This window comes from Arthrobacter sp. Leaf69 (assembly GCF_001422645.1).
Classification (GTDB): Bacteria; Actinomycetota; Actinomycetes; order Actinomycetales; family Micrococcaceae; genus Arthrobacter.
The window spans coordinates 1-57671 of sequence record NZ_LMLR01000017.1; the positions used below are offsets into that span (position 1 = coordinate 1).

The 57671-nt window shown below is 67.3% G+C and carries 46 protein-coding genes; 33 read left to right on the forward strand and 13 right to left on the reverse strand.

What is annotated here, in order from left to right; all coding sequences use genetic code 11:
• Positions 1-207 precede the first annotated feature (207 nt).
• Complete coding sequence (locus tag ASE96_RS18340; protein WP_056433890.1) at positions 208-1590, forward strand: MBL fold metallo-hydrolase RNA specificity domain-containing protein; 1383 nt, start codon at positions 208-210, stop codon at positions 1588-1590.
• Positions 1587-2900 carry an erythromycin esterase family protein gene (locus tag ASE96_RS18345; RefSeq protein WP_056433893.1) on the forward strand — a complete coding sequence of 438 codons (1314 nt, stop codon included), beginning with the start codon at positions 1587-1589 and terminating at the stop codon, positions 2898-2900. The genes ASE96_RS18340 and ASE96_RS18345 overlap by 4 nt, the downstream gene beginning before the upstream one ends.
• Here the strand turns inward: ASE96_RS18345 and ASE96_RS18350 are convergent.
• Positions 2897-3628, reverse strand: coding sequence for a hypothetical protein (locus tag ASE96_RS18350; RefSeq protein WP_056433896.1), 732 nt, complete (start codon positions 3626-3628; stop codon positions 2897-2899). The two genes, ASE96_RS18345 and ASE96_RS18350, sit on opposite strands and share 4 nt — an antisense overlap.
• 160 nt (positions 3629-3788) lie before the next feature.
• On the opposite strand from ASE96_RS18350, the gene ASE96_RS18355 reads away from it, so the two are divergent.
• From ASE96_RS18355 to ASE96_RS18375, 5 genes are all read left to right on the forward strand, one after another.
• Entirely contained in the window at positions 3789-4658 is an 870-nt protein-coding gene (locus tag ASE96_RS18355; protein ID WP_056433898.1) for a universal stress protein, read from the forward strand.
• A 103-nt stretch (positions 4659-4761) separates the two neighbouring features.
• Complete coding sequence (locus ASE96_RS18360; protein ID WP_056433900.1) at positions 4762-5445, forward strand: hypothetical protein; 684 nt, start codon at positions 4762-4764, stop codon at positions 5443-5445.
• A gap of 211 nt (positions 5446-5656) precedes the next feature.
• Entirely contained in the window at positions 5657-6871 is a 1215-nt protein-coding gene (locus ASE96_RS18365) for an inorganic phosphate transporter (RefSeq protein WP_056433902.1), read from the forward strand.
• Positions 6871-7092 (forward strand): hypothetical protein, encoded by a 222-nt coding sequence (locus ASE96_RS18370; RefSeq protein ID WP_056433905.1) that lies wholly within the window; start codon positions 6871-6873, stop codon positions 7090-7092. Before ASE96_RS18365 ends, ASE96_RS18370 begins: the two co-directional genes overlap by 1 nt.
• 71 nt (positions 7093-7163) lie before the next feature.
• Positions 7164-7715 (forward strand): dihydrofolate reductase family protein, encoded by a 552-nt coding sequence (locus ASE96_RS18375; RefSeq protein WP_056433908.1) that lies wholly within the window; start codon positions 7164-7166, stop codon positions 7713-7715.
• Positions 7716-7734: 19 nt separating this feature from the next.
• Here ASE96_RS18375 and ASE96_RS18380 read toward each other — a convergent pair whose 3' ends face one another.
• Positions 7735-8199 (reverse strand): hotdog fold thioesterase, encoded by a 465-nt coding sequence (locus ASE96_RS18380; RefSeq protein ID WP_156367669.1) that lies wholly within the window; start codon positions 8197-8199, stop codon positions 7735-7737.
• Here ASE96_RS18380 and polA point away from each other — a divergent pair.
• The 4 genes from polA (at position 8198) to ASE96_RS19340 (ending at position 15332) form a co-directional block, all read left to right on the forward strand.
• Entirely contained in the window at positions 8198-11095 is a 2898-nt protein-coding gene (polA, locus tag ASE96_RS18385) for a DNA polymerase I (protein ID WP_082492849.1), read from the forward strand. The genes ASE96_RS18380 and polA overlap by 2 nt on opposite strands.
• A 65-nt stretch (positions 11096-11160) precedes the next feature.
• A complete protein-coding gene (locus tag ASE96_RS18390) occupies positions 11161-12450 on the forward strand; it encodes a GNAT family N-acetyltransferase (RefSeq protein WP_056433911.1) in 1290 nt (429 codons plus the stop codon).
• A 199-nt stretch (positions 12451-12649) separates the two neighbouring features.
• Positions 12650-14131, forward strand: coding sequence for a 30S ribosomal protein S1 (gene rpsA / locus ASE96_RS18395; RefSeq protein WP_056433914.1), 1482 nt, complete (start codon positions 12650-12652; stop codon positions 14129-14131).
• 481 nt (positions 14132-14612) lie between these two features.
• Complete coding sequence (locus tag ASE96_RS19340) at positions 14613-15332, forward strand: nucleotidyltransferase domain-containing protein (RefSeq protein ID WP_056433917.1); 720 nt, start codon at positions 14613-14615, stop codon at positions 15330-15332.
• A gap of 373 nt (positions 15333-15705) precedes the next feature.
• Here ASE96_RS19340 and ASE96_RS18405 read toward each other — a convergent pair whose 3' ends face one another.
• Positions 15706-16230 (reverse strand): GNAT family N-acetyltransferase, encoded by a 525-nt coding sequence (locus ASE96_RS18405; RefSeq protein ID WP_056433920.1) that lies wholly within the window; start codon positions 16228-16230, stop codon positions 15706-15708.
• Positions 16214-16915 carry an IMPACT family protein gene (locus tag ASE96_RS18410; protein ID WP_235500344.1) on the reverse strand — a complete coding sequence of 234 codons (702 nt, stop codon included), beginning with the start codon at positions 16913-16915 and terminating at the stop codon, positions 16214-16216. The genes ASE96_RS18405 and ASE96_RS18410 overlap by 17 nt, the downstream gene beginning before the upstream one ends.
• Positions 16916-16937: 22 nt before the next feature.
• Here ASE96_RS18410 and coaE point away from each other — a divergent pair, with 22 nt between their 5' ends.
• The 4 genes from coaE to ASE96_RS18430 all read left to right on the forward strand — a co-directional run bounded on the left by coaE (position 16938) and on the right by ASE96_RS18430 (position 22983).
• Entirely contained in the window at positions 16938-18152 is a 1215-nt protein-coding gene (gene coaE, locus ASE96_RS18415) for a dephospho-CoA kinase (RefSeq protein ID WP_056433923.1), read from the forward strand.
• Positions 18153-18284: 132 nt separating this feature from the next.
• Positions 18285-20366 carry an excinuclease ABC subunit UvrB gene (uvrB, locus tag ASE96_RS18420; protein ID WP_056433925.1) on the forward strand — a complete coding sequence of 694 codons (2082 nt, stop codon included), beginning with the start codon at positions 18285-18287 and terminating at the stop codon, positions 20364-20366.
• Between the two features lie 175 nt (positions 20367-20541).
• Positions 20542-21570, forward strand: coding sequence for a TerC family protein (locus ASE96_RS18425; RefSeq protein ID WP_056433928.1), 1029 nt, complete (start codon positions 20542-20544; stop codon positions 21568-21570).
• Positions 21571-21597: 27 nt separating this feature from the next.
• Complete coding sequence (locus tag ASE96_RS18430) at positions 21598-22983, forward strand: MFS transporter (RefSeq protein ID WP_235500345.1); 1386 nt, start codon at positions 21598-21600, stop codon at positions 22981-22983.
• A 76-nt stretch (positions 22984-23059) separates the two neighbouring features.
• Here ASE96_RS18430 and ASE96_RS18435 read toward each other — a convergent pair whose 3' ends face one another.
• The 3 genes from ASE96_RS18435 to ASE96_RS18445 form a co-directional block, all read right to left on the reverse strand.
• Entirely contained in the window at positions 23060-24334 is a 1275-nt protein-coding gene (locus tag ASE96_RS18435) for an alpha/beta fold hydrolase (RefSeq protein ID WP_082492855.1), read from the reverse strand.
• A gap of 166 nt (positions 24335-24500) precedes the next feature.
• On the reverse strand, positions 24501-24998 hold the full coding sequence (locus ASE96_RS18440) for a GNAT family N-acetyltransferase (protein WP_056433935.1): 498 nt from the start codon (positions 24996-24998) through the stop codon (positions 24501-24503).
• 97 nt (positions 24999-25095) lie between these two features.
• The gene (locus tag ASE96_RS18445; RefSeq protein ID WP_056433938.1) at positions 25096-27642 is read right to left on the reverse strand and encodes a DEAD/DEAH box helicase; all 2547 of its coding nucleotides are present in this window, start codon (positions 27640-27642) and stop codon (positions 25096-25098) included.
• A gap of 168 nt (positions 27643-27810) precedes the next feature.
• Between ASE96_RS18445 and ASE96_RS18450 the strand changes: the two genes are divergently transcribed.
• The 17 genes from ASE96_RS18450 to ASE96_RS18530 all read left to right on the forward strand — a co-directional run bounded on the left by ASE96_RS18450 (position 27811) and on the right by ASE96_RS18530 (position 47737).
• A complete protein-coding gene (locus ASE96_RS18450; RefSeq protein WP_056433941.1) occupies positions 27811-28590 on the forward strand; it encodes a trans-aconitate 2-methyltransferase in 780 nt (259 codons plus the stop codon).
• Positions 28591-28732: 142 nt separating this feature from the next.
• A complete protein-coding gene (locus tag ASE96_RS18455; protein WP_056433944.1) occupies positions 28733-30460 on the forward strand; it encodes an ABC transporter ATP-binding protein in 1728 nt (575 codons plus the stop codon).
• 197 nt (positions 30461-30657) lie between these two features.
• Positions 30658-32421, forward strand: coding sequence for an ABC transporter ATP-binding protein (locus tag ASE96_RS18460; RefSeq protein ID WP_082492856.1), 1764 nt, complete (start codon positions 30658-30660; stop codon positions 32419-32421).
• Positions 32418-32819 (forward strand): GntR family transcriptional regulator, encoded by a 402-nt coding sequence (locus ASE96_RS18465; RefSeq protein WP_056433947.1) that lies wholly within the window; start codon positions 32418-32420, stop codon positions 32817-32819. Before ASE96_RS18460 ends, ASE96_RS18465 begins: the two co-directional genes overlap by 4 nt.
• 229 nt (positions 32820-33048) lie before the next feature.
• On the forward strand, positions 33049-35889 hold the full coding sequence (gene uvrA / locus ASE96_RS18470; protein ID WP_442853916.1) for an excinuclease ABC subunit UvrA: 2841 nt from the start codon (positions 33049-33051) through the stop codon (positions 35887-35889).
• A gap of 121 nt (positions 35890-36010) precedes the next feature.
• Positions 36011-36817, forward strand: a complete 807-nt coding sequence (locus ASE96_RS18475) for an HAD hydrolase-like protein (RefSeq protein WP_082492851.1) — start codon at positions 36011-36013, stop codon at positions 36815-36817.
• A complete protein-coding gene (locus ASE96_RS18480) occupies positions 36804-37472 on the forward strand; it encodes a lysophospholipid acyltransferase family protein (protein WP_056433952.1) in 669 nt (222 codons plus the stop codon). Before ASE96_RS18475 ends, ASE96_RS18480 begins: the two co-directional genes overlap by 14 nt.
• Before the next feature lie 134 nt (positions 37473-37606).
• A complete protein-coding gene (uvrC, locus tag ASE96_RS18485; protein ID WP_056433955.1) occupies positions 37607-39640 on the forward strand; it encodes an excinuclease ABC subunit UvrC in 2034 nt (677 codons plus the stop codon).
• Between the two features lie 124 nt (positions 39641-39764).
• Positions 39765-40688, forward strand: coding sequence for an RNase adapter RapZ (gene rapZ, locus ASE96_RS18490; protein ID WP_056433957.1), 924 nt, complete (start codon positions 39765-39767; stop codon positions 40686-40688).
• Positions 40688-41707: a gluconeogenesis factor YvcK family protein gene (locus tag ASE96_RS18495; RefSeq protein ID WP_056433961.1), complete on the forward strand. Its 1020-nt coding sequence runs from the start codon at positions 40688-40690 to the stop codon at positions 41705-41707. The genes rapZ and ASE96_RS18495 overlap by 1 nt, the downstream gene beginning before the upstream one ends.
• 10 nt (positions 41708-41717) lie before the next feature.
• Positions 41718-42698 carry a DNA-binding protein WhiA gene (gene whiA / locus ASE96_RS18500; protein WP_056433964.1) on the forward strand — a complete coding sequence of 327 codons (981 nt, stop codon included), beginning with the start codon at positions 41718-41720 and terminating at the stop codon, positions 42696-42698.
• 173 nt (positions 42699-42871) lie between these two features.
• Positions 42872-43495, forward strand: coding sequence for a superoxide dismutase (locus ASE96_RS18505; protein ID WP_056433967.1), 624 nt, complete (start codon positions 42872-42874; stop codon positions 43493-43495).
• Positions 43496-43782: 287 nt separating this feature from the next.
• Positions 43783-44793: a type I glyceraldehyde-3-phosphate dehydrogenase gene (gene gap, locus ASE96_RS18510; protein WP_056433969.1), complete on the forward strand. Its 1011-nt coding sequence runs from the start codon at positions 43783-43785 to the stop codon at positions 44791-44793.
• A 10-nt stretch (positions 44794-44803) separates the two neighbouring features.
• Positions 44804-46030: a phosphoglycerate kinase gene (locus ASE96_RS18515; RefSeq protein WP_056433971.1), complete on the forward strand. Its 1227-nt coding sequence runs from the start codon at positions 44804-44806 to the stop codon at positions 46028-46030.
• Between the two features lie 82 nt (positions 46031-46112).
• Positions 46113-46928 carry a triose-phosphate isomerase gene (tpiA, locus tag ASE96_RS18520; protein WP_056433973.1) on the forward strand — a complete coding sequence of 272 codons (816 nt, stop codon included), beginning with the start codon at positions 46113-46115 and terminating at the stop codon, positions 46926-46928.
• A 49-nt stretch (positions 46929-46977) separates the two neighbouring features.
• The gene (secG, locus tag ASE96_RS18525; protein ID WP_056433976.1) at positions 46978-47235 is read left to right on the forward strand and encodes a preprotein translocase subunit SecG; all 258 of its coding nucleotides are present in this window, start codon (positions 46978-46980) and stop codon (positions 47233-47235) included.
• A gap of 121 nt (positions 47236-47356) precedes the next feature.
• Positions 47357-47737, forward strand: coding sequence for an RNA polymerase-binding protein RbpA (locus tag ASE96_RS18530; protein WP_056433979.1), 381 nt, complete (start codon positions 47357-47359; stop codon positions 47735-47737).
• A 110-nt stretch (positions 47738-47847) separates the two neighbouring features.
• On the opposite strand, the gene pgl is transcribed toward ASE96_RS18530, so the two are convergent.
• The 6 genes from pgl to tkt all read right to left on the reverse strand — a co-directional run bounded on the left by pgl (position 47848) and on the right by tkt (position 56114).
• The gene (gene pgl / locus ASE96_RS18535) at positions 47848-48654 is read right to left on the reverse strand and encodes a 6-phosphogluconolactonase (RefSeq protein WP_056433982.1); all 807 of its coding nucleotides are present in this window, start codon (positions 48652-48654) and stop codon (positions 47848-47850) included.
• Positions 48644-49585 carry a glucose-6-phosphate dehydrogenase assembly protein OpcA gene (locus tag ASE96_RS18540; RefSeq protein ID WP_056433984.1) on the reverse strand — a complete coding sequence of 314 codons (942 nt, stop codon included), beginning with the start codon at positions 49583-49585 and terminating at the stop codon, positions 48644-48646. The genes pgl and ASE96_RS18540 overlap by 11 nt, the downstream gene beginning before the upstream one ends.
• Complete coding sequence (gene zwf / locus ASE96_RS18545) at positions 49582-51144, reverse strand: glucose-6-phosphate dehydrogenase (RefSeq protein ID WP_056433987.1); 1563 nt, start codon at positions 51142-51144, stop codon at positions 49582-49584. The genes ASE96_RS18540 and zwf overlap by 4 nt, the downstream gene beginning before the upstream one ends.
• Positions 51145-51159: 15 nt before the next feature.
• On the reverse strand, positions 51160-52794 hold the full coding sequence (locus ASE96_RS18550; RefSeq protein WP_056433991.1) for a glucose-6-phosphate isomerase: 1635 nt from the start codon (positions 52792-52794) through the stop codon (positions 51160-51162).
• A 5-nt stretch (positions 52795-52799) separates the two neighbouring features.
• Entirely contained in the window at positions 52800-53930 is a 1131-nt protein-coding gene (tal, locus tag ASE96_RS18555) for a transaldolase (RefSeq protein ID WP_056433994.1), read from the reverse strand.
• 66 nt (positions 53931-53996) lie between these two features.
• Positions 53997-56114 carry a transketolase gene (gene tkt, locus ASE96_RS18560; protein WP_056434055.1) on the reverse strand — a complete coding sequence of 706 codons (2118 nt, stop codon included), beginning with the start codon at positions 56112-56114 and terminating at the stop codon, positions 53997-53999.
• 505 nt (positions 56115-56619) lie between these two features.
• Here tkt and ASE96_RS18565 point away from each other — a divergent pair.
• Positions 56620-57582 carry a heme o synthase gene (locus tag ASE96_RS18565; protein ID WP_056433998.1) on the forward strand — a complete coding sequence of 321 codons (963 nt, stop codon included), beginning with the start codon at positions 56620-56622 and terminating at the stop codon, positions 57580-57582.
• The last annotated feature ends 89 nt before the right edge of the window (positions 57583-57671 follow it).

Genomic DNA, 57671 nt, shown 5'->3' on the forward strand with positions numbered 1-57671 from the left:
CCTCCGAGCGCAAAGTGTGTGAACTAGACAGCTCCACTTAGCCCGGAGGTCCTCCTCGTTTTCAAGCCTTACATGTCAACAACGTCCCGGCTCAGTACACCTAGGTGCGGGTGCGGCGTGGGCGGAAGCTGGGGGTACATCACCTCCGCGTGTCAGCTGTGCTCCTGCGTCCCGGGGCAGGTCATTCCATGCGGGAACGGGAGCGTCATGAAGCATCAGGAGCCCACCCTGCGTTTCCTCGGAGCCACGGACACCGTCACCGGCTCCAGGTACCTGCTGGAGGCAGGCGGGAAACGGGTGCTGGTCGACTGCGGGCTTTTCCAGGGCTACAAGCGCAGCCGTGAACGCAACCGGGCGCCCTTCCCCGTCCCGCCGCACTCGATCGACGCCGTTGTCCTGACGCACGCGCACCTGGACCACACCGGCTACGTTCCCGCGCTGGTGCGGGACGGGTTCACCGGGCCGGTCATCGCCACCGACGGGACCACGGACCTGTGCAAGCTGCTCCTGCCCGACAGCGGCTACCTGCAGGAGGAGGAGGCCAGGTACGCGACGCACCGGGGATCGTCCAGGCACAGTCCGGCGCTGCCGCTGTACACCGCCGCCGACGCCGTCAAGTCCCTCAACAGCTTCAAGATTCACGATTTCGACGATCCGCTGGACCTCGGCGGCGGGATGGACATGACGTTCCTGCCGGCCGGGCATATCCTCGGCGCCGCCCAGGTCCGCGTGCGGATCGGATCCCACGCCGTGCACTTCACCGGGGACCTGGGCCGGACGGACGACCCGCTGATGAACCCGCCCCGGCCCCTGGGGGAGGCCGATGTCCTGGTCACGGAGTCCACTTACGGGAACCGGAAACACGACACCACCGATCCCGAACACCAGCTGGGGGACATCATCAACCGGGTCGCGAAGCGCGGCGGCGTGGTCCTGTTCGCCGCGTTCGCCGTCGGCCGGGCCGAAACACTGATGCTGCACCTGTCCCGCCTCCGCGGCAAACACCTGATCCCGGACATCCCGGTGTACCTCAACAGTCCCATGGCCATTGACGCCTCCGGCATGTACCAGCGGCATCCGGAAGAACACCGGCTCAAAGAACAGGAGTACCTGAACATGTACAAGGTGGCCCAGCTCACCCGCTCGGTGGATGAGTCCAAGCTGCTGAACCTGCGGGGCGGCCCGATGATCATCATCTCCGCCAGCGGAATGCTCACCGGCGGAAGGATCCTGCACCACCTGGCCGCCTACGGGCCGGACCCGAAGAACGCCGTCATCCTCAGCGGCTACCAGGCCGGCGGCACGCGCGGCGCCGCCCTCGCGGCCGGCGGGCGCGAGCTGCGCATCTACGGTGAGGACATCACGATCCGGGCCGAGGTCATCCAGATGGAAAGCCTGTCGGCGCATGCTGACGCGGACGGCATCATCGCATGGATGAAGACGGCCGCCAGGGAACCCCGGATGACGTACATCACCCACGGCGAACCGGACGCATCGGATGCCCTGCGCCTGCGGATCAAACGCGAACTGGGATGGCGCGCCAGGGTCCCGGAGCACCTTGAAAAGATCTCACTCGAGGACCCCCGGTGACGTCCGGCGTCAGGAAGTCCGCCGTCCTCGCCGAGATCCATTCGCTGGCGCGGCCGCTGACGTCCGACCGGGACCTGGACGGGCTGGTCCGGCGCGCGGCGGACTGCCGTTTCGTCGCGATCGGCGAAGCCTCCCACGGCACGCACGAGTTCTATACGTGGCGTGACACCCTCAGCCGGCGCCTGATCGAGGAGGAAGGCTACAACTGGATCGGGGTGGAGGGGGACTGGCCCGACTGCTGGCGCATCAACGGCTGGGTGCGCGGCGAGACCGGGCGGGACCAGGGCGTCCATGCCCTGCTCTCCGGATTTGAACGCTGGCCCACGTGGATGTGGGCAAATGAGGAAGTCGCCGCATTCCTGGACTGGCTCCGTACGTGGAATCTCAGCCGGCCGCCGGGCCGCCGGGTCGGCTTCTACGGACTCGATGTGTACTCCCTGTGGGATTCGCTTCGCGAAATCATCGGCTGGCTGGAGGAGAACGACCCCGACGCCGTCCCGGCAGCCAAGCGCGCCTGGCAGTGCTTCCTGCCCCATCACGAGGATCCGCATCAGTACGCCTGGAGCACCCGGCTGGTGCCACAGTCCTGTGAAGCTGAAGTGATCGCCCTCCTCACCGAAGTCCGGAACAGGGTGTCCGGTCCGGGGGACCACGACGAGGCCGCCTTCGATGCAGTGCAGAACGCCGAGGTGGCGGCGAACGCGGAGCACTACTACCGGATCATGGTCCGCGGTGACCGCCAGTCCTGGAACATCCGTGACCATCACATGGCAGACACCATCGACCGGCTCAGCCGGCATCTCGGTCCGCAGTCCAAGGGGCTCATCTGGGAGCACAACACGCACGTGGGGGACGCCCGGGCCACGGACATGGCCCAGGATGGGCTGGTTAACGTGGGGCAGTTGCTGCGTGAACGGCACGCCGCGGACGGTGTGATGCTGGTGGGCCTCGCCTCGCACCGTGGTGAAGTGCTCGCCGCGGAAGCGTGGGGCCGCCCGGAAAGGATCCTTCCGGTGCCGCCGGCGCGCCCGGGCAGCCACGAGGACTTCCTGCATGAGGCCCTGGGCGTGGCGTCGGTGCTGGAGTTTGGTGAGGACAGGTCCGGGCCGTGGCTTTCCACCTGGCTCGGCCACCGGGCGATCGGCGTGGTCTACCATCCCGGGCGTGAGCTGGGGAACTACGTTCCGACCCGGATCGGCGAGCGCTACGACGCGCTGATCTGGTTCGAGCACACCGCCGCGTTGCGGCCCGTGCACCATGAAGGGCCGCCGCGGGAACCGGAATTCGAGACCCAGCCCACCGGCTTCTAATCCGCCGTCGTCGACCGGACGCCGCGCCGGCGCAGCATCACGACGGCGGCCGGCACGGACCAGAGCAGCGGCACCAGCCGCAGCGCCGTGGTCAGGGCGCCTGTCGGGGACAGCGGGCCTTCCGCGGGAATCAGTGAGAACGTGGAAACGAACGCCGCCGTGGCCGCCGCCGCGGCAATCCAGCCCAGCCACCGGGGATAGGCACCCAACCGCAAGGACAGCAGTGCGATGGCCAGGAACATCACTCCTGCCGGCAGGTTGGCCAGGTTCAGGGTGACGAGGCACAGATCCGCCACGGCGGCAGCGACGTCCGGGGGAATCCGGGCCTGTGAGGGGAGCGTCAGAGTGATCTGGGCTGCCTGGCCCAGGATATTCAGGCCCACGGCCAGCGCGCCGGCGCCGAAGGCGATGCCGGATACGGCGCCCGGCGCCGGTTCCGCCCGCAGCAGCCGGGCCCGGACGAAGCCGAGGAACCAGAGCAGAGCAGCTGAGCTGAAGACGAACAACATACTCTGGGCAAGGACCGGGGCCCGGTTCGCCGCCAGATACCCTGCGTAGCCAGGGTCTGCGGCGTCAGGCCATGGGCCCGTCAGCGCCATTTCCAGCATCCCGCCGGCCACTCCCAGGGCGGCGGAGAGCAGGCCGCTGAGGGCTCCCGTCACGAGGAACAGTCCTGCGGGCGGAGCGGCCTGCTGCGGCAGGCGTTCCGGCAGCGGGGCCTGCTTCATGGCTCGACGCTATGCGGGCGGGCAAGGGGGAGTGAGGGGCTTAAGGCCCTAACCGGCGGTGACCCCCCGGCGCACACTGAAGTGGCGGACGACTACGGACGCGCCGCCCCGATCATGCGATGCAGAATTGACCGCGCCATGGAAAAGAGCAGGATTCAGAATGAGCAAACCAATCGTCGTTGGTATCAACGGATCAGCCGGAAGTGAGGCCGCGCTGACGTGGGCCCTGCAGCGGGCCACCCGGGACAAGGTTCCTGTCACCATCATTCATGCGGTGGATGACCGATGGATTTCGCCGGACTTCCAGTACCACGAGGTCATCAGGCAAGCAGGCATGGAGCTTCTCCAGAAAGCGCAGGCCGACGCGAACGAGCAGGCTCCCGACGTGAAGGTTGACATCCAGCTTCGCCATGGCAGCGGCGGATCCGTGCTGCGGGAGGTGTCCACCGAGGCCTCCATGGTGGTAGTGGGCGAACATGACAAGCACTGGATGGACGGCGGTCCGCTGACGGACCGGGCCCTGCAGATCGTCTCTGCCTCGGAAATCCCCACGGCCGTGATCCCGCTGAAGGGCAAAGCAGGGGCCGCCGGCGTTGTGGTCGGCGTGGACGGCTCCGAAGAGTCCCTGCAGGCGGTCGACGTCGCCGCCGCGGATGCGGACAAGGGCGGCGACGAGTTGACCGTGGTCCTCGCCTTCCGCCGGCCGGCGCGCTGGGTCGAAAACCAGCTGCCGAAGAGCGGCCTCGCCGAAACGATCCTCGAGGAGGACCGGATCGTCCTGGCAGAATCCGTGGCCGGGCTCGGCGACAAGTATCCGGACCTCGTCGTCCACCAGCGGCTGGAGACTGATACCGAACCCGCCAAAGCACTGGTCGACGCCGCCAAAGATGCCCGCCTCCTTGTGATCGGCAGCCGCGGCCGCGGCGGCTTCTCCCGGATGATGCTCGGCTCCACGGCCCACGCCGTTCTCCTTAACGTGCCGTGCCCGACCCTCGTCACCCGGGTGCACAAGGTGAAGCACGAGGCCTGACCGCCGGGGCAGGCAGCTGTCCCTCGGAGAGCCTCCTCAGCCGAGGGGGCTCTCCCCGTGACGGACCCTTGAGCCTGCACGGGCCGGATGGGAGGATGATGCAGTGGAGCCCTTCTTCGATTTCGTGGGCCACTTCTGGTGGCTTGTCTTCCCACTGAGCGGTCTGTTCGGCGGCTGGGCGCGGTCATGGTCCAAGGCCAGCGAACGCCGGCACCGGCGCCGGGTGGAGCTCTACAAACTCCGCAACAATGCCGTGGAGGCGGAACGGGCCAGCCGGTCCCAGGTCTTGCAGCTCATGGACAGCCACGACACTGTCAATCGCCGGTGGCTCGACTACGAGCTTGATGTAGGCAAACTCATCGAGTTTCCGGTCATGACCGATGTACGCGAACCCCTGACCGTCGCATTCCTCCGGGCGAAGCGGCTGGCCGACGGACTGCGTCCCGGAACGCCGGAAGACATCACGACGCCGGCGCGGCTGGCGGAGTACCGTGAGGCCGTCACCAGCTACGAGCTGGCGTTCGACGTCGCCGAGCGGGAGGCGCGGCGGATCAAGGACAGCAACTTCACCGGACCGGAACGGGAACGCCTCGCAACGGCCCGGAAGCTGCTGCGGATCGCGTCGGATGCCGCCGCGACACCGGCGGAGCGGCAGACGGCCTACAAGCGGGCGCGGCGCGAACTGGACGGACTGATCGTGCTCCCCGACGCCACCCTCGCCGCACTGGAGGAAAAGATCGCCGGGATGATCGACGCCGGACGCACGCCCGACCTCCACCAGGGCTGACGGAATCGCCGGGCAGTTGAAGTGCCGGGCAGTTGAAGTGCGCCGGCGCCGTCGGCTGGCCTTGTTTTGCCCTGATGACAATGCCCCGTACGCTTTAACGCGTCAGGCAACTTTGCTGAACGCCACACATCCTCCCGGAATATCCCGGGTGAACGATGCCGGCAGCGGGGAATGAAACCTCTGACCGTCGACTCTGCAGATTGGGCAACAGGTGGAAATCACCATCATGGTGGCGCTGGTTATAGCGCTGGCGCTTTTTTTTGACTTCACCAACGGATTCCATGACACCGCCAACGCGATGGCTACACCCATCGCAACCGGTGCCATCAAACCCAAAACGGCTGTCGCCCTCGCGGCGGTGCTGAACCTGGTGGGGGCATTCCTCTCCACGGAAGTGGCCAAGACCGTGTCCGGCGGCATCATCAAGGAAGGGTCCGACGGGATCCAGATCACCCCGGAGATCATCTTCGCCGGGCTGATGGGCGCCATCCTCTGGAACATGATCACCTGGCTCAAGGGCCTGCCGTCGAGTTCCTCGCACGCGCTCTTCGGCGGCCTGATCGGCGCCGCCATCGCAGGCATCGGCATCCACTCGATCAACTTCGAGAGCCTCATGCAGAAGGTGATCCTCCCCGCGATTTTCGCACCGGTCATCGCCGGCGCCGTGGCCTACCTCTGCACGAAGCTCGCGTATGCTCTGACCTCCCGCCACGACCCGGAATCGGGCGGCAAACTCACGCAGAAGCGCGGAGGCTTCCGCACCGGCCAGATCTTCACCTCCAGCCTCGTTGCCCTGGCGCACGGAACCAACGACGCACAGAAGACCATGGGTATCATCACCCTCGTGCTCATCGCCGCGGGCCTCCAGGACCCTGGTTCCGGTCCCCAGTTCTGGGTCATCACCTCTTGCGCCTTGGCCATCGCGATCGGCACCTACTCCGGCGGCTGGCGGATCATCCGCACGATGGGCTCCGGCCTCACCGAGGTCAAGCCCGCCCAGGGCTTCGCGGCCGAAAGCAGCACAGCGTCGGCCATCCTTGCCTCCTCGCACCTTGGGTTTGCGCTGTCCACCACCCAGGTGGCCTCCGGCTCCGTCATCGGGTCGGGCATGGGACGGCGTGGCACCAGCGTCCGCTGGGGAATGGCCGGAAGGATTGCGCTCGGCTGGCTCTTCACCCTCCCCGCCGCGGGAATCGTGGGGGCCCTCACCGCCATGCTGGTGCAGACCGGCGTCGTGGGTGTGGTCATCGCCGCCGTAGCGGGCACCGCCGCGGTGCTGTACATGTTCCTGCGCTCGAAGAAGTCTCATGTGGGACACCACAACGCCGTCGAGGTCGATCAAGCCGGCCAGGCTGTGCGGTTCCGCAAGAAAAAGAAGGCTATGTCGGTCAGTAGCTCCAAGGACGAGCCGAAGGGCGGACTGTAATGAAGTGGCTGGAACTGGTTCAGGTGGCGGGCGCAACGCTCGTCGCGGCAGTGACCGTCGTGGTCCTGTATTCCCTCGGGGTGCGTCTGACCGCTATCGCCGGTGACGTCAACGAAAGGAAGCCGTCGTGGGTGCGGCCGCTCGCCTACGTGTGCTTCGGCCTCTGTGGCCTGGCCGTGTTGTTCGGGCTCTACCTGATCATTCCCTACTTCAGCAAGTAGCCGGAGAGGGGCGCCGCGGCGCTCCGGACGATGGGATGGGCAGCCCGGCCGGGAATGGCTAGGCTGGGGCCATGCCTGATTTCCAGTACTTTGTGGGGTCCTCGCTGGACGGATTCATCGCCACCCGGGACGACAACCTGGACTGGTTGCTCCAGTTCGACGGTTTCGCCGGCGGCCAGGAAAGCTACGACGCGTTTATGGCGGATGTCGGCTGCATCGTGATGGGCGGGGATACCTACGCCTGGCTGCGGAAACACGAACCTGACAATTGGCCGTATCCGGCGACCCCGTGCTGGGTGTTCACGCACCACGAGCACTCCGTGCCCAAAGGCGCGGACGTGACCTTTGTCCGCGGGCCGGTGGCGGAATTCGTCGAGGATCTCAGGGCCGCCGCGGGAGAACGGAACGTCTGGATCGTCGGCGGCGGAGTCCTGGCGGCCCAGTTCGCGGACGCCTCCGCGCTGGACGAGATCATCATCTCCATCATTCCCGTGGTGCTGGGCAGCGGCAAAGCGGTCCTGCCGATGACCGGCCCGACGGCGCCGCTTGAGCTGATCTCCTCGCACACCCTGGGCCGGGGCATCGTGGAGCTCCGCTACCGTTTCGGGAGCAGCCCGGCCTAGCGCCTGGGCGCTCCAGTGCCTACGCGCCGATGTCGCGGATCAGGTTGGTGATGCGCGCGGTGGACAGCCGGCGGCCGTGCTCGTCCGTCATAACGACCTCGTGCGTGGTGAGCGTGCGGCCCAGATGGATGGCCGTGCACGTGCCGGTCACAGTGCCCGAGGTGATGGCCCGGTGATGTGTCGCGCTGACGTCGATACCCAGCGCCTGCCGCTTCGGCCCGGCGTGCATTCCGGCGGCAAAGGAACCGAGCGTCTCGGCGAGGACCACGTGGGCGCCGCCGTGCAGGATTCCGGCCACCTGGGTGTTGCCTTCCACCGGCATGGTGGCTACCGTCCGCTCGGGACTCAGCTCCAGGAAATGGATGCCCATCTTCACCACGAGTGCGCCCACGCCGTATTGCCCCAGCCAATCGTGCATCTCCTCGGGAATCCCGGCGGCCGTCAGTTCGGCGGCATACGGTCCCGGCGTGAAATTGTCCGTCATGGCAACTAGGCTGGCACCTGTGAGCGAAACTACCAAACCGGCACCAGCCCCCCATTCTGCAGACACCCTGGCTGCAGACACTCTTTCTGCAGACACCGCGGCAGACGTTTTCCAGGCACCTGAGTCCACCTCAGTGAGCGGGGCCGGGCCCGCCCGGAAGTCCACGCGGGCCGCGGAGCCGGTTTCCGCCACTGAGGCGCCCGTCATTCCCATCACGGACCAGCCACGCCTGCTGGTCCTGGACGGTCACTCCATGGCGTTCCGGGCGTTCTTCGCCCTGCCTGCTGACAAGTTCTCCACCGCCACGGGACAGCACACCAACGCGATCCACGGCTTCACCTCCATGCTCATCAACCTGATCAAGGAGCAGAAGCCCACCCACGTCGCCGTCGCCTTCGACGTTTCGGACGACACCACCCACCGCAAGGCCGAGTACAGCGAGTACAAGGGCGGACGCAACGAGACTCCGCGGGAGATGAGCGGCCAGATCGACCTCATCGACAAGGTCATGGGCGCGTGGGGCATCAAGACCATCAAGATGCCCGGCTACGAGGCTGATGACATCCTGGCAACCCTCGCCGCCATGGGTGAGAAGGCTGGCTTCGAGGTGCTGCTCGTATCGGGCGACCGTGACGCCTTCCAGCTGATTACGGACAACGTGTTTGTCCTGTACCCGAGGAAGGGCGTCAGTGACATTCCACGAATGGATGCCGCGGCCATCCAGGAAAAGTACTTTGTCAGCCCCGCCCAGTATTCGGACCTTGCCGCCCTGGTGGGGGAGACGGCGGACAACCTCCCGGGCGTCCCCGGCGTCGGGCCCAAGACGGCGGCCAAGTGGATCAACCTGTACGGCGGGCTGGAGGGGGTCCTGGAGAACCTCGACGCGATCGGCGGAAAGGTGGGGGACTCCCTCCGCGACAACGTGGAGGACGTCAAGCGCAACCGGCGGCTGAACAGGCTTCACACGGACCTCGACCTCCCGGTGACGCTGGACGAGCTCGCCGAGCCGCGGCCGGACCAGGGGGCGCTCGAGGAGTTGTTCGACGCGCTTGAATTCAAGACCATCCGCACCCGGCTTTTTGCGCTCTATGGCAGCGAGGTTGCTGAAGCTGAGCGGGAAAGCCTCGAAACCCCGGACTTCGTGGTTCCGGCGAGCGCAGCCGAGCTGTCCGCTTTCCTCGAGTCCGGGGCTGGCAAGCGTTCAGCCGTCGCCGTCGACCTCGTACCCGGCCGGATCGGTGAGGATGCCGCCGCCCTGGCCATCGTCCACGACGGCGGGGCCGCATACATCGACCTCGCCGGGCAGGACGCCGCTGCCGAGAACGTCCTGGCCGGCTGGCTCCGCGACGCCGGCGCGGCCAAGGTCATGCACGGCTACAAGGCGGCCCTCAAAGCCCTCACCAGCCGGGGCCTGGGCTTAGAAGGCGTGGTGGACGACACTTCGATCTCCGGGTACCTCATCCAGCCGGACCGCCGCAGCTACGAACTGGCCGAATTGGCCCAGCACCACCTCAACATCAGTGTCTCCACCGAAGCGGCCAAAGCGGGCCAGCTGGAGCTGGCGTTCGACGGCGAGGACGACGCCGCTGCCGCCGGCGCGCTGGTCCACGTCGCCGCCGTCGTCCAGTCCCTGAGCCGCTACTTCGAGACGGAACTGGCCGAGCGCAAGGCCCAGGACCTGCTGACCACCCTTGAGCTGCCTGTCAGCCGCGTTCTTGCCGACATGGAACTCGCAGGAATCGCCATCGATATGCCGCGCATGGACGAGCAGATTGCCGATCTCGGCAAGGTGATCGACAACGCCCAGGAACTCGCGTTCGCCGCAATCGGCCACGAAGTGAACCTGGGTTCGCCCAAACAGCTGCAGACGGTGCTCTTCGAGGAACTGGGGCTCCCGAAGACCAAGAAGATCAAGTCCGGGTACACCACCGACGCCGCCTCGCTGAAGTCGCTGCTGGAGAAGACCGGCCATGAATTCCTGGTCCAGCTCATGGCACACCGTGAGTCCTCCAAGCTGCGCCAGATGCTGGAGTCACTCAAGAAGTCCGTCGCCGACGACGGCCGGATCCACACCACGTACGCGCAGAACGTCGCCGCCACGGGCCGGATCTCCTCCAACAACCCGAACCTGCAGAACATCCCCATCCGCAGCGAGGAAGGCCGGCGCGTCCGCGGCATCTTCGTAGTCAGCGAGGGCTATGACTGCCTGCTGTCCGCGGACTACTCGCAGATCGAGATGCGCATCATGGCCCACCTCTCGGGGGACGCCGGCCTGATCCAGGCCTACAAGGACGGCGAGGACCTGCACCGGTTCGTGGGCTCCAACATCTTCCATGTGCCCACGGACCAGGTGACCAGCGCCATGCGCTCGAAGGTCAAGGCCATGTCCTACGGGCTTGCCTACGGCCTGACCTCGTTCGGCCTCTCCAAGCAGCTCGAAATTTCCGTCGACGAGGCGCGGACCCTGATGAAGGACTACTTCGACCGGTTCGGCGCCGTCCGCGACTACCTCCGCGGCGTCGTGGACCAGGCCAGAATCGACGGCTACACCGCCACCATCGAAGGCCGCCGCCGCTACCTCCCGGACCTCACCAGCACGGACCGCCAGCTGCGCGAGAACGCGGAGCGCATCGCGCTCAACTCGCCCATCCAGGGTTCGGCCGCGGACATCATCAAACGCGCCATGCTGGGCGTTGCCGGCGCGCTGGCGGACCAGGGCCTGAAATCTCGCATGCTGCTCCAGGTCCATGATGAACTGGTCCTCGAAGTGGCGCACGGCGAGCGTGAGGCCGTGGAGAAGCTGGTGACGGAGCAGATGGGCGCCGCAGCGAAGCTGACGGTCCCGCTCGATGTCCAGATCGGCATCGGCTCCAGCTGGTACGAGGCAGGGCACTGACGCCCGCTTCGCCAGAGCAATAGCTGAGTTAAGTAATTTGGCAGGATTCCTAGGGGGAGAAATTCGTGGCTGAGAAGTATGAGATCCGGCGGTTCCGCGCAGCCGAAAAGGGTGAACCGGACTACGCGCTGGGGGTAGCCTGGCTGCGCGGCGTCGGCATCGGCTTCTACGACGAGCGGCACAAGGACGAGTTCGTGGACAAGGTCATGGCCATGTACCGTGCCGACAACCGTGAGATGACGGGCGTCTACCAGACCGGTGCCGTTGCCGCCCACTCGCTGGCGGCGGACACCCCCGTCGCCACCTTCGCGACCCTCCGCAAGGACCTCAACGTCGGCTACGGCCGGCAGCTCGAAGCACAGCTGATCACCGCCGTGACCGTCCGCGGTACCCACCGCAGGCAGGGGCTCCTGCGCCGGATGATGACCGAGGACCTCGCCGGATCGAAAGCGGACGGCCTGGCGATGGCCGCGCTGACCGCCTCGGAAGCGTCCATCTACGGGCGGTTCGGCTTCGGCGTCGCGACGTTCGAGCGCAGCGTCAAAGTGGACACCGGCCCGCGGTTCCGGCTGCGGCACACCCCGACCGGCTCGGTGGAAATCGCCGACCGGAAAGTGCTCCTGGAACTGGCACCGGGCGTGTTCGAACGCGTCCACCGGGTCACGCCGGGCTCCATTGTCCGCCAGGATGCTTACCGGCAGCGCAGCTCGGGCACCCTCGGGCGGGACGGCGCCGAGGACGAGTCGATCCGGTGCGCCCTGCATTACGACGCCGACGGGGACGTGGACGGCTACGTCGCCTATAAGTTCTCCGGCTGGGACACCAAGCCGTTCACCATGGAAGTCATCGACCTCGTGGCGGCCACCGATTCCGGGTACCTGGAGCTGTGGCAGTTCCTGGGCAGCATCGACATGATCCAGCGGGTCACCTGGGCCGAAGCGCCTGTGGACGACCCGCTGACGTGGGCCCTGGAGGACCCGCGGTGCATCGAGTCCGGCGAGAACGCCGACATGCTCTGGCTCCGCGTGCTGGACACCGCGAAGGCCCTTGGCGCGAGGCGCTACTCCTCCGACGGCAAACTGGTCCTGCGCGTCAGCGACACCCTGGGCTTGGCCGCCGGCACGTTCACCCTGTCCGTGAGCGGCGGCGAGGCAAAGGTTGCTGCTGCCCCGGACGGCGCGGAAGCTGACCTTTCCCTCGACGTCGCGGACCTGGGATCCATCTACCTGGGCGCTGTCTGCCCGGTGACCCTCGCCGCCGCCGGAGGGATCAGCGAGCACACGCCCGGGGCGGCGCTGACAGCGCGACTCATGTTCGCCGTCGAACGCGCACCGCACTGCCTGACGCATTTCTAGGCGGGTCTGTACGGTCCCGATGCGCTTTGACCCGCGTTCACGAAAGCGACTAGACTAAACGGGCGTGTACTACGTGCGCGCATCTACAATCCACAAATCAGGATGACCCGGCGCTTTGCCGTGTTCTGTGCCCGTGTCGCCGACGCGGGCGCAGCGGTTTGCCTGACCGACTAACTATCCACAACGGAGCCCCTACTACATGACCATCACCTCAACCGAGAAGCCCGGTACCCCCGTAGTCGCCATTAACGACATCGGTACCGCTGAGGACTTCCTCGCAGCAGTCGACGCCACCATCAAGTACTTCAACGACGGAGACCTCGTCGAAGGTACCGTCGTCAAGGTCGACCGCGACGAAGTCCTGCTCGACATCGGTTACAAGACCGAAGGTGTCATTCCCTCCCGCGAGCTGTCCATCAAGCACGATGTTGATCCCGGAGACGTCGTCTCCGTTGGCGATCTCGTCGAAGCCCTGGTGCTCACCAAGGAAGACAAAGAAGGCCGCCTGATCCTCTCCAAGAAGCGTGCTCAGTACGAGCGCGCCTGGGGCGACATCGAGAAGGTCAAGGAAGAAGACGGTGTCGTTACCGGTACCGTCATCGAGGTTGTCAAGGGTGGTCTTATCCTCGACATCGGTCTGCGCGGCTTCCTGCCCGCATCCCTCGTCGAGATGCGCCGTGTGCGCGACCTTGCTCCGTACATCGGTCAGCAGATCGAAGCCAAGATCATCGAGCTGGACAAGAACCGCAACAACGTTGTGCTGTCCCGCCGTGCATGGCTCGAGCAGACCCAGTCCGAGGTCCGCTCCACGTTCCTCAACAAGCTGGAAAAGGGCCAGGTCCGTCCCGGCGTCGTTTCCTCCATCGTCAACTTCGGTGCATTCGTGGACCTGGGCGGCGTAGACGGCCTGGTGCACGTTTCCGAGCTGTCCTGGAAGCACATCGACCACCCGTCCGAGGTTGTCGAAGTTGGCCAGGAAGTCACCGTCGAGGTTCTCGAGGTGGACCTGGACCGCGAGCGTGTTTCCCTGTCGCTCAAGGCTACGCAGGAAGATCCGTGGCAGACCTTCGCCCGCACCCACGCCCTTGGGCAGGTTGTGCCGGGTAAGGTCACCAAGCTGGTTCCGTTCGGCGCGTTCGTTCGCGTTGAAGACGGCATCGAAGGCCTGGTACACATCTCCGAGCTCGCCGTGCGCCACGTTGAGCTGGCCGAGCAGGTTGTCTCCGTTGGCGACGAACTGTTCGTCAAGGTCATCGACATCGATCTCGAACGCCGCCGCATCTCGCTGTCCCTCAAGCAGGCCAACGAGGGCGTCGACGCCGAGTCCACCGAATTCGATCCGGCTCTCTACGGCATGGCCGCTGAGTACGACGAAGAGGGCAACTACAAGTACCCGGAGGGCTTCGATCCGGAGTCCAACGAGTGGCTTGAAGGCTACGAGACGCAGCGCGCCGCCTGGGAGCAGCAGTACGCTGACGCCCAGACCCGCTGGGAAGCCCACAAGAAGCAGGTTGCCCAGCACGCTGCCGACGACGCTGCAGCTGCAACGTCCGGCGAGAGCGACTCCGGCACCACCAGCTACTCCTCCGAGCCGGCTGCAGCCGAGTCCACCACCGGTGGCGGCACGCTCGCTTCCGACGAGGCTCTTGCAGCACTGCGCGAGAAGCTGACCGGCAACTAATTGCCCTTGGTTCCCGGGGAGACACCTCCCCGGGGCCTGGCAGTTGCCAGCTTGAAGTAGCACCGTGAAGATGGCCGTCCCCCGGGGGGCGGCCATCTTTCATTTAAGGACATGTCCCGCGGACGTGGGCCTCCGCGGGACATGCCCATTGTTTGAGACTTGCCCCCGCTGGACATGCCCAGTCCTGGCCGCTGCAACTGGACATAGGGCGTTATGCCCAGTCCCAGGCACGCGTACCGGGCATGCCCTGCTCTCAGGGTCCGCCGGCGTTGGGCCCCAGCCGGACATGCCCAGTCGTGGGTACTCGCTCAGCGGGACATGCCCAGTCCTGGCCGCGGCCCCTGGCCACAGCGCATCAAGTCCAGCTCGGCCGGGGAGATGCCCATCGGTCGACCGGCGACCCGACGGCGGACTGCCGCTCTGCGCGGCGCGCGGCGTCTGGTTGCGGGCTGGGCAGGCTTCCATCAGGCACTGTTGGCTGATGGATCCGGTCAGCGCGGCTCGCGCCTTTGTAGCGGAGAGACACCCCGACGCCGATGCGTCCATCCTCGGGGGCAGCGCGGCCCAAGGCCGGAGCACTCCCACGTCCGATCTGGACATTGTGGTGCTATACCCCGACGGCGGTGCCAACTACGCCCAGACGACGCGTTACCGCGGACAGATTGTTGAGGAGTTTGTCCATACGCCGGCCAGCCTTGCCTTTTGGTATGCACGGGAGCGTGCCGAACGCTGTGCCGTCCTCGGGGACCTATGCGCACAGGGAGTCCTTCTCGCCGTCAACGGGCTGGGGGAGGCATGGCAGCGGGACGCCCGTTTGTACATGCAGCACGGGCCGGAACCACTGACCGATCAGGAACATGGTCTGCGCCGGTACGAGCTGAGCAGCTCCCTCGACGACCTGCGGGGCTCGGCACTTCCAGAGGAAACCTTCGCGACAGCTGCCGAGGTCTTCCGGCAGTCGGCGGAACTCCTGCTCCTCCAGCACGGAAAGTGGCTGGGCAAGGGCAAATGGATGGTCCGGCGGCTGGAACAGCTGCCCTCGGACATAGACGCCGCCGCGTTGCGGGACTGGGCGGGCTCCCCGGACCACAGCGCGAAGCGTCTCATCCACGTCGCCGCCCGGGTACTGGAGGCCAACGGCGGATACCTGATGGAAGGCTTCCTTCGCGGATCACGCCTGGCCCCCGGCACGGCCGTTTAGGAGGACGCCCCGGCCATGGCCTGCTCAACTCCACCACCAGCGGGACTGCGTTGTGGGTCGCCGGGTTCCTACTGCTGCGGCCGCCGTCGTCCTCTTCTCTTCCGCGTTCCTGACCGTCAGGGTGGGACATGTGCAGTGGTGGGCCGGGCGGATGGGCAGGATGGGTATATGTCCAGCGGCAGCGGCGAGCGTGGAGCATGTCCGGTGGGGGTCGCATGGAAGGCGCATGTCCGGTGGGGGTCGCATGGAAGGCGGTGGGAGATGTGCAGTGGTGGGCCGGGCGGATGGGCAGGATGGGTATATGTCCAGCGGCAGCGGCGAGCGTGGAGCATGTCCGGTGGGGGGTCGCATGGAGGCGGTGGGACATGTCCAGCTAGCGCAGCGGGATCCTGGCCTTGACCGGAACTGCGGCGGCGTCGGAGGCCTGGCCTTCCTCCAGCTCGGCCCCGGCCGAGCGCAGCAGCACGAGGGCCGCGGTGTTCCCGGCCGTTGTGTCGGCTTCCAGGACCGTGGCGCCGGACGCGGCAGCCCGGTCCATCACCAGTCGAAGCGCCGCCCTGGCGATTCCCTGCCCGCGGAAGCTGCGGCCCAGCCAGATTCCCGTTTCGAGGGTCCCCCCGCTGCTCCGCTTGAGCCGGATGGAACCGGCCAATTTCCCGTCGCAGCTGATCGCCCAGCTTTTCTGCTGCGCGGGACCGTCAAGCCCCGCCGCGGCGTGGTGGTATTCGCGGAACCAGCTGATCCGTTCCGAATTCCAGCCGGCTGCGCTGCCCAGTGGAGGCGTCACCTCGTCCGCGTCGGCGTCCTGGATTGCCACGGTCAGGAGCTGCTCCAGGACCGCGTCGGTCACGTCGACGAGCCGGACTGGGGCGGGCAACGGGTCAGCTGAGGGGGACATCGATCCACTCCGTTTCTCCAGGCAGCAAGACGGCGGTTCCGGCTGACAGCCCGGCCAGCCGGTCACCCGCCCGGGCCAGGACCGCCGGATCGTCCGGCAGGGCAAGCCCCAGAACAGTATTCTGCGCCTCATAACTGGTTTCGGCCATGACATAGCCCGCGGCGCGCAGGTCATTCTCCAGCCGGCCCGCTGCCGTATGCGGGACCGCCACGGTGCAGATCCGCAGCCGCCGCCGTTGCACCAGCGGTGCCCGATCCAGGGCGGCGGTCACGGACTCGGAGTAGGCGCGGACCAGTCCGCCGGCACCGAGCAGGATCCCGCCGAAGTAGCGGACGACGACGGCGGTCACGTCGCTGAGGTCCGTCACACCGGGCGCGGTTTCGCGCCTCAGCAGCGCGTCAAGCATGGGGAGGCCAGCAGTGCCGGACGGCTCGCCGTCGTCGTTGGAGCGTTGTATGCTGCGGTCCGGACCGATCACGAACGCGGAGCAGTGGTGCCGCGCATCGTGAAATTCCTTCCGGAGCCCGGCGAGTACCGAGCGGGCGCCGTCCTCATCCGCGGTGCGGTGCAGCACGGTGATGAACCGGGAGCGTTTTACCTCGATCTCGTGGCGGAATTCGGGGCCTGCGGCCAGGACGGTGTAAACGGTGGCCCTGCTCTCCGGATAATCCACGCCTTCAGCCACCGGATCAGTTTAGTCTGGTGGGGTGCTGAAAATCGGGTTGACGGGCGGCATCGCCTCAGGGAAGTCAGTGGCGGCCGCGCGTCTGCGTGAACTCGGCGCGGTGGTGATCGACGCCGACGCCCTGGCCCGCGAGGTCGTGGAACCGGGAACGCCGGGGCTCGCGCAGGTGGCCGGGGCGTTCAGCAAGGCCATCCTGACGCCCGACGGCGGCCTGGACCGGCCGAAGCTCGGCGCCCTCGTCTTCGGGAACCCGGAGCGGCTCGGCGTGCTCAACGGCATCATCCATCCCCTCGTCCGGGAGCGGGCCGCCGCGCTGGCCGCCGCTGCACCGAAGGGCGCCGTCGTGGTCCAGGACATCCCACTGTTGGTCGAGACCGGACAGGGCGCGAACTTCCACCTTGTGGTGGTCGTCGACGCCCCCGACGCCGTCCGCGTGCAGCGCATGGTGCAGCACCGGCACCTGACCGCGGACGAAGCCCGGGCCAGGATGGCCGCCCAGGCGGGGCGCGACGAGCGGTTGGCGGCGGCCGACGTCGTGCTGGACAACTCGGGGACCAAGGACGAACTCCGGGATGCGGTGGACCGGCTCTGGAAGTTCCGCCTGGCACCGTTCGCGGAGAACCTGTCCCGGCACCGCCTCGCACCCCGCGCGGGCGGGCCGGTGCTCACGCCCGCCAACTCGGAGTGGCCCGCGCAGGCCGGCCGGCTCATCGGCCGGCTGCGGGCGGCCGTCGGGGAGGACATCCTGGCCCTGGACCATGTCGGTTCCACGGCGGTTCCCGGCCTCGCGGCGAAAGACGTGATCGACCTCCAGCTCGGCGTGGAGGACATGGCCGCCGCGGAGCGGATCGCACCGCTCCTGGCTGACGCGGGCTTCCCCGGCTGGGCCGGCGTCACCTCCGACAACCCCAAGCCCTCACACCCGGACCCGGCGGACTGGCGGAAGCGGCTGCACGGCAACGCCGACCCCGGCCGGGCCGTCAATCTCCACGTCCGCGCAGTGGGGTCCCCGGGCTGGCGGTTTGCGCTCTGCTTCAGGGACTGGCTGCGCGACGACGCGGGCGCCCGGGCCGCGTACCTCGCCGAGAAGCGCCGGGTCGCCAAACTGCACGGCGTGGACAAGTCGACGGCTGGCTACGCCGCCGACAAAGAAAGCTGGTTCACGGACTACGCCGCACCGCGGATGGACGCGTGGGCGCAGCGCACCGGCTGGCAGCCGCCGTCGAACAGGCCCTGACCGGGACGTTGTCCAGGGAACCGGGCCGGGGGCCGGCCCCTGACGAGGGAACCGGGCCGGACCGCAGCGGTTCCGGTACCGCCCAAAGCTGAATCAGGACATCCTGTCGGAGCCCGGCGGTAGATTAGGTACATGAGTCTTGCCCAGCAGATCAACCGTGTCGTGGCGCCCTTCGAGGTCATCAGCGAGTTCAAGCCGGCAGGTGACCAGCCGGCCGCCATCGCGGAGCTGACTGAACGCATCCAGAACGGCGAGAAGGACGTGGTGCTGCTCGGCGCCACCGGAACGGGTAAAAGCGCCACGACGGCGTGGCTGATCGAGCAGGTCCAGCGCCCCACCCTGGTGATGGTGCAGAACAAGACCCTCGCCGCCCAGCTGGCCAACGAGTTCCGGGAGCTGCTGCCGAACAACGCGGTGGAGTACTTCGTTTCCTACTACGACTACTACCAGCCCGAGGCCTACGTGGCGCAGACGGACACCTTCATCGAGAAGGACTCCTCCGTCAACGAGGAAGTGGAACGGCTCCGGCACTCCGCCACCAATGCGCTGCTGACCCGCCGCGACGTGATTGTGGTGGCCACGGTCTCCTGCATCTACGGACTCGGCACCCCGGAAGAATACATCGCCGGCATGGTGACGCTCCGCAAGGGAGCCGAGATGAACCGCGACGACCTGCTCCGGAAATTCGTCTCCATGCAGTACGCCCGCAACGACATGGACTTCCACCGCGGCACCTTCCGGGTCCGCGGCGACACCGTGGAAATCATTCCGATGTACGAGGAGCTCGCCATCCGGATCGAGTTCTTCGGCGACGAGATCGAGAACATCTACACCCTGCACCCCCTGACCGGTGAAGTGCTCCGGGACGAAACCGAAATGTACGTCTTCCCGGCCTCCCACTATGTGGCCGGTCCGGAGCGCATGGGCCGCGCGATCAAGAGGATCGAAGACGAACTGGCCGAACGCCTCGCGGTGCTGGAGAGCCAGAACAAGCTCGTCGAGGCCCAGCGCCTCCGGATGCGCACCACTTACGACCTCGAGATGATGCAGCAGATGGGTTTCTGCAACGGCATCGAGAACTACTCGTCGCACATCGACGGCCGCGCCCGCGGGACCGCGCCGCACTGCCTCATCGACTACTTCCCGGACGACTTCCTGCTGGTCATCGATGAATCCCACGTCACCGTGCCGCAGATCGGCGCCATGTACGAGGGCGACATGTCCCGCAAGCGGAACCTCGTGGACCACGGTTTCAGGCTGCCCTCGGCGATGGACAACCGCCCGCTGAAGTGGGACGAGTTCCAGGACCGTGTGGGCCAGACCGTGTACCTCTCCGCAACGCCGGGCAAGTACGAGCTGGGGAAGGCGGATGGCTTTGTCCAGCAGATCATCCGGCCCACCGGGCTGATCGACCCCGAGGTGATCGTGAAGCCCACGAAGGGCCAGATCGATGACCTGCTCGGTGAGATCCGGGACCGCACCGCGAAGAACGAGCGTGTCCTGGTCACCACCTTGACGAAGCGGATGGCCGAGGACCTCACCGACTATCTGCTGGGCCACGGCGTGAAGGTCGAATACCTGCACTCGGACGTGGACACGCTCCGCCGGGTGGAGCTGCTCCGTGAACTCCGGATGGGCGTCTTCGATGTGCTGGTCGGCATCAACCTGCTCCGTGAGGGCCTGGACCTGCCCGAGGTGTCGCTGGTCAGCATCCTGGATGCGGACAAGGAAGGCTTCCTGCGGTCGTCCACCTCACTGATCCAGACGATCGGCCGTGCCGCCCGCAACGTCTCCGGACAGGTACACATGTACGCGGACCGCATCACGGACTCGATGGCCCACGCGATCGACGAGACCAACCGGCGCCGGGCCATCCAGGTTGCCTACAACACGGAAAAAGGTATCGACCCGCAACCGCTGCGGAAGAAGATTGCCGACATCACGGACCAGATCGCGAAGGAGGACGCCGACACCCGGGAACTCCTTGCGAGTGCGGGCAAGGCCCGCGGCAAGGGCAAGGGCTCGGCGAAGGTTCGGGCGGATGGCCTCGCGGCCGCGCCGGCCGAGGACCTCGTGGGCCTGATCGAGCAGCTCACGGAGCAGATGCATGCCGCCGCCGGGGAGCTGCAGTTTGAACTCGCCGCTCGGCTCCGGGACGAGGTGGGGGAGCTCAAGAAGGAGCTGCGTCAAATGCAGTCTGCGGGGCACGCCTAGGGTAATGTTGGGCGGACGTAGGGGAGTATCCCAAGCGCTACGATCGTCAACACGCACGGCACAGATGCCCTGCCGGGCGTAGCGGGCAGCCAGGCAGTACCAGGTACGTCGTACCGGACCCAGGCGAGTCGGAGAGACTTACACCGCACAGTCACACCCTGCGAAAGGTATCTTCGTGCCCGAACTTCCCGTCTGGTTTGAGATCGGCTCCTTCGTCGTCCTCGGCATCATCCTGGCCATTGACCTGCTGCTGGTCCTCAAACGTCCGCACGAGCCCTCCATGAAGGAGGCCGGCTTGTGGGTGTCGTTCTACATCGCCCTCGCACTGGTCTTTGCCGGCGCCATGTTCGCGTTCACCGGCCCCGAATACGGCGGGCAGTTCCTCGCCGGCTGGGTCACTGAGTACAGCCTCAGCATCGACAACCTGTTCGTCTTCATCATCATCATGGCCCGATTCTCGGTACCGCGTAAGTACCAGCAGGAAGTGCTCATGGTGGGCATCATCATCGCCCTGATCCTCCGCGGCATCTTTATCCTGCTCGGTGCGATCGTGATCGAACAGTTCAGCTGGGTCTTCTACATCTTTGGCGCCTTCCTGCTGTGGACCGCATGGAAGCAAGCCCAGGACGAGGGTGAGGACGAGGAAGACAAGGAAAACCCGCTCATCGCCCGGATCCGCAAGGTCCTGCCGATGTCGGAAAAGTTCGACGGCGGAAAACTCCGCACCGTGGTGGACGGCAAAAAGGTCTTCACTCCGATGCTGATCGTCTTCGTGACCATCGGCCTGACGGACCTGCTGTTCGCGGTGGACTCCATCCCGGCCATCTTCGGCCTGACCCAGAGCGCGTTTATCGTCTTCACCGCCAACATCTTCGCCCTGATGGGCCTGCGGCAGCTGTACTTCCTGCTCGGTGGCCTGATGACACGCCTGATCTACCTGAAGCACGCCCTCTCGGTGATCCTCGCCTTCATCGGCGTGAAGCTGGTCCTGCACGCCATGCACGTCAACGAGCTGCCCTTCATCAACGGCGGCCAGCACATCGAATGGGCCCCCGAGATCCCGACCTTCGTCTCGCTCGGCGTGATCATCGGCACCATCATCATCGCCGTGATCGCCAGCCTCATCAGCTCCAAGGCGACGCAGTCCAAGGTTGACGCCCGGCTCGAAGAGGACTCACGCAAGAGCATGAGCGACGCCGAGTAGCCCGCACGGTTCGGCTAAGCTCGGACCGTGAAAATCTTTGACGCAACGGCAGTGAACGGTACGGCGCTGGATCCCCAACGGGTCCAGCGCCGTACCGTTTGGGTGCTGAGCACCGCGCAGCTCCTCAGCGGAATAGGCAGCGGCGCCAGCCTGTCCGTGGGGTCCCTGCTGGCCGTCCAGCTCTCCGGCTCGAACGCCTGGGCCGGGTCGGTCACCACCACCATGACCCTCGGCGCCGCTGCGGCCGCTCTGCCCCTCGCCGGACTGGCCGGCCGGCGCGGCCGGCGCGCCTCCCTCGTCACGGGCCTGCTCGCCGCCATGGCCGGGGCCCTGCTGGTGATCGTGTCCACGGTGACAGGCAACTTCGCGGTGCTGCTGCTGGCCGCGGCCCTGCTGGGCCTGGGCACAGCCGCCAACCTGCAGGCCCGCTTCGCCGCCGTCGACCTCGCCGATCCGGAACACCGCGGCCGCTCCCTGGCGATCGTGGTGTGGGCCGTGACCCTCGGCGCCGTCGCCGGTCCCAACCTCATCCGGCCCGGCGCCCTCGTCGGGGAGGCCCTCGGCCTGCCGGCGCTGGCCGGACCCTTCGTCTTCTCCACGGCAGGGCTTGCCCTGGCCGCGCTGCTGCTGTTCATCGGCCTGCGGCCCGATCCGCTGCTGCTGGCCTCCCGGCTCCGTGCCGGCGGGCAGGCGACATCCGGGAGCGGCACCGGCGCAGCCGGAAGCGCTGCCGGTGGCACCAGCACTGCCCGACGGCGGCACGGCCTCCGTCACGGCCTGCAGGCCATCAAGGCCTCGCCGCGGGCAGTGCTGGCCCTCCTCGCAGTGATTGCCGCCCACGGCTGCATGGCCGCCGTGATGTCGATGACGCCCCTGCACCTGCAATTGCTGACCGAGGGCCCCCTGGCCGACATGCCGTCCGGCCACGTCCACGCCGCCAGCACCGACGTCCTGGTCCTCATCGGGTTCACCATCTCGCTGCACATCGCCGGGATGTACGCGCTCGCGCCGGTCATGGGCTGGCTGACGGACAAAACAGGCCGGCTCCCGGTCATCCTGCTGGGACACGGACTGATCCTGCTCTCGGTCCTGGTGGCCGGCTTCGGCCAGGCCGAGCCTGCCCTGGTGACGATCGGACTGGTGCTGCTGGGGCTGGGCTGGTCCGCCGCCACGATCGCCGGTTCCACCCTGCTCGCCGAAAGCGTCGGCGCGGACGACCGCGTCCTCGTGCAGGGCGTCTCGGACACCCTCATGGGGGTTGCCGGCGCAGTCGGGGCAGGGTTCTCCGGACTGGTGATGAGCGGCGTCGGCTACCAGGGCCTCAACATCGCCGCAGCCGCCGTCGCCCTGGCCGTCTTCGCGATCGCCCTGCGCGCGGCCACCCTGGACCGCCGGCTGCAAACGGCGGCCTGAAAACTGCAGCCCAGCGCCCGGACCGCAGGCTTGGCCGGGCCCGGACAGGGAGTCCGGGCTTGGACCGAGCCGGGACTCAGGCCCTGACGGAGCGGGTCAGGCCGAGGAGCCGGGCAAAGATGCCCTCGCCGTCGTCCGCGATGCCGTCATGGTGGAAGTCCGCCGACTCCCAGACCTGCAGGCCGCGGACGGCTGCGGCCGTCTCCAGCGAGAGCCCGCGATCCACATAGATGTCTTCGCTGTACACGGCCGCGGCCACCGGCACGGTGTTGTGTGCGAGCCGGGCGGGATCGTACAGCGGCGGCCAGTCGTCCTTTTCGGCGAGCAGCCCGGCAACGTTGCGCAACGGCCGGAGCGCGGGATCCTGTTCGAAATACCAGGGGTAGACCATCTCACCGGTGAGCAGCGGCTCGGGGGCCTCCGGGGAAAACTCCGGGAAGTCCTGCAGGACCCGCCACGCGGCCCAGTCGGTGGACTCACGCTGGCCGTAGATCGACTCGTGCATCAGCGCGTACAGCGGGTTGGCCGACCGTGACACCAGACTCCGGACCTGGTCCAGGAAGGCGTCCGACAGGCGGTCGCCGGCGGGTGTGCCGACGAAGGCATCCTCCAGCAGATGGTGCAGGGCATCCACCCGGGTGTTGCCGCCCAGGAAGGAACCCACCATCTGGAAGCGCTCCACGGTGAGCCGTTCGCCGTCGGGCAGGAATTCCTCCGTGTCGCGAAGGTGCCGTGCGATCCGGGTGACCGCCGTTCGGTCCTCGGGGTAGCGGCCGAAGTATTCGGCGTTGCGCGCCGCCACCCGCTGGAAGGTGGCCTGGTAGACCCGGTCCGCGGGCCCCGTCAGCGGGCCCAGCCCGCCGGTGATCAGGGCTTCGCGGAGACCTTCCGGGGCGAACGAGAGGTAGCTGAGGGCACAGAAGCCGCCGTAGCTCTGGCCGTAGATGGTCCACTGCCCGGATCCCAGTGCCAGCCGGATGGCTTCGGCGTCGGCGACGATCGAATCCGCCCGGAAGTGCGCCAGGTAGCCCGCTTGGTCGGCGTCGTTGCCCCGCAGCGGGAGTGTCTTGCGGTCGATCGCGGAGGACAGGCCGGTGCCGCGCTGGTCCAGCATCAGGATGCGGAAGTCCTTCGCGGCGGCTTTGCTCCAGCCGCCGAGCGCCGGGAGGCGGTTGCCACGTCCGCCGGGGCCGCCCTGCAGGTAGAGCAGCCACGGGAGCTGCGCGGCCTCTTCCTCGCTGTGGTCCGTGGAGACGTATTCGCGGGCAAAGACGGTGATGGTCTCACCGGCCGCCGCGTCCTCGCCGAAGTGGTTGAGCGGGACTTCGAAGTAGTGCTCTGCGGTGCGCATCCCGCGGTATTCGTGCCGCGCCTTAATGGTGTGCGGAACCGGCGGACGCGCAGCCTCCAGCAGGTCCGCCGCGCCGGAGCCGGTCAGCGGCAGGTCAGCCCGGGGCCCGTCCGCTGCAGGTCGGTGAGCAGACTGGTCACGGACAGGCCGGGCAGCGAACAGGCGGTCAGCCACGGACCTGGACCTGGCGGGCACCGAAGGCTTCCAGTGCCTCACCGGTGAGCCGGAACGTGGACCATTCGTCCATCGGGCTGGCACCCAGCTTCTTGTAGAAATTGATGGACGGTTCATTCCAGTCCAGGACGCTCCATTCGACGCGGGCATAGCCGCGCTCGACGGCGGTCGCGGCCAGGTGCTGCAGCAGCGCTTTTCCGTGGCCTTCGCCCCGGGCCTCGGGACGGACGTAAAGGTCCTCGAGGTAGATGCCGTGGACGCCCTCCCAGGTGGAGTAGTTCAGGAACCAGAGGGCGAAGCCGCGGATCTCCCCGGCTTCGTTCTCGGCCATCGCGGCGAACACCCGCGGGTTCTCGCCGAACAGGACCTCGGTCAGCATCTCCGGGGTGTTCCGGACGGCGTCCGGCTCCTTCTCGTAGATGGCCAGGTCATGGATCATCTGCAGGATTGCGGGGACATCGTTCGCCGTCGCCGGCCGGATTACACTCATTGTCCGAGTTTACAAGTTGTTCGGGTCAACACGTGGTGCGGGCGCACACGGTGTCCGGCCGCACAGGCAGTCCGGCGGCTGCCGGATCCCGGACGGCCTAGAGCCGGTTCACGTCCGTCACCTTCACCACCGCGGTGCCGGTCTCGTCCGACGCCGCGAGGTCCACTTCGGCCGAGATGCCCCAGTCGTGGTTGCCGGCCGGGTCCTCGAAGATCTGCCGGACCTTCCATGTCCCGGTGTCCTCGGTGATGATCAGCAGGCCCGGGCCGCGGGCGTCCGGGCCGGTGCCGATGTCGTCGTGCTCGTCGAAATAGTCATCCAGCGCGTCTTCCCAGCGTTCTGCGTCCCAGCCGGACCCGGCGTCGAGCTCGGCCAGGGCAGCGGCGTCCTCGTCCGCGAAGAGCTCCACCCGGCGGAACATCTCATTGCGGACCATCACGCGGAAGGCGCGGACGTTGGAGGTCAGCGACGGCGGCGGGGGCGGGGGAGCGTCGTGCGGCGTTGGAGCCTTGCCGGACGTGAGCTCCTCCCACTCATCCAGCAGGCTGGAGTCGACCTGGCGGACCAGTTCGCCGAGCCACGCGATGAGGTCTTCGAGGTCTTCGCGGAGGGCGTCCTGCGGGACGGTCTGCCGCAGCGCCTTGAATCCGTCGGCAAGGTAGCGCAGCACGATGCCCTCGGAGCGGGCCAGGCCGTAGAACTGGACGAATTCGCCAAAGTTCATGGCGCGCTCGTACATGTCCCGGACCACCGACTTCGGCGCAAGCTCAAAATCGCCGATCCAGGGCGCGGCCCGGCGGTAGACCTCGAAGGACTCACCCAGGAGCTCCGCCAGCGGCTGCGGGTAGGTGACCTCCTCCAGCATGGCCATGCGTTGGTCGTAGTCGATCCCGTCCGCCTTCATCGCGGCGATCGCCTCGCCGCGGGCCTTCTTCTGCTGCGCGGAAAGGATCTGCCGTGGCTTCTCGAGCGTGGATTCGATCACGGACACCACATCGAGGGCGTACGACGGCGACTCCGGATCCAGCAGGTCCAGCGCCGCGAGGGCGAACGGGGACAGCGGCTGGTTCAGGGCAAAGTTGGCCTGCAGATGGACCGTGAGCCGGACGGTGCGGCCGTCGGTGCCCTGCTCCTGCAGCGGGATGCGCTCCACGACACCCGCGGCCAGCAGTTCGCGGTAGATTCCGAGTGCCTTCTTCATCAGCTGCAACTGGGAAGAGCGCGGCTCATGGTTTTCGGTGAGAAGCCGGCGCGCGGCCTTGAACGGATCACCCGGCCGTTCCATCAGGTTCATCAGCATCGCGTGCGTCACGGTGAAGCTTGACGTCAGCGGGTCCGGGGCGGACTCCACCAGGCGCTGGTAGGTCGGTTCTCCCCAGGACACGAAGCCCTCCGGGGGTTTCTTCTTGACCACCTGGCGGAGCTTCTTCTGGTCGTCGCCGAACTTGGCCGTGGCCTTGGCCATCGCCTTGACGTTTTCCGTGACATGCTCCGGGGCCTGCACCACAACGGTGCCCGCGGTGTCGTAGCCGGCCCGCCCGGCGCGGCCGGCGATCTGGTGGAATTCGCGGGAGTTCAGCAGCCGGGTGCGGACGCCGTCGTACTTGCTCAGAGCGGTCAGCAACACGGTGCGGATAGGGACGTTGATGCCCACGCCGAGGGTGTCGGTCCCGCAGATGACCTTGAGCAGCCCGGCCTGGGCGAGCTGTTCCACCAAACGGCGGTATTTAGGCAGCATGCCGGCATGGTGCACGCCGATGCCGTGCCGGACCAGCCGGTTGAGGGTCTTGCCGAACCCGGCGGCGAAACGGAAACCGGCGATCAGCTCGGCGATCTTGTCCTTCTCCTCGCGGGTGCAGACGTTGATGCTCATCAGGTTCTGGGCCCGGTCGATCGCCTCCACCTGGCTGAAGTGCACCACGTAGACAGGAACCTGCTTCGTCGCGAGGAGCTCCTCGAGGGTCTCGTGGACCGGCGTCTGTTCGTAGTAGTAGTGCAGCGGGATGGGTCGTTCCGCCGAACTGACGGTCGTCGTCGGGCGGCCGGTCAGTTCGGTGATTCCGGCTTCGAAGCGGCTGACGTCGCCCAGCGTTGCGGACATCAGCAGGAATTGGGCCTGGGGGAGTTCCAGCAGCGGTACCTGCCACGCCCAGCCGCGCTGCGGGTCGGAGTAGAAATGGAATTCATCCATGATGACGGCGCCGAGCTCGGCGGCGGCGCCTTCGCGGAGGGCGATGTTGGCCAGGATTTCCGCCGTGCAGCAGATGATGGGAGCGTCCTGGTTGACGCCGGAGTCGCCGGTGATCATTCCGACGTTCTCGGCGCCGAAGATCTCGCACAGGGCGAAGAACTTCTCCGAGACGAGGGCCTTGATCGGTGCGGTGTAGTAGCTGCGCTGGCCGCGGGCCATGGCCTGGAAATGCGCGGCAATGGCCACGAGGGATTTCCCGGAGCCGGTGGGGGTCGCCAGAATAACGTTGGCGCCGGCGGCGAGCTCCATGATGGCCTCGTCTTGGGCGGTGTACAGGGCCAGCCCGCGGGTTTCCGTCCACTCGACGAAGCGGGTGTAGAGCTCGTCCGGGTCAAGGCCGGTCCGGCCTGGGACTCGCGCGGCCGGGGCGGGGAGCTGATCAACAAGTTTCATTGCCCCCAGCTTAGTGGCCCGCTTGGTGGCCGGCGCCCGGGCGGCGGGGCCGGAAGCGCCGGGTGCGCCGGGACGACGCGCGCTGTGGTCGCGCGCCTCCATGGCCGCCGTCCCGGCCGGGGTTAGGCTTCGGACGTCGCCCCGTTCGCCACTGACCGGAGGAAAGCCGTGAAATGGGATCCCGCCACGTACGTGCAGTTCGGGGACTACCGGGACAGGCCGTACTTCGACCTGACGGCCCGGGTCCATGCGGACGCTCCCCGGCACGTCGTCGACCTCGGCTGCGGTCCCGGGAACCTGACGGCCACCCTTGCCGAGCGGTGGCCCGCGGCGGAGGTCACCGGCCTGGACTCGTCAGCAGAAATGCTGGCCCAATCAGCGGCCCACGCCGAACGGCTGCCCAACCTCTCCTTCGGGCCGGCGGACATCGCCGGCTGGATGCCCTCGGAAGACACCGACGTCGTCGTCACCAACGCCGCCCTGCAGTGGGTTCCCGGCCACCGGGACATGCTGGCGCGCTGGCTCGCCGCGCTCACGCCCGGAGCCTGGTTCGCGCTGCAGGTGCCCGGCAACTTCAACGCCCCCTCGCACGCCCTGATGCGCGGGCTGGCGGACTCAGCGGAATGGAGGGGCCGGCTGGCCGGTGTGCTCCGCCACGATGACGTTGTGGGCGGACCGGAGGACTACTTGAACATCATGCTCGACGCCGGCTGCGATGCGGACGCGTGGGAGACCACGTACAGCCAGCTGCTCGCCGGCCCGAACCCCGTCCTGGAGTGGGTCCGCGGCACCGGGCTCCGGCCTGTTCTCGCCGCGTTGTCCGCCGAGGATGCCCGCGAGTTCGAGGCCGAATACTCGGAGCGGCTGGCCGGGGCCTACCCGGCCGGGCCGTACGGCACCGTGTTCCCGTTCCGGCGGATTTTCGCCGTGGCCCGCAAACGGGAATGACCCCCGGACCCGGCCCGGTCACGAGGACGGCCGCGGCGTGACAACCGAGCACGGTGTGATCGTGCTTACAATGACCGGGCAGCGTGGGGGCGGCTGCCTAGGCAAAGCTGGATCCGTGCCCTGACCTAGCAATGGAGGTTCGGTGCTTATTGGCCTGTTGGGCCGGCTGCTAGCCGCCCACAAAGGGACGGTGCTGGCCATCGTTCTCCTGCAGCTCGTACAGACCACTGCAACCCTCCTCCTCCCCACCCTGAACGCGGCCATCATCGATGACGGCGTCGTCGGCGGCCAGATCCCGGCGATCCTGCGCCTGGGCTCCTGGATGGCCGCGATCGCACTGGTACAGGTGGCTGCCGCCATCGCCGCCGGCTACCTGGGCGCCGTCGCGGCCATGGAACTGGGCCGTCAACTGCGCGAGGAACTGTTCGCCAAAGTGCAGTCCATGTCATCCCAGGAAGTCGGTGCGTTCGGCGCGGCCAGCCTCGTCACGAGGGCCACCAACGACGTCGCGCAGATCCAGAACCTCGTTGTCCTCATCTTCACGATGCTGGTCGCCGCGCCCGCCATCTTCGTCGGCGGCATTCTGCTGGCCATCCACCAGGACGTCGTCCTGTCCGGCATCGTGATCGCGGTGATTCCGGTCCTTGCGGTGATTATGGTCCTGATCGTTCGCCGCCTCGTACCGCTCTACCGGCAGGGCCAGGACCTCATTGACCGGGTCAGCCGGATGCTGCGGGAGCAGATCATCGGCGCCAACGTCATCCGCGGCTTTGTGCGCCAGGGACACGAAATCCGGCGCTTCGACGTGGTCAACAAGGACCTGACGCAGAACAACCTGCGGTCCGCGCTGCTGGTCGCCGGCATGATGCCGCTGATCATGCTTGTGGTGAATCTGTCCTCCGTCGGTGTCGTCTGGTTCGGCGGGCACCGGATCCAGTCCGGCGAGATGCGGCTCGGCGCACTAACGGCATTCATCGCCTACATCCTGCAGATCCTCATCGCGATCATGATGGCGATGTACGTCTTCATGACGGCCCCGCGCGCGGCGGCCTGCGCCGAGCGGATCCAGGCGGTCCTCGACACGGCGCCCGCGATCACGGACGGCCCGGGCAGCGACGCACCCGAGGGCAACGCCGTGGAGTTCCGGAACGTCTCCTTCGCGTACCCCGGGGCCGAGGCACCGGTCCTCGACGGTGTCAGCTTCACGGCCGCTCCAGGGACCGTGACGGCTGTCATCGGCGCCACGGGGAGCGGCAAAACAACGCTGCTGAATCTGGTGCCCCGGTTCCTGGCCGCCACCGGCGGGCACATCAGCATCGGAGGATGCGATGTTCGGAGCCTGACCCTGGACGCCTTGCGGAGCATGATCGCCGTCGTACCCCAGCACTCGTATCTGTTCTCCGGGACGGTAGCCGAGAACCTGCGGATGGCCGCCCCGGCGGCGACCGACGACGATCTCTGGCGCGTGCTGGGCAGCGCGCAGGCAGAGGAGTTTGTCCGGAAGCTGCCGCAGGGGCTGGAAGCGCCGGTGAGCCAGGGCGGCACGAATTTCTCCGGCGGCCAGCGGCAGCGGCTGTGCATCGCCCGCGCGCTGCTCCGTGAGGCTCCGGTGTACTTGTTCGACGACAGCTTCTCGGCACTGGACTACGGCACCGACCACCGGCTCCGCGAGGCGATCGGGCCGCTGCTCCGCACGGCCACTGTCCTGATCGTCGCCGAACGGGTCGCCACGATCGTGGACGCCGGGCTGATCCTGGTTCTTGAGGACGGCCGGCTGGTGGCGCAGGGGACACACCAGCAGCTGATGGACACGTCACCGAGCTACCGGGAGATCGCTGCCTCCCAGCTGGTGCTGGAGGAGACCCTGTGACCCCGGAACAGGCGCTCGACGCCGGCGCGGACGCTCCCGCACGCGACGCCAGGGACCAGCCCCTGGTGGACACACCGTCCGGCGGGCGCACCGAGGCCCTCCCGGTGGTGCCCCAGGAGGAGGCACCGACGGGCGGCCGGTTCCGCTGGCGGACCGCCGGCCGGCTGCTCGGTCTGCTGCGGCCGTCGGCGTGGCGGATGGCCGGCGTCATCGCCGCAACGTGCGCGTTTGTGGTGCTCAACGTGGCGGCACCGAAACTCCTGGGCGACGCCACCGACGTCGTGGTTGCCGGAGTGGTCGGGGGTTCCTTCAACGAGGAGGAACTCGCCGCGCTGCTGGCGGGCGTGTCCGTCATATATCTTGGGGCCTCCTTTTTCAGCTGGATCCAGGGCGCACTGACCGCCGTCGCCGTGCAGCGGCTGAGCTACGGGCTGCGGGCCTCCGTGGAGGAGAAGCTGCATGTCCTCCCGTCCGGCCATTTTGACGAACAACACCGCGGGGACGTGCTGAGCCGCGCCACCAACGACGTCGACAACATCGCCCAGGCCCTCAACCAGCTGCTCAACCAGCTGATCATGTCGCTGCTGATGCTGTCCGCGGCGCTGGCCATGATGCTGTGGCTGTCGCCGGTCCTGGCCCTGATCGCGCTGGTCTCCGTCCCGGTGTCCACGCTCATCACCGTCCTTGTGGCCAGGAAATCCCAGGCCCACTTCACCGAGCAGTGGGGGAGCACGGGCGAGCTGCACGCACAGCTGGAGGAGTTCTTCACCGGCCACGAGGTCCTCAAGGCCTTCGGGCGGCAGGAGACGGCCGCGTCCCGGTTCAAGGACGGCAACGACAAACTGTGCCGTGCCAGCGCCCGCGCGCAGTACGTGTCCGGCGTGGTGCAGCCCCTCATGGTCTTCGTGTCCAACCTCAACTACGTCGCCGTCGCCGTCGTCGGGGCGCTCCAGGTCCTGGCCGGCGCCATGACCATCGGCGGCCTCCAGGCCTTCATCCAGTTCAGCCGGCTCTTCAGCCAGCCAATGGGCCAGATCGGCGGCATGCTGACCCTCATGCAGTCGTGCCTCGCCTCGGCCGGGCGGGTCTTCGAACTCCTGGACGCCCCGGAAATCCCGGGGGAGCCCGCAATGGGCCCCGAAGCCGCTCCAGGCACCCGTCCCGGCCCCGGCAGCGCCGCCGCGCCGGCCGGCACCGCCGGCCGGGTCGCCTTTGAACACGTCACCTTCGGCTACAGCCCGGCTGCCCCGGCGGTCCGGGACCTGTCCTTCACCGTGGAACCCGGGCAGACCGTGGCGGTGGTAGGCCACACCGGCGCCGGCAAAACCACCGTCGTGAACCTGCTGATGCGGTTCTACGAACTCGACTCCGGACGGATCAGGGTCGACGGCACGGACATCACGGATCTGCCGCGGGATACCCTGCGGGCCAAGTTCGGCACCGTGATGCAGGACGCCTGGCTGTTCAGCGGCAGCATCCGGGACAACATCGAGTACGGCTGCCCCGGCGCAGGCGACGCCGAGATCGTAGCCGCTGCGCGCGCCAGCCACGTGGACCAGTTCGTCCGTGCCCTGCCCGGTGGCTACGCCACGATGCTCGGCAACGACGGCGACTCGCTGAGCCGCGGCCAGCGCCAGCTGATCTCCATCGCCAGGGCGCAACTGGCCGGGCGCAGCATCCTGGTCCTCGATGAGGCCACAAGCTCCGTTGACAGCCGCACCGAAGTGCAGATCCGGCAGGCGATGCAGCGGCTCAGGCAGGGTCGCACGAGCTTCGTCATTGCCCATCGTTTGTCCACCGTCCGGGACGCTGATCTAATTCTGGTCATGGACCAAGGACGGATTGTTGAGCAGGGGACCCATCAGCAGCTGATGGCAAAGGGCGGGCACTACCTTAAACTGTACGAGGCGCAGTTCGCCCGCCGCGAACAGCCCCAACGTGACCAGGAGCCCGGACAGTGAGCCCCACCGAAACACCAGCAACATCGGCAACACCGTTTCCCGGCTCTTGGCGGCCGAATCCCGGCAGCACCGTGCCCCTGTTTGAGCAGCTCCGGCTCAACATCATCGAACGCGCCGACAACGGGACCCTGGCCCCCGGGACCAAGCTCCCCGCCGTCCGGAACCTCGCCGGCGAGCTGGGCGTCGCGCCCCACACCGTGGCGCGCGCCTACAAGGAACTGGAGGCCGCCGGCGTCGTGCTGACCCGGGGCCGGAACGGGACGGTGGTGTGCGCCCGGGACGAGGCCTGGAGCTCACTTTCCGCTGCCGCCGCCGATTTCGCCGCCGCGGCCAAGGCCCAGGGTGCCAGCTTCGCCGAGGCCGTGCAGCTGCTCGCCGCGGCGTACGACCGCGAGTAGCCCCCGCTAACATATCGGCCTGCGTTCTCCGGCGCGGGACACAGCCGGGAATGGATATTCGAAGAAGTTTTCGATTAGCATTGGTAGCGTGCCTAAAGCCGTAGCTGAAGATCCAGCCGTTGATGCCCCCGCCGTTCATGCCCCGGCCACCGTTGATGCCCCCGCGAAACCGGCGTCCGCAAAACCGGGCCGCGGAGCCGAATCCCGCCCGGCGGTGACACGCCCGGACATGTCCCGGCTTGTGGTCAAGGGCGCGCGCGAACACAACCTGCGCAACGTGGATCTGGACCTGCCGCGCGACTCCATGATCGTCTTCACCGGCCTCTCCGGCTCGGGCAAGTCATCACTCGCGTTCGACACCATCTTCGCCGAGGGCCAGCGCCGCTACGTCGAGTCGCTCTCCGCCTACGCCCGGCAGTTCCTGGGCCAGGTGGACAAGCCCGACGTCGACTTCATCGAGGGCCTCTCGCCCGCGGTGTCCATCGACCAGAAATCCACCAGCAAGAACCCGCGCTCCACCGTGGGCACCATCACGGAAATCTACGACTACATGCGCCTCCTGTGGGCCCGTGTCGGCCGCCCGCACTGCCCCGTGTGCGGCGAGCCCGTCACCAAGCAGACACCGCAGCAGATCGTGGACCAACTGCTGGAACTGCCGGAGGGAACCCGCTTCCAGGTGCTTGCCCCGGTGGTCCGCGGCCGCAAGGGCGAATTCGTTGAACTTTTCAAGGAACTCACCGCCAAGGGCTATTCGCGGGCCCGGGTCGATGACAAGCTGATCCAGCTGAGCGATCCCCCCAAGCTCGGTAAGCAGTTCAAGCACACCATTGAAGTGGTGGTGGACCGCCTGGTGGTCAAGGAAGGCATCAGCCAGCGCCTCACCGACTCGGTGGAAACCGCCTTGGGCCTGGCCGAAGGGCGGATCCTCGCCGAGTTCGTCGACCTCGACGCCGACGATCCCGAACGGATCAGGGCTTTCTCCGAGCACCTTGCCTGCCCCAACGAGCACCCGCTCGCGATCGACGAGATCGAACCCCGGTCCTTTTCCTTCAACAACCCCTTCGGCGCCTGCTCCGCCTGCAGCGGCATCGGCACCAAGCTGGAGGTTGATGAGGAACTCATCATCCCCAACGGGGAACTGTCCCTCGCGGAGGGGGCCATCGCACCGTGGTCCCTCGGCACCGCCACCACCGAGTACTGGAACCGGTTGCTTGGCGGGCTCGCCAAGGAACTCGGCTTCTCGATGACCACCCCGTGGGACAAGCTCTCCGAGGACATCCGCCAGACCGTGCTGCACGGCAAGGACCACAAAGTGGTGGTGCAGTACCGCAACCGCTTCGGCCGGGAACGCAAATACAGCACCGGCTTCGAGGGCGTCATCCAGTACGTCCACCGCAAACACCTTGAAACGGATTCGGACTCTGCCCGCGACCGCTACGAGGAATACATGCGGCAGATCCCGTGCCCGGCCTGCAACGGCGCGCGCCTGAACCCGGCGTCGCTCTCGGTGCTGATCAACGGCAAGTCCATCGCCGCCGTCGCCGCCCTGCCGATGCGCGAATGCGCCCACTTCCTGGACAACCTCGTCCTCACCGGCCGTGAAGCCCAGATCGCGAACCAGGTCCTCAAGGAGATCCAGGCCCGCCTGACCTTCCTGCTCGACGTCGGCCTGGAGTACCTGAACCTGGAACGCCCGTCCGGCACGCTGTCCGGCGGCGAAGCGCAGCGCATCCGGCTGGCCACCCAGATCGGCTCCGGCCTCGTTGGCGTGCTGTACGTCCTGGACGAACCGTCCATCGGGCTCCACCAGCGGGACAACCGACGCCTGATCGAGACGCTCACCCGGCTCCGGGACCTCGGTAACACCCTGATCGTGGTCGAACACGACGAGGACACCATCCAGGAAGCCGACTGGGTGGTGGACATCGGACCGGGAGCCGGCGAACACGGCGGCATGGTGGTGCACTCGGGTTCCTACAAAGAGCTGCTGGAGAACACCGAGTCCCTCACGGGCGACTATCTCTCCGGCCGGAAACAGATCGAGATCCCCAAGAAGCGCCGCAAGTACGACAAGAAGCGCGAGCTCAAGGTCGTGGGCGCCAAGGAGAACAACCTCCTGAACGTGGATGCTACCTTCCCGCTGGGGCTGTTCACCGCGGTGACCGGCGTCAGCGGCTCCGGCAAGTCCACCCTGGTCAATGAGATCCTCTACAAGGTCCTCGCCAACAAGCTCAACGGCGCCAAGCAGGTGGCGGGGCGGCACAAGTCGATCAAGGGCCTCGAGCACCTCGACAAGGTGGTCCACGTCGACCAGAGCCCGATCGGCCGGACCCCGCGGTCCAACCCGGCGACCTACACGGGTGTCTTTGACAACATCCGCAAGCTCTTCGCCGAAACGACCGAGGCAAAGGTTCGCGGCTACCTGCCGGGGCGGTTCTCCTTCAACGTCAAGGGCGGCCGCTGCGAGGCGTGCTCCGGCGACGGCACACTGAAGATCGAAATGAACTTCCTGCCGGACGTCTACGTGCCCTGCGAGGTGTGCCACGGCGCCCGGTACAACCGCGAAACGCTGGAAGTCCACTACAAGGGCAAGACGATCGCCGATGTCCTGAACATGCCCATCGAGGAAGGCGCGGAGTTCTTCGCGGCCTTCTCACCGATCGCCCGGCACCTCCGGACCCTCGTCGACGTCGGCCTCGGTTACGTCCGGCTGGGCCAGCCCGCCACGACGCTCTCCGGCGGCGAGGCGCAGCGCGTCAAGCTCGCCGCGGAGCTGCAGAAGCGTTCCAACGGCCGTAGCGTCTACGTGCTGGACGAGCCCACCACGGGCCTGCACTTCGAGGACATCCGGAAGCTGCTCCTGGTCCTCCAGGGCCTCGTGGAAAAGGGCAACACGGTCATCACCATCGAGCACAACCTCGATGTCATCAAGAGTGCGGACTGGATCGTCGATCTGGGTCCCGACGGCGGCTCCGGCGGCGGTCGCATTGTCGCTTCGGGCACGCCCGAACAGGTCGCAAAGTCGACAGAAAGCCACACGGCAGCGTTCCTGGCCGACATCCTGGGCTGAAAGGTGCGGGCCCGGTGCACCGCGGAGCCTGCCGCGGATGCACCGGCCTGCCGGGCGGCGACATATTCCCGCTGCGGCATGCGAGTTTCTGGCATCCGTTCAGTCGTGAGAAACTAGGCCGGTGACCCAAACAACAGTGCCCGTGATCTTCGACCTGGACGGCACTCTTGTCGATCCGGCCGGTGGAATAACCGACGGAATCGCAGCGGCCCTCACGGAGCTCGGACTCGGCGTTCCCGGCAAGTCCCGGATGGACGCCATGATCGGACCGAAGCTCAGCCATTCCCTCACGGACATCGCCGGGGTCCCGGCCGATCAGCTCGACGACGCCATCCGGATCTACCGCGCGCACTACCTCGCGACCGGCATTGCCCAGAGCCGGCTCTATCCGGGGATCCGCGCCCTGCTGGAAGCCTTCGTCGACGCCGGACGGCCGATTGCCGTGGCCACCCAGAAGCCCGAAGGCATCGCCCGGACTGTCCTGGAGCACCACGGCATTGCCTCCATGTTCCATACGATCCGCGGCTCGGCCGCGGACGAGGCAGCAGCGGCCGGAGCGCCTTCGGGGAAGGCCGGGATCGTGGCCGCTGCCCTGGCGGACCTTTCGACGCACCACGGCCTGGACACGCAGCATGCCGTTATGGTGGGGGACCGCGCACAGGACGTGGCCGGAGCAGCTGCCAACGGCCTCGACTGCATCGGCGTAGGCTGGGGTTTTGCTCCAGACGGGGAACTGGACGCGGCGGGCGCCGTGGAGATCGTGCACAGCAGCCTGGCCCTGCACGAGACCATTGCGCGGCGGGACGCCGTCCACAGCAACGCAGTGAATTCCGTGGCCGCGAATCCCGGCGCTGTGAGTCCCAAGACAGCGAATCCGAACCTTACGACCGAAGCCGAAGACGAGGTGCACACCGATGGCAATGTTTGATGCAATCCGCTGGACCACGCGGGGCCTTGTGTCCTCGACCTGCCGGCCCACGGTCATCGGACTGGAGAACGTGCCCAAGGAGGGCCCGTTCATTGTGGCACCCAACCACCTGTCCTTCCTCGACAGTGTGATCGTGCAGGCGCTGATGCCGCGCCCCGTGGCCTTCTTCGCCAAGGCGGAGTATTTCACCACCGGCGGCGTCAAGGGCAAGGTGATGAAGTCCTTCTTCGAAGCGGTCGGATCCATCCCGGTGGAACGCGGCGAGCAGGCCGCCAGCGTTCAGGCGCTCAAGACCCTGCTGGAAATCCTCGACTCCGGCAAAGGCGTGGGCATCTACCCGGAAGGCACCCGCTCGCGGGACGGCATCCTCTACCGCGGCCGCACCGGCGTGGGCTGGCTGGCCCTGACCACGGGCGCGCCCGTGATCCCAGTGGGGCTGATCGGCACCGAAAACCTGCAGCCCGCGGACAGCAAATCGGTCAAGCCGCAGCACTTCACCATGAAGGTCGGAGAGCCGCTCTACTTTGACAAGACCGGGCCGGACCATTCCCTCCCCGCGCGCCGCCAGGCCACGGACCGGATCATGGACGCCATCGCCGGGCTCAGCGGCCAGGAACGCTCCACAAGCTACAACCAGAGCAAAGCCACCGACTAGCGTCACCTCCCGACACGGCCCAGGCACCGGCAGCAGCACTGCCCTGGACACACTGCCCGGAACGCAGTGCCCGGAAAACACGGCCCGGGGCTTAACTGTCCGGGGCATGGCTGCACGCTCAGTAGACTTGGTGTGTGGCAGATCCAGCGAGCTACCGGCCCCAGACCGGTGAAATTCCGACCAATCCGGGCGTGTACCGCTTCCGGGACCCGCACGGGCGGGTCATCTACGTCGGCAAGGCCAAGAACCTCCGTTCGCGGCTGAACTCGTACTTCGCCAACCCGGCGGGGCTGCTTCCCAAAACCTATGCAATGGTCCACACGGCCAGCAGCGTCGAGTGGACCGTCGTCGGCAGCGAGCTCGAGTCGCTGCAGCTTGAATACACCTGGATCAAGGAATTCAAGCCCCGTTTCAATGTGATGTTCCGGGATGACAAGAGCTACCCCTACCTCGCCGTCTCCATGGGGGAGAAGTACCCCCGGGTCCAGGTCCTGCGCGGGGATCGCCGCAAGGGCACCCGCTATTTCGGCCCCTACACCGCCGGGGCCATCCGGGACACCATGGACACCCTGCTGCGCGTCTTCCCGGTCCGCAGCTGCAGCGCCGGTGTCCTGAAACGGGCCGAAGCCAGCGGCAGGCCCTGCCTGCTCGGCTACATCGACAAGTGCGCCGCGCCGTGCGTCGGGCGCATCTCCGCCGAGGACCACCGCGCACTGGCCGAGGATTTCTGCACGTTCATGGGCGGTGAGGCCAAGCCGTTCGTCACCCGGCTGGAAAAGGACATGGCCGCCGCCGTGGCGGAATTGGACTACGAGCGGGCCGCGCGGATCCGTGACGACATCGTCGCGCTCAAGAAAGTCTTCGAACGCAACGCCGTCGTCCTGGCCGAGGGCACGGACGCCGACGTCTTCGCCCTGCACGAGGACGAACTCGAAGCCGCCGTGCAGGTCTTCCACGTCCGGGGCGGCCGGATCCGCGGCCAGCGCGGCTGGGTGGTCGAAAAGGTCGAGGACACCACCACCCCGGATCTCGTTGAACACCTGCTCCAGCAGGTCTATGGCGAGGAAGCAGGCCTCGAAGGCAGGCTGCCGCGGGAGGTTCTTGTCCCGGTGGAGCCCAGCAACGCCGGGGAACTGGGGCTCTGGCTCAGCGGGCTGCGCGGAGCCCGCGTGGACATCCGGGTGCCCCGCCGCGGCGACAAGGCCGCACTCCTGTCCACCGTCCGGGACAACGCCGAGCACGCCCTTAAGCTGCACAAATCCCGGCGCGCCGGCGATCTGACCATGAGGTCCCAGGCGCTCCAGGAACTGCAGGAGGCCTTGGAACTGCCGGTCGCGCTGCTGCGGATCGAATGCTTCGACATCTCGCACGTCCAGGGCACCAACGTGGTCGGTTCCATGGTGGTGGTCGAGGACGGCCTGCCGAAGAAGTCCGACTACCGGAAGTTCTCTGTCACGGGCGCCGCCGCCAACGACGACACCGCAGCCATGCACGACGTGCTGACCCGGCGCTTCCGGAACTACCTGCAGGAGCAGTCGGTCCAGGCCGACGCCGCCCGGCAGCCCGGCCACCAGGCCATGCTCAACGCCGCCGCGGACGCTGCCGTCGCCGGCACTCCTGCCACCACCACTGTGGCCGACACCACCACCCCGGCGCCGCGGACCAAGTTCGCTTACCCGCCCAACCTCGTGGTGGTCGACGGCGGCAAGCCCCAGGTCAACGCCGCCGCCCGCGCGCTGGCCGAACTGGGCATCGAGGATGTCTACGTCGTCGGGCTCGCCAAACGCCTCGAGGAGGTCTGGCTGCCGGACAGCGACTTCCCGGTGATCCTGCCGCGGGCCTCGGCCGGGCTGTACCTGTTGCAGCGCATCCGCGACGAGGCCCACCGCTTCGCGATCTCCTTCCACCGGCAGAAACGCGGCAAGGCGATGACGGTCTCCGCGCTGGACGGAGTTCCCGGCCTCGGGGAATCCAAGCGCAAAGCCCTGCTGGCCCGGTTCGGCTCGGTCAAAAGCATCAAAACGGCCAGTGTGGAGGAACTCACCGGCGCCAAGGGCATCGGGCCGTCCCTGGCCGCGGCGATTGTCCGGCACTTCACCGACGACGACGGCGACGCCGCCACCGTCCCCGCCATCAACATGACCACCGGCGAAATCCTCGAGACTTAGCTAGCACCGGCAAACTTAGCTAGGGTAAGGACTTGGGTAAACGGCATCCGCGGCAGGCATTCGCACCGCAACCGCCGCCCGGCGGGATCACCGCACAACAGCACAGCAGAACGGGGCTTCACTGATGGCAGAGTCGACGGCAGGATCCGGGACGGACACGGACGGTATGACACCGGTCAAACCCGTCGAGGCCGAACTGCTCGTAGTGACGGGCATGTCGGGAGCCGGCCGGAGCACTGCAGCGGACGCCTTGGAAGACCACGGCTGGTACGTCGTGGAAAACCTCCCCCCGCAGATGCTCGGCACGCTTGCGGAAATCGTGTCCCACGCGCCGGGTTCCATGTCCAAACTCGCCGTCGTGATGGACGTCCGCAGCAAGGAACTCTTCGCTGACATCCGCGCCGCCCTCCGCAATCTTGAAGCAAGCGGCGTCGGCTTCCGCGTATTGTTCCTTGACGCGGACGACGGCGTCCTGGTCCGGCGTTTCGAGCAGGGCCGGCGCCCCCACCCGCTGCAGGGCGGCGGCAGGATCCTCGACGGCATCGCCGCCGAACGCGAACTGCTCCACGAACTGCGCACCTCCGCCGACATCGTGCTGGACACGTCCTCGCTGAACGTCCACGGACTCGCCACCGCGATCACCGAACTGTTCAGCGAGACCGGTCCCGTGGCCCTCCGCCTCAACGTCATGAGCTTCGGCTTCAAGTACGGGCTGCCCGTGGACGCCAACTTCGTCGCCGACGCCCGCTTCATCCCCAACCCGCACTGGGTTCCGGCCCTCCGCCCGCACACCGGGCTGGACCAGGACGTCAGCGACTATGTACTGGAGGCCGAGGGCGTCAGCAACTTCGTGGAACGCTACGTGCTGGCACTCGAACCGGTCCTGGAAGGCTACCGCCGGGAGAACAAGCACTACGCCACCATCGCCGTCGGCTGCACCGGCGGCAAGCACCGCTCCGTCGCCGTCGCCGTCGAACTGTCCCGCCGGCTGGCGCAGTACCCGCGCGTCACCGTGACCACCACCCACCGGGACCTGGGCCGCGAATAATGGCGCTGCTCACCGGTCCGCTGCCGCTCGTTCCGCCGGCCAGTGCGGTCCTGGCCAGCCAGCAGGACAAAGGTCCGTCCGTCGTCGCGCTCGGCGGCGGGCACGGACTCTCCGCCTCCCTGTCGGCGCTGCGCCTGCTCACCACCGAGCTGACCGCCGTCGTCACAGTCGCGGACGACGGCGGCTCCTCGGGACGGCTGCGCGAGGAGTACGGCGTCCTGCCGCCCGGCGACCTCCGGATGGCGCTCTCCGCGCTGTGCGATGACACGGACTGGGGCCGCACCTGGCGTGATGTTATGCAGCACCGCTTCACACCCGGCAAGGGCCGCGGCGGTTCCCTCGATGAACACGCTATGGGCAACCTGCTGATCGTGACGCTCTGGGAGCTCCTGGGCGACACCGTCGCCGGCCTGAAATGGGCCGGTGCGCTGCTCGGTGCCCGCGGTGAGGTCCTGCCGATGTCCAGTGTCCCCCTGACCATCGAGGGCCAGGTCCGCGTCACTGCCCCCGACGGCAGTTCGGCGCTGCAGACTATCGCCGGCCAGGCGAAATGCGCTGTTGCCGGCACGCTCGAGAGCGTCCGTCTGCTGCCCGAGGACGCGCCGGCCTGCATCGAGGCGCTCACCGCCATCGAACTGGCGGACTGGGTCATCCTGGGACCCGGGTCCTGGTACACGTCCGTGCTCCCGCACCTGCTGCTGCCGGAAATGCGCCAAGCGCTCTGCAACACGGCCGCCCGCCGCTGCCTCACTATGAACCTCGCCACGGACACCAAGGAGACCCTTGGAATGTCGGCCGCGGACCATCTGCGGGTGCTCAGGGACTATGCGCCGGACTTCACGATCGACGTGGTCCTGGCCGATCCGGCGTCCGTGACCGACCTCGCCGACTTCGAGCAGGCGGCCGGGATGCTCGGTGCCGAGGTGGTGTTGGGTAAAGTGGGGGCGTCGAGCCGCCGGCCGATCCACGACCCGCTGCGTCTGGCAACGGCGTACCACGACATTTTCGGGAACAGGTAGGAAAGGTGCCATGGCACTGACAGCATCAGTCAAGGAAGAACTTTCCCGGCTGGACATCAAGAAGTCCTCGGTCCGCAAGGCTGAAGTGTCCGCCATGCTTCGCTTCGCCGGGGGACTGCACATCATCTCCGGTCGGATCGTGATCGAGGCCGAGGTGGACCTCGCCTCGACCGCGCGGCGGCTGCGCGCCGCCATCGCCGAGGTCTACGGGCACCAGAGTGAAATCATCGTCGTGTCCGGCGGCGGCCTGCGCCGCGGCAGCCGCTACGTGGTCCGGGTGGTGCGCGACGGCGAGGCCCTCGCCCGCCAGACCGGCCTGCTGGACGCCCGGGGACGCCCGGTCCGTGGCCTGCCCTCGGTGGTGGTGAACGGTTCCGCCGCCGACGCCGAGGCCGTCTGGCGCGGCGCCTTCCTGGCCCACGGTTCCCTCACCGAGCCCGGCCGGTCCTCCGCCATGGAGGTCACGTGCCCGGGCCCCGAGTCGGCCCTGGCCCTCGTCGGGGCGGCCCGCCGCCTCGGAATCCAGGCCAAGGCCCGCGAGGTCAGGGGAGTGGACCGTGTTGTCATCCGTGACGGGGACACGATCGCCGCCCTGCTGACCCGGATGGGCGCCCACGACGCGCTCATGGTGTGGGAAGAGCGGCGGATGCGCAAGGAAGTCCGCGCCACCGCGAACCGGCTGGCCAACTTCGACGACGCCAACCTTCGGCGTTCTGCGCAGGCCGCCGTCGCTGCCGGCGCGCGCGTAGACCGTGCCCTGGAGATCCTCGGCGATGACGTCCCGGACCACCTGAAGTACGCCGGCGAACTCCGCGTGGCGCACAAACAGGCGAGCCTGGACGAGCTTGGCCGCCTCGCGGACCCGATCATGACAAAGGACGCCATCGCGGGGCGGATCCGCCGCCTGCTGGCAATGGCGGACAAACGCGCCCAGGACCTCGGCATCCCCGGCACGGAGGCCAATGTGACGCCGGAAATGCTGGACGAGTAGCCTCACACTGGAAACATCTGCAGAATCAGATCGGGCCGGCGGGAATACCTCGGGGGGACTGGAGGCTATTCCCACTGGATTCCGATCCAGAGACTTCCGGGTGCCACAACATCCGGATGCACAATCCGAGAGTTACCAAAACGGACAACCAGTCCACGACATTGGAGGATTTTGTGACCGAGTACGTACTGCCCGATCTCAGCTATGACTACGCCGCACTGGAACCGCACATTTCCGCGCGGATCATGGAGCTGCACCACAGCAAGCACCACGCCGCGTACGTCGCAGGCGCCAACAACGCACTGGCGCAGCTGGCCGAAGCCCGCGACAAGGGCGATTTCGCCAACATCAACCGCCTCTCCAAGGATCTGGCGTTCCACACCGGCGGCCACGTCAACCACTCGGTGTTCTGGAACAACCTCTCCCCGGACGGCGGCGACAAGCCCGAAGGCGAACTGGCAGCAGCCATCGACGACGCGTTCGGCTCCTTCGACGCGTTCCGCGCGCACTTCAGCGCAGCGGCCCTCGCCCTGCAGGGATCCGGCTGGGCGTTCCTGGCCTACGAGCCCATCGGCGGCAACCTCGTGATCGAGCAGCTCTACGATCAGCAGGGCAACGTCGCGGTGGGCACCACCCCGCTGCTGATGCTGGACATGTGGGAGCACGCCTTCTACCTGGACTACGTCAACGTCAAGGCCGACTACGTCAAGGCTTTCTGGAACATCGTCAACTGGGCCGACGTCGCCAAGCGCTTTGACGCCGCCCGCAAGAACGCCACCGGCCTCATCACGCTCTAAAACGCCGTGGGCGGCGGCTCCCAGAGTGTGCCGCCGGAAACCGGAACGTAACAAAGCTCACATTTGCCGCCCTGAGGCTCGAATAGTGGACGGTCTGCCCCCGCACTTGCGGGGGCAGACCAAGTTAAACGTAAGATAGGTCACGGAAGGCGGTTAGCCTTCAGCAATGTGGCTGGTCGCCCTCCGATCTGTTAATCATCTCTGCCCAATGGCGTGCGGGATCTGTTAGTTGGCTTGAGCGCCTTCTCAACTAGTCGTGCTTGCAAAGCACCAAGGAGACTGAAAACGTGACCACCCGTATTGGTATCAACGGCTTCGGCCGTATTGGCCGCAACTACTTCCGCGCCGCACTTGCCCAGGGGGCAGACCTTGAGATCGTGGCCGTCAACGACCTCACCAGCCCGGAAGCACTGGCCCACCTCTTCAAGTACGACTCCGTGGGCGGGCGCCTGCAGGAGACGATCGAGGTCAAGGACGGCAACATCGTCGTCGACGGAAAGACCGTCAAGGTCCTCGCCGAGCGCGATCCGGCCAAGCTGCCCTGGGGCGAGCTCGGCGTTGACATTGTCATCGAATCCACCGGTTTCTTCACGAAGGCCGCCGACGCGCAGAAGCACATCGATGCCGGCGCCAAAAAGGTCCTGATCTCCGCCCCCGCCTCTGATGAGGACATCACGATCGTGATGGGCGTCAACGACGGGCTATACGACCCCGCCGCGCACCACATCATCTCCAACGCCTCCTGCACCACCAACTGCCTCGGCCCGCTGGCCAAGGTGGTCAACGACGCCTTCGGCATCGAGCGCGGCCTGATGACCACCATCCACGCGTACACGGCCGACCAGAACCTGCAGGACGGCCCACACAAGGACCTCCGCCGCGCCCGTGCCGCCGCCATCAACATGGTCCCCACCTCCACCGGTGCGGCCAAGGCAATCGGCCTGGTCCTGCCGGAACTGAAGGGCAAGCTGGACGGCTACGCCATCCGCGTTCCCGTCCCCACCGGTTCCGCAACGGACCTGACCGTTACCGTCTCCCGTGAAACCACCGTCGAGGAAGTCAACGCCGCCCTCAAGGCAGCCTCCGAGTCCGCCGAGCTCAAGGGCCTGCTGACTTACACCGACGAGCCGATCGTCTCCTCGGACATCGTCGGTGACCCGGCCTCGTCCATCTTCGACTCGGGCCTGACCAAGGTGATCGGCAACCAGGTCAAGGTTGTTTCCTGGTATGACAACGAATGGGGCTACTCCAACCGCCTCGTGGACCTCACGGAGCTCGTCGCAGCCAAGCTGGGCTAGGGTAAGACTCATGACATTCCACACCCTCAACGAACTGATCGCTGATGGTGTCCGCGGGCGGTACGTTCTGGTCAGAAGTGACCTGAACGTGCCGCTCGACGGCTCTACAGTGACTGACGACGGCCGCATCAAGGCCTCCCTGCCAGTGCTGGCGAAGCTCACGGACGCCGGTGCCCGCGTGCTGGTCACAGCACACCTTGGCCGCCCGAAGGGCGCCCCTGAAGACAAGTACTCGCTCAAGCCCGCCGCGTCGCGGCTGGCGGAGCTTGCCTCGTTCAAGGTCTCCCTCGCCGAAGACACGGTCGGCGAGTCCGCCAAGGAACTGGCCGCCGCGCTGCAGGACGGTGAAGTCCTCATCCTCGAAAACGTCCGCTTCGACGCCCGGGAAACATCCAAGGACGACGCCCAGCGCGGCGCGTTCGCGGATGAGCTGGTTTCCCTGACCGGCAGCAACGGCGCCTTCGTGGATGACGCCTTCGGCGCCGTGCACCGCAAGCATGCCAGCGTGTACGACGTCGCCACGCGGCTGCCGTCCTATCAGGGCGATCTGGTGCGCACCGAGGTCGAGGTGCTGCGGAAGCTCACCACCGACACGCAGCGCCCCTACGTTGTGGTGCTGGGCGGTTCCAAGGTCTCCGACAAGCTCGCGGTGATCGACAACCTCATCGGCAAGGCAGACACCATCCTGGTGGGCGGCGGCATGCTGTTCACCTTCCTCGCAGCCGCCGGCCACAAGGTGGCGGGCAGCCTGCTGGAAGAGGACCAGATCCCCGTTGTCCAGGACTACCTCAAGCGCGCCGCGGACGCCGGGACTGAATTCGTGGTTCCCACCGACGTCGTCGTGGCCAGCAAGTTCGCCGCCGACGCCGACCACGAAACGGTGCGTGCCGACGCGATCGAAGGCAGCAGCTTCGGAAGCCAGGGCATCGGCCTGGACATCGGTCCGGAGTCGGCCGCTGCCTTCGCGGACCGGATCAAGGGCGCCAAGACGGTGTTCTGGAACGGCCCCATGGGCGTCTTTGAGTTCGCGGCGTTCGCCGCCGGCACCCGGGCCATCGCGCAGGCGCTCACCGAAACAGCGGCTTTCACCGTTGTGGGCGGCGGCGACTCCGCCGCAGCGGTCCGGACCCTCGGCTTCGCCGACGACCAGTTCGGGCACATTTCCACCGGCGGCGGGGCCAGCCTCGAGTACCTCGAAGGCAAGGAACTCCCCGGCCTGAGCGTCCTGGACCGGTAGATACCTCCAGCCGGCAGGGCGCCCGGTTCCACCACGGGCGCCCTGCCGGCTGTTTCACTGCTACGAACTTTTTGGAGACCACGTGACTACGTCAACCAACGGCAAATTCGACCGCACGCCCTTCATTGCGGGCAACTGGAAGATGAACATGGACCACGTCCAAGGCATCACCCTCCTGCAGAAACTGGCCTGGACCCTGTCCGACGCCAAGCACGACTACAGTCGGGCGGAGGTGGCCGTCTTCCCGCCGTTCACCGATCTCCGCGGCGTCCAGACCCTGGTCCAGGGCGATGAACTGAAGATCGTCTACGGCGGCCAGGACCTCTCCCAGTTCGATTCGGGTGCCTACACGGGCGACATCTCCGGGCAGTTCCTCGCCAAGCTCGGCTGCAGCTACGTCCTGGTCGGCCACAGCGAACGCCGCACCATCCATCACGAGTCGGACGACGTGCTGAACGCCAAGACGAAGGCCGCCTTCCGGCACGGCATCACTCCGGTGCTGTGCGTCGGAGAAGGCCTGGAAATCCGCCAGGCGGGCACCCATGTGGATCACACGCTCGCCCAGCTACGTGCCGGCGTCGAGGGCCTCACAGCTGAGCAGGCTGCCGAACTCGTCGTCGCCTATGAGCCCGTGTGGGCCATCGGAACCGGCGAAGTCGCCGGCCCGGAGGACGCCCAGGAAATGTGCGCCGCCATCCGTGCCGAGCTCTCCACTCTCTTCGGCGCGGACGTCGCCGGCAAGACCCGCCTCCTCTACGGCGGTTCGGTCAAGGCCAACAACGCGGCGTCGATTCTCAAGGAACGCGACGTGGACGGATTGCTTGTCGGAGGTGCCAGCCTGGACGCCGCCGAGTTTGCTAATATTGTCAGGTTCGAGAGTCACCTGCTGACGGATTAGTCCGGACACTGTCGTGGCCCCCGCAATCCAAATCTTCTGAAAGGCCGTCGTGGACGTTCTTCATGTCATTCTGCAGGTTCTCCTTGGGATCACCAGCCTCCTGCTGACCTTGCTCATTCTGCTCCACAAGGGCCGTGGTGGCGGACTGTCCGACATGTTCGGCGGCGGCATGAGCTCCGGACTCAGCTCCTCCGGTGTGGCCGAGCGCAACCTCAACCGCTTCACCATCATTCTCGGTGTCACCTGGGGCCTTGTGATCATCGGCCTTGGGCTGATCATGCGGTTCAGTGGCGGCGGAGACTCCTAGCCGTACCGTCTTTCAAAAACTTCATAACGGGTCCTTGTGGCCCTCCCGGCATCGGGAACTCCGAACTACACTGTGGCTGACTGCACGCTCATTCCGTCCGCCAAGTAGCCAGGAGTTCCCGATGCTGCATTCCGCCTCCGGTTTCCGGGGCATCCGAGTAGGAGCCACCGAAGGGGCCGCGCCGCGCCACGAACCGCTCGACGGCGGCGCTGTCCGCACCCCGCGTATCCGCATCATCTACCTCTGCGGCAAGGGCCATGAGACCACGCTGGTGTTCGCCCAACTGCCCGACGACCAGATCCCCGGCGTCTGGGACTGCCGCCGCTGCGGCGGGACGGCCACCCGGGACGAGGCGCAGTTCGCCCTCGAGGACACGCCGGCGGACGGCTTCAAGAGCCACCTCGAATACGTTAAAGAACGGCGCTCCAGCCAGGACGCCGAAGACGTGCTGGCCGGAGCGCTCGAGAGGCTGCGGGCCCGCCGGGGCCTCCCGGAGGGATAGCCCGGAGGGATAGCCCAGAGGGATAGCCCAGCGGGATAGCCCAGCGGGATAGCGCAGCGGGATAACGCGGAAAGATAACGCAGCGGCTAGGAGAAGACAGCCGTTCCCGCTCAGCCCTTCCGGACCAGTTGTTCCGGCACCCGGGCAGCGGCGTTTTCGTCAATCAGCCAGAGTGTTTCGTTCCGGCCGCGCGGGCCGGCGGCCGGCACCTGCACCGGGTTGGCTCCCGCGAGGGCCAGGCCCACAGCCCCAGCCTTGTCCTCGCCGGCCACGACCATCCAGATTTCCGACGCCGTGTTGATGGCCGGCAGCGTGAGGGAGATCCGCAGCGGCGGGGGTTTGGGGGAGTTGCGGACCCCCACAACGGAGAGTTCCTTCTCCCGGATCCCGGCCTGCTCGGGGAAGAGCGACGCGACGTGCGCGTCGGGCCCGACGCCGAGCAGGACGATGTCGAAGCGGGGCAGGGCGGCCGGGTGCTCCGGGCGGTCATCGGACATGTCCGCAGCGTGTTCCGCGGCTGCCGCGTCACGGAGCCTCGCGGCATAGTCCGCGGCCGCGTCTTCGGGTGCACCAAACTCGTCAGCGGACCCGGGGACATGAATCCGTGCAGGGTCGGCCGGGATACGTGAGAGGAGCGCCTCGTGGGCCTGGCGGGCGTTGCGTTCCGGGTCGTCGGCTGCAACGAAGCGCTCATCGCCCCACCAGAAGTTGACCTTGGACCAGTCGACAGCGGAGAACGCCGGTGATTCGGCGACGGCCTTGAGCGAGCCGATGCCCATCGACCCTCCGGTAAGTACCACCGTCGCCTCGCCGTATTTGTCCTGGATGTCCACCAGCTTGGTGATCAGGCGGGCCGCGATGGCAGCCATGAGGACGGTCGAGTCGGGATGGATGCTTACTCTGGGGTCAGCGCTCACTGGGACGGACACTCCTTAGATTGGTACGTGGCAGTCCAATAGTAATCACTTCGCCGAACACTTCGTCCGGATCGAGCCGGCGGAGCTCTTCGGCGAGGCAGTCCTTCAGGCTGCGGCGCGGCAGGGAGATGCGCTGGACGGGCTGGCCGGGCTGGGTCAGCTCCGCCACGGTGAGGCCGGGCCGGAAGAGCTGGACGTCGCCGGCCGTCCGGGTGAGCCGCACGCGCCGGATCCCGGTCCCTGCGGGGTCAGCGACGATCGTGACCGGCGCGTCGAGCGCCAGCGTGAGCCAGGCCGCGAGCAGGATGGTGCTGGGGGAGTCCGAGGCGCCTTCGACGGCGACGGCGGTGACGGGCGAGCCGTCCACCTGGTCCAGGACCGCTGCCAGCTGGATCCGCCAGTTGGTCAGGCGGGTCCAGGCGAGGTCCGTGTCGCCGGCCTTGTAGGTGCGGCGGATGTTTTCCAGCGCCCCTTGCGGGTCGGCCTCGTTGGCCGAGTCGGTGATCCGCCGGTGCGCGATCCGCCCGATCGACGTCTCGCAGGCGTTCTTGGGCGCACCATGGGGCCACCAGGCCACGATCGGCGCGTCCGGCAGCAGCAGGGCCGCGACGAGGGATTCGCTTTCCTCCGCGAGTTCACCGTAGCCGCGGAGCAGGATGACCTCGGACGCCCCGGCGTCGCCGCCCACCCGGATCTGCGCGTCGAGCCGGGTCGGGGCGCTGGCCCCGGCGTCGGCGAGGACGATGATCCGGCAGGGGTGCTCGCGGCTGGCCTCGTTGGCGGCCTCGATGGCTTCCTCTTCGAGGCCGGACTTGGTGACGACCACGAGGGTCAGCACCCGGCCCAGGGCAATCACGCCGCCCTGCTCGCGCAGCGCCATGATCTTCTTGGAGATCTTGGAGGTGGTGGTATCGGGAAGATCTACGATCATGGCCTTCTCCAGGTTCGTCCGTCACGGGCAAGCAACTCGTCGGCGGAGGCGGGCCCCCAGCTTCCGGGTACGTATGGCTCGGGCTGTTCATTGAGGCTGGCCCAGTACTCCTCGAACGGATCCAGGATCTTCCAGGACAGCTCCACCTCGGCGTGCCGGGGGAACAGCGGCGGCTCTCCCAGGAGCACATCGAGGATGAGTCGTTCGTAGGCCTCAGGGCTGGACTCCGTGAAGGAGTGCCCATAGCCGAAGTCCATGGTCACGTCACGGACCTCCATCTGCGTGCCGGGAACCTTGGACCCGAAGCGGATGGTGGCGCCTTCATCGGGCTGGACCCGGATCACCACGGCGTTCTGGCCGAAGTCGTCCTCGCCGTGGTCGGTGAAGAGCAGGTTGGGGGCGCGTTTGAGCACCACCGCGATCTCGGTCACCCGGCGGCCCAGCCGTTTGCCGGCGCGCAGGTAGAACGGCACCCCGGACCAGCGGCGGGTGTTGATGTCGACCCGGATCGCGGCGAACGTCTCCGTCTTCGAATCGGCGGGGATGCCGTCCTCCTCCAGGTATCCCACGACCTTTTCGCCGCCCTGCCAGCCGCCGGTGAACTGCCCGCGGGCCGAGTGGGTGGAGAGATCATCGGGGAGCCGTACGGCGGCGAGGACCTTTTCCTTCTCGGCCCGGAGGTCATCGGCGTTGAAGGAAATTGGCTCCTCCATGGCGGTCAGCGCCAGGAGCTGCAGCAGGTGGTTCTGGATGACGTCGCGGGCCGCGCCCACGCCGTCGTAATACCCCGCCCGGCCGCCGGTGCCGATGTCCTCGGCCATGGTGATCTGGACATGGTCAACGTAATTTGCGTTCCAGAGCGGCTCAAAGAGCTGGTTGGCGAAGCGCAGCGCCAGGATGTTCTGCACCGTTTCTTTGCCGAGGTAGTGGTCGATCCGGAACACGGCGTCCTGCGGGAAGACCGATTCCACGATGTCGTTGAGCTGGCGCGCGGACTCGAGGTCGTGGCCGAAGGGCTTCTCAATGACCACGCGCCGCCACTTGTCGCCCTCGGCCTGGGCCAGGCCGTGCTTGGACAGCTGCCGGCAGACCAGCTCGAACGCGTTCGGCGGGATGGACAGGTAGAACGCGTGGTTGCCGCGTGTTCCCCGCTGCTCATCGAGTTCGTCGATCGTTTCGGACAGCCGCTTGAAGGCGTCGTCGTCGTCGAACTCGCCCTGCACGAAGCGGATGCCCTTCGCGAGCTGCTCCCACACCGTTTCATCAAACGGAGTGCGGGCGTAGGTCTTGACGGCCTCCTTCACCTCGGCCGCGAAGTCCTCGTTGTCCCACTCCCGGCGGGCGAAGCCCACCAGGGCAAAGCTCGGCGGCAGCAGCCCGCGGTTAGCCAGGTCGTACACGGCCGGCATGAGTTTCTTGCGTGCGAGGTCCCCCGTGACCCCGAACAGGACCAGTGACGACGGTCCCGCAATACGGTTCAGGCGCCGGTCACGGGGGTCCCGGAGCGGATTGCGCCCCCGGCCGGCCGTGTTCCTGCCGCCGTTGAGTTTTTCTGGCATGGTTGCGTTGGTGCCTTAGCTTTCGGTGGAGGGAACAGCCTGGCCGGCCAGCGTGGCGACAAGGTCCTGCAGCTGGCGGACGCCGGCTGCCCGGTCCGTGAGGTGCAGGCGGAGGACCGGACGGCCGTGATCGGACAAGACCTGCGCGTCGCCGGCGGCCTGGGCCGAGATCAGCTCGCCGAAGCTGAAGGGACGGTCAGGGATGGCCAGGTCGGCGGCGGCCGCGGCCGTCACCTGCAGGAAGACGCCGATCGCGGGTCCGCCCTTGTGGAACTGCCCGGTGGAGTGGAGGAAGCGCGGGCCCCAGCCGAACGTCACCGGACGGCCGCTGACGGCTGCCAGCTGGTCCCGGACGCCTTCCAGCGGAGCGTACGCGAGCCGGTCGAAGTAGGCCTGGACACTCAGGTAGCTGTCCGGTCCGAGCTCGCCCAGCAAGGCGCTGACCGCCCCGGCCGCGGTGGTGGCGGAGCCAAGCCAGTCGCCGCCGCGGACCTCGATGGCGCCGTCGGTGAACGCTGCGGGCGTCGGTTCCGGCTGGGCGTCCAGCAGCCCGCGGGCGGCCACCTTGGCGGCCTCGACGTCGGGCTGGTCGTAGGGGTTGATGCCCAGCAGGCGCCCCGCTACAGCGGTGGCGAACTCCCACGTCATCATCTGGGTGGGCAGGCCGCCGGCGATCGCGACCTCGTTCTCGCCGAGTTCGACGTCGGCGTCCGCGGCGACGAGCCGGACCACCAGGACATCGGGGGCGCCCAGCGCGGCTTCCGGCGACGCCGGGCCGGCAACGACCGGGAGTACGCCGGTGCCGAGCTTGCCGGTGGATTCCGCGATGAGCTGTTCGGCCCAGTCGGCGAAGCCCTTGATGCCTGAGCCGTCCTCGGCGATGACAATTTTGTCGCGCAGCGGATTCGTGCCGCCCAGCGCCGCACCGAGGGCCAGGCCGATGTTCTCCTCGCCGTCCTCGTTGAGGACCTCGGCAGCCTCCTCCGCTTCGTCCAGGAACGCCTGGATGTCCACGCCGGCCAGGCCGCACGGCACCATCCCGAACGCGGTGAGCGCCGAGTAGCGGCCGCCGACATTGGGATCGGCGTTGAAGACGGCGCGGTACCCGGCCTCGCGGGCGGCCTTGTCCAGCGGTGAACCCGGATCGGTGACAATGATGATCCGGCTCTTCGCATCGAGGCCGGCCTCGGTGAAGGCGTGCTCGAAGATCCGGCGCTGCGAGTCCGTCTCCAGGGTGGAGCCGGATTTCGAGGACACCACGATCGCCGTTTCGGCCAGCCGGTCCGCGAGGGCGGCGGCGACCTGTTCCGGGTCCGTGCTGTCCAGCACGGTCAGCTCGACGCCGGCGGTTCCGGCGATGACCTCGGGGGCCAGTGAGGATCCGCCCATTCCGCACAAGACGATCCGGCTGACTCCGTCGGCCCGCAGGGCTTCACGGAGGGCGAGGATGTCCGCCACGAGCGGCTGGGAGACTGTGGCCGCCTCGACCCACCCGAGCCGGACGGACGCTTCGGCCTCGGCGTCTGGGCCCCACAGGGTGGGGTCCTTGGCGAAGATCCGGCTGGCGACCTTGTCCTCCAGCAGGGCGGGCAGGTGCTGTTCGTGGGCCAGGCGTGCGGCGCCCGTGGCGTCGTAGCTGAGAGTGGTCATGGGGACTATGCGTCCTTCCGTGCAGCGGCGAGGGCGCCCTCGACGTCGGCCAGCAGTTCCTTCCAGCTTGCCACGAACTTGTCGAGGCCTTCGGACTCGAGCACCGCGACGACCTCGTTGTAGGAGATGCCGAGGGCATCGAGGGCGTTCAGCGTGGCGTTGGCGTCGTCATAACCGCGGGTGATCGTGTTGCCCGTGACGGTGCCGTGGTCGAACGTGGCGTCGAGGGTCTTCTCCGGCATGGTGTTCACCACGCCGGGGGCGACGAGTTCCGTGACGTACAGCGTGTCCGGGTACGCCGGGTCCTTGACCCCGGTGGAGGCCCACAGCGGACGCTGGGGGAGTGCGCCGGCGTCGGCCAGGAGGGCCCAGCGTTCGGTGGAGAAGAGCTCCTCGTAGACCTGGTAGGCGAGCCGGGCGTTGGCCAGGCCGGCCTTGCCCTTGAGGGCGCGGGCTTCGTCGGTGCCGATCGCGTCGAGGCGCTTGTCGATTTCGGAGTCCACGCGGGAGACGAAGAAGGACGCCACCGAGTGGATCCGGGAGAGGTCGTGGCCGTTGTCCTTGGCCTGCTCCAGGCCGGACTGGAAGGCGTTGATGACGGCGCGGTAGCGTTCCAGCGAGAAGATCAGCGTGACGTTGACGCTGATGCCTTCGGCCAGGGTCGCCGTGATGGCTTCGAGGCCCTCCAGGGTCGCCGGGATCTTGATGTGGACGTTGTCCTTGTTGACCTTCTTGTACAGGTGCTTGGCTTCGGCGATGGTGCCGGCGGTGTCCCAGGCGAGGCGCGGGTCAACTTCGATGGACACGCGGCCGTCAACACCCTTGGTGGCGGCTGCGACGGGGGCGAACAGTTCGCAGGCGTCGGCCACGTCGGTGGTGGTGATCTCGAAGACGGTTTCTTCGACCGTGGCGCCGGCGGCGGCCTGGGCGGCGATGATCGCGTCGTAGTCGTGGCCCGTGGTGATGGCGGCGTGGAAGATGCTGGGGTTCGTGGTGACACCGACAACGTTCTTCTCTTCAATCAGCTTGCGCAGCGTGCCCGTGCTGAGACGGCCGCGGGACAGGTCATCGAGCCAGATGGAGACACCGGCGTCGGAGAGCAACTGCGTGGGGGTCGCGGTGGGGGTGGTGGTCATGGTCACTCCTGAAGTCTGGGGCCGCCGCCGACAGGTGGCGGCGGCCCGGAAAGCGTTGAGTTTGGGTCAGGCCGGAAGTCCGGCGAGGGATTCCTTGGCGGCGGCGGCAACGGCCTCCGCGGTGATGCCGAATTCCTGGAACAGTCGCTTGTAGTCCGCCGACGCGCCGTAGTGCTCGAGGGAGACGGAACGGCCGGCGTCGCCGACGAATTCCCTCCAGCCCAGCGAGAGCCCGGCTTCGACCGATACACGCGCCTTGACTGCAGCCGGGAGCACCGCTTCGCGGTAGGCGGCGTCCTGCTTGTTGAACCACTCCACGCACGGCATGGAGACGACGCGGGTGGGGATACCTTCGGCCTGGAGCGCTTCGCGGGCGTTGACGGCCAGCTGCACCTCCGAGCCGGTGCCGATGAGGATGACCCGGGCCTCGGCGGTCTTGCCGTTGGCCGAGGCTTCGGCCAGGACGTAGCCGCCCTTCGCGACGCCGGCGGTGGAGCCGAACGTGTCGCCGTCGGCGTCGCCGGTTCCGCGGGCGTAGGTAGGGATGTTCTGGCGGGTCAGGACGATGCCGGCCGGGTTCTCGTGGTTCTCGAGCATGACCTTCCACGCGGCCGCGACCTCGTTGGCGTCGCCCGGGCGGACGACGTCCAGGCCCGGGATGGCGCGGAGCGAGGCAAGCTGCTCAACGGGCTGGTGGGTGGGTCCGTCTTCGCCGAGGCCGATCGAGTCGTGCGTCCAGACGTACAGCGACGGGACGCCCATGAGCGCGCCGAGGCGGATCGCGGGGCGCTGGTAGTCGCTGAAGATCAGGAAGGTGCCCGAGAAGGCGCGGGTGCGGCCGTGCAGGCTGATGCCGTTGACGATCGAGGCGGCGGCGTGTTCGCGGATGCCGAAGTGCAGCACGCGGCCGTAGGGGTTGCCCTTCCAGGCCTCCGTGGAGCGCGAGGCCGGGATGAACGACGGCGAACCCTCGATCGTGGTGTTGTTCGACTCGGCGAGGTCGGCCGAGCCGCCCCACAGTTCCGGCATGACCGGGCCGATCGCGTTCAGGACCTTACCGGAGGCGGCCCGGGTGGAGACGTCCTTGCCGGCTTCGAAGACCGGGAGGGCGGAGTCGAGCTCGGCCGGGAGCTTGCGGGCCTCGACACGCTCCAGCAGGGCGGCGGCCTCGGGGTTGTTGGACTGCCAGGCTTCGAAGGTCTCCTGCCATGCGCTGCGGACGGCCGCGCCGCGGTCCACGGCCGCACGGGCGTGGGCCAGGACGTCGTCGTCCACCTGGAAGGACCGCTCGGGGTCGAAGCCGAGGACCTTCTTCAGCGCGGCGACTTCCTCGGACCCGAGGGCCGAGCCGTGGATTTTGCCGGTGTTCTGCTTCTTCGGGGCCGGGTAGCCGATGATGGTGCGCAACGAGACGATGGAGGGCTTGCCCGTCTCGGCCTTGGCGGCCAGCAGGGCGGCGTGCAGTTCCTGCACGTCCTCCTTGTACTCCCCAGTGCGGGTCCAGTCGACGCGCTGGACGTGCCAGCCGTAGGCTTCGTAGCGCTTCAGGACATCCTCGGTGAAGGCGATGTCGGTGTCGTCCTCGATCGAGATGTGGTTCTCGTCGTAAATCACCACGAGGTTGCCGAGCTCCTGGTGTCCGGCGAGCGAGGACGCCTCGGACGTGACACCTTCCTGGAGGTCGCCGTCGGACGCGATGACCCAGACGGTGTGGTCGAACGGGCTGGTGCCCTCGGCGGCGTCGGCGTCGAACAATCCGCGCTGGCGGCGCTGGGAGTACGCGAAGCCGACGGCGGATGCCAGGCCCTGGCCCAGCGGGCCGGTGGTGATTTCGACGCCCTTGGTGTGCTTGTACTCCGGGTGGCCCGGGGTCAGCGAGCCCCAGGTGCGCAGCGACTCAAGGTCCTTCAGTTCCAGGCCGTAGCCGGAGAGGAAGAGCTGGATGTACAGCGTCAGGGAGGTGTGGCCGGGGGAGAGGACGAACCGGTCGCGTCCCAGCCAGTCGGGGTTCTGCGGGTCGTGCCGCATCAGCTTCTGGAAGAGCAGGTAAGCGGCCGGAGCCAGGCTCATCGCGGTGCCGGGGTGGCCGTTACCGACCTTCTCGACGGCGTCGGCGGCCAGGACACGGATGGTGTCCACGGCGCGCTGGTCCAAGCTGGTCCATGACAGTTCTTGCTCTTCCAAATGTGGCACGAAAACCGGGCCCCTCTCTGTGCTGACGGCAGAGGTCTGGTCAGTCCCGCCCGGGGCACAGTTCGGTGCCCGCTGCGGTACGTACCAGCCGTTCACCATCGAAACGTTGATCTATCATTCAGTCGCGTGTGCAAACGCACCTCCGCAGATACTGCAGAAAGCCGGGCGGCCGTTTTTGGCCGTGGTCGTACACGCTGATCTGCTGACAGCTTAGCCCCATTCCGCCTGCCTGGTGCTGTATATCTCACCAATTGGACGGGTTTTACGCTTATATGAATCACCGGTGTCCGCGACAGCGGTGAGCCTGCGTTTACCTGTTCGAATCATGCCGCTGCAGCGGCGGGGGTTCACGGGACGCCTCGTCGCGCGCCCGCACGGTATGATGGTTCGTGGCTACCAACGGGGCGAGGGACACGCCCGTCCGCTGCGCGCGGACCCCTCCGAAATGCAACCCGCGTTGCTGAACCAGCCGGACTGAACAGCCAGACAGAACAGAGTGACTGCCACCGTGAGCACAACAGATACGCCGCTGACCGCTTCGCCCATCCGCGGAAGAATCGGCTTCGGCCGCAAAGCCAAGGCCTATCTGGCGCTCACAAAACCCCGTGTCATCGAACTCCTGCTGGTCAGCACCCTGCCGACCATGATCTACGCGGAGCGCGGTTTCCCGTCGATCGGTCTGATTCTGGCGACCCTCGTGGGCGGTGCCTTCGCCGCCGGCAGCGCCGGCGCGTTCAACTGCTACCTTGACCGCGACATCGACAAGCTGATGCACCGCACGGAGAACCGTCCCCTGGTCACGGGTGAGGTCACACCGCGCGAAGCGCTGGTCTTCTCGTGGCTCCTGGGAGCGGCGGCCATCGCGATCCTCTGGTTCGGGGCGAACCCGCTCGCCGCCTGGCTTGGGCTGGGGGCGATTGTCTTCTACGTGGTCATTTACACGATGATCCTCAAGCGCCGCACGGCCCAGAACATCGTCTGGGGCGGGGCGGCCGGATGCTTCCCCGTGCTCATTGCCTGGGCCGCCGTGACCAACACGGTCGAGTGGCCCGCGATCGTCCTGTTTATGGTCATCTTCCTCTGGACCCCGCCGCACTACTGGCCGCTGTCCATGCGGTACGGCGAGGACTACCGCAACGCCAACGTGCCGATGCTCGGGGCGATCGCCGGCGCCAAGGTGGTCTCGGTCCAGGTTGTCCTGTACGCGTGGGCCATGGTGGCGTGCTCGCTGCTGCTGGTACCGGCCGGTGGCGCCGGATGGGTCTACACCGTGACCGCCGTGCTCGCGGGCGCCTGGTTCCTCTACGAATCGCATGCGCTGTACAACCGCGCGCAGGCCGGCGACGTGTCCAACAAGGGCGCCATGAAGGTCTTCCACGGCTCCATCAGCTACCTGACCTTGCTCTTCATCGCCCTCGCCGTCGACCCGTTCGTCGGCTCCGCCATCATGGGCGGCTAGGCAGGCGGCACGCACTCCCCGAGACAAGACAGAAGCACCCCGGCCCAATCGGACCGGGGTGCTTCTGTCTGTTGACAGTGCTGTGACTC

Bases quoted from the DNA above. Each gene is read 5' to 3' on its own strand.
- ASE96_RS18340 (WP_056433890.1), top strand. From the start codon at position 208: ATGAAGCATCAGGAGCCCACCCTGCGTTTCCTCGGAGCCACGGACACC.
- ASE96_RS18350 (WP_056433896.1), bottom strand. From the start codon at position 3,628: ATGAAGCAGGCCCCGCTGCCGGAACGCCTGCCGCAGCAGGCCGCTCCG.
- ASE96_RS18355 (WP_056433898.1), top strand. From the start codon at position 3,789: ATGAGCAAACCAATCGTCGTTGGTATCAACGGATCAGCCGGAAGTGAG.
- ASE96_RS18370 (WP_056433905.1), top strand. From the start codon at position 6,871: ATGAAGTGGCTGGAACTGGTTCAGGTGGCGGGCGCAACGCTCGTCGCG.
- ASE96_RS18375 (WP_056433908.1), top strand. From the start codon at position 7,164: ATGCCTGATTTCCAGTACTTTGTGGGGTCCTCGCTGGACGGATTCATC.
- polA (WP_082492849.1), top strand. From the start codon at position 8,198: ATGGCAACTAGGCTGGCACCTGTGAGCGAAACTACCAAACCGGCACCA.
- ASE96_RS18380 (WP_156367669.1), bottom strand. From the start codon at position 8,199: ATGACGGACAATTTCACGCCGGGACCGTATGCCGCCGAACTGACGGCC.
- rpsA (WP_056433914.1), top strand. From the start codon at position 12,650: ATGACCATCACCTCAACCGAGAAGCCCGGTACCCCCGTAGTCGCCATT.
- ASE96_RS19340 (WP_056433917.1), top strand. From the start codon at position 14,613: ATGGATCCGGTCAGCGCGGCTCGCGCCTTTGTAGCGGAGAGACACCCC.
- ASE96_RS18405 (WP_056433920.1), bottom strand. From the start codon at position 16,230: ATGTCCCCCTCAGCTGACCCGTTGCCCGCCCCAGTCCGGCTCGTCGAC.
- uvrB (WP_056433925.1), top strand. From the start codon at position 18,285: ATGAGTCTTGCCCAGCAGATCAACCGTGTCGTGGCGCCCTTCGAGGTC.
- ASE96_RS18435 (WP_082492855.1), bottom strand. From the start codon at position 24,334: ATGCGCACCGCAGAGCACTACTTCGAAGTCCCGCTCAACCACTTCGGC.
- ASE96_RS18440 (WP_056433935.1), bottom strand. From the start codon at position 24,998: ATGAGTGTAATCCGGCCGGCGACGGCGAACGATGTCCCCGCAATCCTG.
- ASE96_RS18445 (WP_056433938.1), bottom strand. From the start codon at position 27,642: ATGAAACTTGTTGATCAGCTCCCCGCCCCGGCCGCGCGAGTCCCAGGC.
- ASE96_RS18460 (WP_082492856.1), top strand. From the start codon at position 30,658: ATGGCCGGCGTCATCGCCGCAACGTGCGCGTTTGTGGTGCTCAACGTG.
- uvrA (WP_442853916.1), top strand. From the start codon at position 33,049: ATGTCCCGGCTTGTGGTCAAGGGCGCGCGCGAACACAACCTGCGCAAC.
- ASE96_RS18480 (WP_056433952.1), top strand. From the start codon at position 36,804: ATGGCAATGTTTGATGCAATCCGCTGGACCACGCGGGGCCTTGTGTCC.
- rapZ (WP_056433957.1), top strand. From the start codon at position 39,765: ATGGCAGAGTCGACGGCAGGATCCGGGACGGACACGGACGGTATGACA.
- ASE96_RS18495 (WP_056433961.1), top strand. From the start codon at position 40,688: ATGGCGCTGCTCACCGGTCCGCTGCCGCTCGTTCCGCCGGCCAGTGCG.
- whiA (WP_056433964.1), top strand. From the start codon at position 41,718: ATGGCACTGACAGCATCAGTCAAGGAAGAACTTTCCCGGCTGGACATC.
- ASE96_RS18515 (WP_056433971.1), top strand. From the start codon at position 44,804: ATGACATTCCACACCCTCAACGAACTGATCGCTGATGGTGTCCGCGGG.
- ASE96_RS18530 (WP_056433979.1), top strand. From the start codon at position 47,357: ATGCTGCATTCCGCCTCCGGTTTCCGGGGCATCCGAGTAGGAGCCACC.
- ASE96_RS18540 (WP_056433984.1), bottom strand. From the start codon at position 49,585: ATGATCGTAGATCTTCCCGATACCACCACCTCCAAGATCTCCAAGAAG.
- zwf (WP_056433987.1), bottom strand. From the start codon at position 51,144: ATGCCAGAAAAACTCAACGGCGGCAGGAACACGGCCGGCCGGGGGCGC.
- ASE96_RS18550 (WP_056433991.1), bottom strand. From the start codon at position 52,794: ATGACCACTCTCAGCTACGACGCCACGGGCGCCGCACGCCTGGCCCAC.
- tal (WP_056433994.1), bottom strand. From the start codon at position 53,930: ATGACCACCACCCCCACCGCGACCCCCACGCAGTTGCTCTCCGACGCC.